Consider the following 56,196-nt stretch of genomic DNA (forward strand, 5'->3'; position numbering starts at 1 on the left):
GCCGAGGACCCGGCCGTCCCGGTCACCCACCTGCTCGCGGAGATCCGCGAGCAGGGCTACACCGGCAGCGCCAACCTCCTGGTCCGCTACATCAACCAGGGCCGCGTCGAAGCCGACCACGCGGCCCTGTCCCCCCGCAAGGTCACCGGCCTGCTCACCCGCCACCCCGACCGCCTCAACGACAAGCACAGCGCGCTGCGTGACCAGCTCGCCGGCGCCTGCCCCGAGATGACAGTGCTGGCCGATCAGATCCATGCCTTCGCCGCGCTCCTCGTACCCTCCGCGAGCAACGCCGAGCGACTGACCGCCTGGATCGCTACCACCCGCGCTGCCGACCTGCCCTTCCTGCACTCCTTCGCCACCGGCCTGGAACGCGACCACGCCGCCATCGACGCCGCCGTCACCCTGCCCCACCACAACGGCCGCACCGAGGACACCAACTGCAAGATCAAACTGCTCAAGCGCCAACGGTACGGCCGGGCCGGCCACCTGCTCCTGCGTCAGCTCATCCTGCTCAACTGACCGCCAGCAGCACCGATCAACGCCTACGAAAATCTTGGAAGACCCCAGGCATGTGTGGGCATGTGCGGGCCCAGACTTCAGGACGACTGCTCCTGCCGCCAGTGCCTGGGCCGCCAAGGATCGTGGGCCATCCTCGATGCCGGGCCGTGCCCGTTGCTACCCGGCGGCGGGCTGCGGAGAGCGGAGCACGAGCAGGGTGATCTCGCTGGGGGCGAAGACGCGGAAGGGCGGGCCCCAGAAGCCGGTGCCGCGGCTGGTGTAGAGGAGGGTGCGGGGGCCGTGGTGGGTGAGACCGGCGAGGGCGGGCTGGTCGAGGCGGACCAGGTGGTGGAAGGGCCAGATCTGGCCGCCGTGGGTGTGGCCGGAGAGCTGGAGGTCGACGCCCGCGGCGGCCGCCCGGTCGATGAACTTGGGCTGGTGGGCCAGGAGCAGCACCGGGAGATCGGGGTCGGCGCCGTCCAGGGCTCCGGCGAGGTGGGCGCGATGGCCGGTCAGACCGGAGGATTCGGCGGTGACGTCGTCCACGCCGGCGACCACGAGGGTGTCGCCGCCGCGTTCGAGCAGCAGATGCCGGTTGCGCAGCGGTTCCCAGCCCAGCTCGTCCATCAGATCGACCCAGCCCTGGGCCTCGCTGTAGTACTCGTGGTTACCGGTGACGTAGACCCGGGCCCGGGTGGCCTTGACGGTGCCGAGCGGGGCGGCCTGGGCGCGGCGGCGTTCGGCCGTGCCGTCCGCGATGTCGCCGGTGTGGCAGACGAGATCGGCCTCGAGGGTGTTCACCACCTCGCAGACCCGTGCCGACCAGCGGGCGCGGTCGAGGGGCCCGTAGTGCGTGTCGGTGATGAGGGCGACCCGGGTACCGTCCAGCCCGGCTCCCAACCGGGGGAGCAGCACATCGAGTTGGCGCACGCGCGGTACGCGACGAGCCTCCGCGTACCCCCAGGCGAGCAGTACGGCGGTCACACCGAGGACGGCCCAGCTCACGATGCGGGCCCGCTCCTGCCCGTCCCCGACACCGGCCATGACCAGCGCCACGCGCAGCAGGACGCCGAGCAGAACGGAACAGGTGAACAACACCCAGCTGCTGCCCAGCAAGGTGTCACCCACGATCGCCGCCCAGTCCTGTTGGCGCCGGCCGTGGCCGCGCACCATCGCGAGCGGCATACCGACCAGCCCGAGGACGAACAGGACCGTACCGGCCAGCGTGACGGGCGGCGGCCATTGCTGCCCGGAGTACAGCAGCACCCCACAGGGCACGGCCCACAGCAGGACGGGCGCGACCAGGGGGAGGTAGCGCATCAGTCGGAGCAGTGGACTCGGCCGAGGCGATCGCGCTGCGTCGTCCGCGGGGCGGGTGTCGCTGGTATTGGTCACGCTGCTCCTCCTGCTGTCCTGTCGGACACATGATGCCCGTCGCAGTGGCGGGGAGGGACGGCGGAGTCGTCGGACCGACGATCCACGATCCGGTTGTGGTGGCCTGACTGTCGGCCACCATGCTCGACCCGCCCTGTTTCAGGCGGCGTTCAGGTCGGTCACGAGTTGGCGGGTGGCGAGGGTCTCCGGATGCTCATGCCCCAGCCGGCGCTGTTGGAGCCGGAGAACCTGTGCGTAGAGCCGCGTGGCCTCGGCGGTGCGTCCCTGGGCGGCCACGGTTTCGGCGAGGTAGCGGCGAGCCGTGATCGCTCGGTAGTGGTGGTCGCCGAGCACGCGCTCCATGTCCGCCAGTCCTTCGCGCAGCAGGTGTTCGGCCTCGTCGAGTCGTCCCTGGTCGGCGATGGCTCGGGCCAGGTTGGCGCGAGTGGTCAGCGTCAGCTGGTGCTCTGCTCCCATGACCCGAGGTTCGATGTCCAGGAGTTCACGGCACATCCGCTCGGCTGCGGCGTGATTGCCCTGTTCGTTGGTCCATCGGGCCAGGTCGTCCCAGGCGTCCAGGGTTATTGGGTCCTCGTGGCCAACTGTTCGGCGATCGCGTTCGAGTGCCCGTCGGCAGATCTCAGCTGCCTCGACTGGGCGTCCCTGCATGCCGATGGACCATGCGAGGTCCACGTGGGTCGTGAGGGCTTCCCGGTGGTCGGCGCCCAGGGCACGGGTCATGTCGGCGATCAGCTCGCGGTACATCGGCTCGGTCTCAGCGAAGCGGCCCTGCTCCATGATCGCGCCGATCAACTGGTCCCGGGTGAGGAGAGTGTCGAGGTGGTCCTCACCCAGTACCCGGCGCCGGCCGGCCAGCACAGTGCGGAAGATCTCCTCAGCTTCGCGGGCCGCGCCTGCGGCGCCGAGGTGGATCCCCAGATTGTGGTGGGCCGCGAGGGTGACAGGGTGGTCGTCCCCGAGCCGTTCGGCTGCCGCCAGGTTGGCACGGGCCAGGATCTCGCCGTCGCGGGATGCCAGCCTCCCGGCCAGCCACAGCGACCTGAATCCCTCCAGGCTGACCTTCAGCAGTGTGATCAGGTTCTCGGTTTCGAGGTACGGGGCCATCCATGACACCGCGGCGGCCACGTGCGGGAGCAGCCGCTCCCAAGCGGACCGGTCACCTGGGCGTTCACTGTCGAGTTCCCCGCCGGCTGCCGACAGCAGCCGCACGGCGGCTGCCATGACCGAATCTCCGCCCTCCGTCTGGGGCGTGAGGACTTGGGTTCGGCAGATGTCGGCGACGACGGGATGTACGACGACGTCGCCGGGCCTCACTGCCAGCGTGTCCGCGACATCGATCAGCCCAACCTCGGCCAGGCCACGCAGAGTTGAGGAGAACCCGTGGCCGTCGCCGGCGCCCCCCGGCCGCAGGAGGTCCTGCGGAATCGGAGTGGCGGGGGCGAGACAGGACAGCAGGTACAGCACCCGCCGTGCCTGCCCGAGCCCCTGAGCCGTGAGCGCGTCGAGCGAGAGCTCCCACGTCTGGGACACGGCTGCCCGTGAGTTCGTACGAAGGGAGTCGAGGTCGGCGATCACCTCCGACACGGCGGTGCTGTTCAGTGCCCGCTGATAGGCGCCGAAGCTGCGCCATCGTGCGAAGGGGGACGCCAGATAGGTCCCGGCCAGGTGCAACGCGAGCGGAAGCGCCCCGAGCCGCTTGGCCAGCGCCGCGGCCTCCGCGCCGGTGGGATCGTCCACCCGGGGCGCCAGGCGGCGCAGGACGTCCGCCGCGGAGAGATCGTCGAGAGCCGTCAGTATGCGTATCCGGGCCCAGGAGCCCCACGTGCGGGGGTCGTTGGTGCGCGTGGTGACCACGATGTGCACGCTCCGGCTGGGCCGGATCCACCCAGTGCCCTCGCCGGGCGGTGAGACACCGTCGGCCGCCAGGGCGGGCGGATCGTCGGCGTTGTCGAAGATCAGCACAGCCCGCCCGACCGCTCCGTCGAGGAACGTCCAGAACCGGTCGGCCGCGGTCGGTGACCCGTCCCGCACCGCCCGCGCGACGGCGTCGGGCGCACCGACCAGTCGCAGGATCTCCAGGACTCCACCGCGCAGGGACAGCGGATCCGCCGCGTTCACCCACCACACCGGCCAGCCCCGGCCACCGGCCTCGGCGGCCAGCCGCAGCGCGACCGTCGACTTGCCCATGCCGCCCAGCCCGGCCAGCACCCAGACTCCCGGACGCCGCCTTCTCCAGGCGCCGCCCAACGAGCTGTTCAACTCGGCCAGCAGGGCATCCCGGCCCAGGACATCCACGGGGAGACGGCCGAACGGCACGGAGACAGGCAGCGCCCCGTCGCCTCCCGCCACCGTCTGACGGCCATCACCGGCCCGGCCGTCGCCGGCGTCGCGCCGGTCCAGGATCGCGACACGCAGCTGCCACCCGGCCAGGCCGAGCGCCGCAACCCCGACTACGGCACCCACCACGTCAAGCAGAGCCATAGCCACGACCTTAGGGCCAGGACACGGCGCGGGGGAGAGACACAGATCCCGTCGTGCCCCGCCGCCCCGCCACCAGCCCGGCGCCCCTGACATCCGCTCAGTCGTCGTCTCCGGTGTCGTGGTCGGAGTGGTTGGCGGTGTTCAACTTCCAGTACGCGCGCGTGTGCAGCAGGACCGCGCCCGGAGAAGGCGAATCCGACCTCGCCGTGCGCGCCCCCTGGGCCAGCAGGTGCCGGCGGATCTCCCGCATCACGCCCGCCTCGCACCCGACCCAGACCTCGGTCGGCTCCTGCGGGTACGGCATGCTCGCGACGGCCGTCATCAACTGCCCGCCGGGCCTGCCCGATTCGGTGACCCAGGTGACCGTCGGCTGAGCGGGGCCGGAGACCTCGATCCTGTCGTCGGGGTCGGTGACCTCGACGACGGCCTCCGCCCGTATGCCCGCCGGAAGGGATTCGAGGATCGAGGCCATCGCGGGCAGGGCGCAGTGATCGCCGATGAGCAGGACCCTGGACGTGCCGCTCCGGGGGACGAAGCCGCCCCTGGCCTGACCGGAGATCTCCAGCGTGTCACCGGGGGCGGCGGCGGAGGCCCAGCGGGTGGCCGATCCGTCGGCGTGGATACCGAATTCGAGGGTGAGCTCGCCCCGGTCCGGGTCGAATCGGCGCACGGTGTAAGTGCGCATGGCGGTGCCGGTGTCGGTGGAGGGGACGAAGACCTTGAGATGCGAGCCGGGACCGTCCGCGGTCCAGCCCGCCAGGTCGCCCTCGGCGCGCACCCGGAGGAGGTGCGGGGTGACCCGGGTGACGTCGGCGACCGTCAGCCGGCGCCGGGGCAGTCGCCCTCCTCTGCCGCCGCGCCCGTCCCCGGTCCTGCCGGTTGTCTGAGGGGTCGTCATGTGCCGCTCCTGGTGGTGGCTTCGAGGCGCCGTACGAGGTACTCCCACGTGCGCAGGAGATAGCCGTCGGACTCGGCGTGGACATAGCGCTTGCCGGGGTGGTGGAGCTCGGGGGAGACGCCGCCGGCGGAGGCGGCCAGGATCTGCAGGCGGCAGGCCCGCTCCAGCAGGATCGCGGTGGTGACGGCGGTGGCCACGCTGGAGCCGACGGCGATGATGCCGTGGCCGACGAGGAAGAGGCCGCGTGCGTCACCGAGACGGTCGGCCACCGCGGCGCCGAGTTCCGCGGTCTGGACGAGTCCGACGGGCTCCTCGAAGCGGGGCACACCACCGGCGAAGGGCCCCGCGCCGTTGGAGAACGCGTGCAGCGGTTGGCCGGTCGCGGCCAGCGCGATGGAGTACGGCGGGTGGCAGTGCACCACGCTGTTGACGTCGGGCCGGGCGCGCAGCACCTCGGTGTGCAGCGGGTACTCGCGCGGTGGCGGTCCCGTGCCCTCCCGAAGGGCGCCGTCGAAGTCGATGAGCGCGACGTCGTCGTACGACACCTCGTCGAAGCCACGGCCCCCGGACTTGAGCCACACGCCGCGTCCCCCGGGGTCGCGTGCGGAGACATGACCCCAGACGGGGTCGCCGTGGTCGTCCGTGCCGAGCACGTGGCAGCCGGTGACGATGTCGGCCGACGGCGTGCCGTGCGGCGGATTCGCGGTGGGCACTGCCCTCACCTCGGGCTTTCTGTCGTTCGGTGGCTGGAGGAATGGGTGGATGGGCGGCGGCCGGGGGCGGGTGCTCCCAGCCGCCGGTCGAGTCCGCGGGGAGGGGGACTCGGTCAACTCACCTGGTGACTGCGGTCAGTTGGACTGGTACTCGCGGTCGAGGATCTCGTCGACCACGGAGTTGAACCGCTGCGCGTTCTCCCAGTAGTCCGAGTGCGGTGCGCCCTCGACGAGTTGGACGTTCGCCTCGGGAAGCAGCTCGCGCAGTCGGGCGTAGGCCGGCTTGTAGACCATGACGTCCGCGCCGCCCTCCAGGACCGAGATGTGGACCCCGGCCTTGATGGCGTCGCGCATCTGCTGGACGGACACCGAGCCCTGGAGGGAGTTGGCGAGCCGGTTGGGCCGGCCGGGGCCGGTCTGGTTGAAGCTGCCGACCTGGAAGAACAGGTGGACACGCTCCGGCTCCTTCTCCTGGAACTCCTTGGTGAGCAGGAAGTCGGCCACGGAGAGGTGACGGACCTGCTCGCGGCCCTTGCGGTTGAGTTCGGAGATCTCGTCGCCGACCGGGCCGAGGGTGCTGGTCATGATGAGGCCCGCGATGCGGTCGGTGTGGTGCACCGTGAACGACAGACCGCTGTAGCCGCCGAGCGACTGCGTGACCACGAAGGCACGGTCGACCTCGGCGTGGTCGAGCACCGCCTCGATCGCGGTGGGGTGGGTACCGGTGTCGAAGCGGCCCGACTCGATCCGGGAGAGTCCGAAGCCCGGCAGGTCGATGGTGATGACCCGGTAGCGCTGCTGGAAGTGCGGGACCTGCTGGTACCAGGCGGCGTGGTTGCCGCCGCCGCCGTGCAGCAGGACCAGGACCGGGCCCTCGCCCTTGGACTCGTAGTAGACGTCGCCGTCATCGGTACTGGCGTAGGGCATGCGGTCACCAGTCCCGGCCGGCGTGGTGGGTGATCTCGACGTGGTGGCCGTCGGGGTCGTGGATCGTGGTGGTGCTGGAGTTGTTCTGCGGCCGGGTGTACGGCTCGTCGTAGGGGACGCCGAGCTTGTCCAGGTGGCCCAGGAAGGCCTGGAAGTCCTCCACCTCTATCGCGAAGTGGTAGTGGATCTTGGGGTCCAGGTCGCTGATCGGCGAGAAGTGCAGGTCGAAGTTGCCGTGTGTGAGCAACAGGGCCTGGATCTGCGGCGCGTTCGCCGAGCCGGAACGCCCGCGCGGGATGATCCGCTTCATCCCGAAGACCTTCCCGTACCACTCCTCCGTCCTGGCGGGGTCGGTGATGGGGAAGTTGACGTGGTGGATGCTGTGCGCGTCTGTGCTCTTGTCGAGCTCGGCGGTCTGGTCGAGGTCGGGGCTCATGAGTTCTTCCTTCGCTGCCTGCGGCCGCATGGCCGGCTGTGCGGAGTGGGGACGGAGTCGAGGCGGAGTCGAGGCGGAGTCGCAGAGGGCGCGGGGAGGTTCACTTCAGATGCGCACGCGGCGTCTCGCCTCGTCAGCGCGCCATCTTGATCGGGCCGGTACCGCCGAAGCCGATGACGGAGTCGACGTCCACGATCACGGCGACGCCGCGACGCTCGGCGTCCCGTTCTCGCTCCACCTGGGGGATTCCGGCGTAGACGGCGTCGTCGAGGGACGGCTCCACGTGGGCCCGCCCCTTGATCACGATGCGGCGGGCGCCGGTTTCGGGGTCCGGCCCCTGCTCGGGGTCGTAGTAGAGGATCGAGACCGCGGGGTTCTCGGCCACGTCGACGGCCAGTCCCTCGTGCCGTTTGCGCACCCAGATGGCGACCTGGTCGCGCGAGTACACGTGGATGCTGCCGCGGAACGAGACGGACGGAGTGCCGTCCACGGCGACCACGGCCACGGCCGCGGGCCGCCCGCGCTCCATGGCGCTGTTGAGCGAGGTGGCGATGTGTCCGGTGAGGTCGATCTTCTCCGCGGGTTTGTCGGAGGCGCCCGGAGGCCTGCCTGGCATGTCGTCTCCCATGGGACGGTGTCGGGTGTGTCTGCTGTGCGGTGTCTGGTGCGCGGCGGCCCAGTCACGGGAGTGGCGGGCCCGGCCTCGCCGATGTGCTCAGCGGGCGCCGTCCGCCAGTAGCCGGTAGAGCCGCTTGCGGGTCTCGTCGAGCAGGCGCACCGCCTCCGCCGCGGCTTCGTCGCCCCCGTCGAGGGCCACCTGCCGGGCGGCGGCCGAGGTCGCGAGGATCGCCTGCTGGAGCGCGAGAGCGCCTGCGGAGGGGAGCCCCCACGGGCCCGCGGGGGCAGTGCGGCGGTTCACGTACGCGGTGCCGGCGTCGGTCAGTTCGTACATCCGGCCCGACTCGCCATCACCGTCCGTGCCGCGGACCAGCCCTTCGTCCTCCAGCTGCCGCAGCAGGCTGTCGACGGAGGCGGGGCCGGGAAGCCGCAGGCCGTAGCCGCGGGATTCCAGCGCCTGGAACAACTGGCTGCCGCTGCGCGGGCCGTCGGTCTTGAGCAGGGTCAGGAGGATCCACCGGCCGCCGCCGCGGCGCCGTCCGAAACCCGGCCACCCGTCCTGAGGCGGGCCGTAGCGGCCGTACGAGAAGAGACTGCCGCGCCGGCCGCGACGGCCGCCGCCGTATCCCCGGGGGAAGGTTCCGTACGGGAACGAGAAGTCTTCGTTGTACACGTCGTCTCCCTTCGGTGCATCGATGATATATCGCTAACAGTCGCTGTCAAGGATTCCGATAATGACTGCAAGGCTTGCAGAACGCGTTTCGTACGGGGTGTTGACGCCTGCGCTCGCACGTCGAGGCCCTGCTGATACCATGTCGATATATCTGCGGGCCGATGAGCGGAGAGCTCCCCGAGACAGCGATGAGGCGGAATGCGCAGGGGAAGTCACGACCGCGGCGAAGGTCGACGTATGCGCCGGGGCAAGGTTCCCAGCCTGCTCCTCGCCGCGCTGCTCGACGGGCCGGCGCACGGCTACGAACTGATGGACCGCCTCGAAGCCTCCAGCGGCGGCACCTGGCGGCCGAGCCCCGGCTCCGTCTACCCGCTCCTGCAGTCCTTCGAGGACAGCGGACTGGTCGAGGCCAGGGAAGTGCAGGGCCGCCGGGCCTTCGCGCTGACGGAAGCGGGCCGTGAGCGGGCTCTTCAGCGCGAGGACGGCGAAGCCGCCGGGGACACGGCGTCGTCCCAGGGCGACTTGCACCACTCCTCGCCGCTGCGCATGGAGATGGAACGCCTCAAGAGCGCCGCCCGCCAGGTGACGTCCGCAGGGGTCGCGCCCGAGCAGATGGACGAGGCGATCGCGGCCGTTCGCCAGGCACGGCAGACCCTGTACCGCATCCTGATGGACCAGTGAGTCCGGTCAATGGACCGGTGAGTCCGAGCACTCGCTATCGATAATGATAGATAGCGATAGTCGCGCTCGGCCTCGCACGCCCGCAGCCTATGGGCCACCGCCGCTCCCGCGGGCCCTGCCGAAGAGCAGCACCCCGCACAGGGCACAGGCGAGTGCCCCGACGCCCACCGCCCAGCGCGGCGAGAAGTGTTCGCCGACGGCGCCGACGACGGGGCCGCCGATGGGTGTCGTCCCGGCGAAACCGACGGACCACAGGGCCATGACCCGGCCCCGGTAGCGGTTCTCGCTCCTCCGCTGGAGTGTCGCGTTGCTGATCGCCATGAAGGCCGAGCTGCCCAGCCCTACGAAGAACAGCGCGACCACGGCGACGGGGAGGGACGGGCTCACCGCGAGCACGGCGATCGCGCCACCGTACAGCACGGACGCCCAGGCGATCGGCGTCGTACCCGTGTGGTTCCGCCCGGCGACGAGGAATCCGCTGACGACCGCGCCCACACCCATCGCGGACGTCAGCCAGCCGAGTGTGCCGGCGTCCCCGTCGAACGTGTTCCTGGCCAGCAGCGGCAGCGTGACCGGGAACTCCGCGGCGAACGTGCCGACCAGGAACACCATGAGGAGCGGCCACAGGAGTTCCGGGCGGGCGCGGACGTAGCCGAACCCCTCGCGCAGTTCGTTCAGCGGAGGCTTCTTGTCCGCGCGGACCGTCCCCGGCGGCAGGGTCCGCAGGGCGATGAGGATGCCGGTGAAGGACGCGGCGTTGAGCAGGAAGCACCACCCGGTGCCCACGGCCACGATCAGCACGCCCGCCACCGCCGGGCCCACCGCGCGGGACGCGTTGATGAGGACGCCGTTCAACGGGACGGCGTTGCCGATCAGTTCGGGCCCGGTCAGTTCGATCAGATACGACTGCCGTACGGGGTTGTCGACGGCCTGCGCGATGCCCAGGGCCAGCGCGCAAGCGACGATCGCGGGGACCCCGACATGCCCGGACACCGTCAGGGCGCCCAGGACCAGTGCGGCCGTCGCCATCACCGACTGGGTGAGCAGCATCAGGTCCCGTTTCGGGAACCGGTCGGCCAGCAGCCCGGCCCAGGGGGCGAGCAGCAGGCCGGGCAGGAACTGGAGGGCGGTGAGCCAGCCGAGCGCGGTGCCCGAGTGGGTCAGGTCGACGATCAGCCAGCTCTGGGCCGTGGACTGCATCCAGGAGCCCGGCAGACTGATCGCCTGTCCGACGAAGAACCTCCGGAAGGGGCGGGCGCGCAGGGCCGCGAAGGTCGGGGTCCGGCCGCGGGGAGACGCCGCCACCGGCTTGCCCCCGCTCACGCTGGTGTCTCTCGGCTCAGCTGTCACGAGGGATCCCGTCCGGTTCCGCGTCCGCCGTCAACGGGAAGTGGCAGGCCGCGAACCTCCCGGGCCGCACCTCCCGGATCTCCGGCTCCTCCCGCGCGCACACGTCCTGGGCCAGTGGACACCTGCCCCGGAACCTGCAACCGCTGGGCGGCGACAGCGGGGAGGGCGTGTCCCCTTCCAACGGGGCACCGGCGAACGGCTCGTCGGGATCCGGCTGTGGCACCGACTCCAACAGCGCCCGCGTATAGGGGTGGGCCGGATCGTCATAGAGCTCGATCGAGTCGCCGAACTCGCAGACCTTGCCGAGGTACATGACGAGCACGCGGTCGCTCACCGACCGTACGACGGCGAGGTCGTGGGCGATGAAGACGATCGTGAGGTCGAACTCGGGTTTGAGCTTCTCCATCAGATTGAGGATCTGCGCCTGCACCGACACGTCCAGCGCGGACACCGGTTCGTCGCAGATCAGCAGTCTCGGCCGGAGGGCCAGGGCGCGGGCGATGGAGACGCGCTGGGCCTGGCCGCCGGAGAGCTGGCGGGGGAGCAGGTCGGAGAAGCGCTCGGGATCCAGGCCCACCTCGGTGAGCATCTCGGCGACGAGCCGGTCGCGTTCGGCGGCCGGGGTCCCGGCGATGGCCAGGCCCTCGGCGACGATGTCCTTGACGTGGCGGCGGGGGTTGAGGGAGCCGACCGAGTTCTGGAAGATCATCTGCGTGTCGCGGCGCAGTGCCCGCAGTGTCTTCGTGTCGGCCCGGTCGATGCGTTCGCCGGCGCAGGTGACCTCCCCAGAGGTCAGCGCGCCCAGCCTCAGTACGGCCCGGCCCATGCTCGACTTGCCGCACCCGGACTCGCCGACCACGCCCAGGGTCTCGCCCGGCAGGACGTCGAAGCTCACATCGGAGACGGCCCGTACGGTGCCGCCGCGGACGTGGTGCTCGACCACCAGGTTGCGCACGCTCAACAGGGCTTTCTCGCCCCGGAGATGGGCGGTTCCGCTACCGGCCATCGTGGTCCCCCTTCGCTTTCGTCGAAGAAGGGACCGTCACCGGGTTGGCGCACGCCACCAGTTGGCCGTCGGCGACCGCCACCATTTCCGGGCTCAGTTCGTGGCAGGCGCCGGACGCGTGCGCGCAGCGGGCCGCGAAGCGGCAGCCCGGCGGTGGCTGCAAGGCGCTCGGCAGGGAGCCGGGGATGAGCTGGAAGAGGCTGTGCCGTTCGTGGGCGATGGTCGGGGTGGCGGCCAGCAGCGCCTGGGTGTAGCGGTGGCGCGGGGTCTCGAAGACCTGCCGGGTGGTGCCGGTCTCGGCCAGGCGTCCGGCGTACATGACCGCGATGCGGTCGGTGCGGCCGGCCACCAGGGGGAGGTTGTGGCTGATGAGGATCATGGACATGTTCCGGTCCCGCTGGACCCGGCGGAGCAGGTCCAGGATCTGCCGCTGGACGGTGACGTCGAGCGCGGTGGTGGGTTCGTCGGCGATCAGCAACTCCGGTTCGCAGGCGAGCGCTACGGCGATCATCACCCGTTGGCACATCCCGCCCGACATCTCGTGCGGGTAGGAGCGCAGCCGGCGTTCCGGGTCGGGGATGCCGACCTCGCCGAGGAGTTCCAGGGCCCGGGTGCGGGCCGCGGACCTGCCGAGGCCGAGGTGTTTGCGCATGCCCTCGGTGAGCTGGCGTTCCACGGTGACGACGGGGTTGAGCGAGCGGCTCGGGTCCTGGAAGACCATGGAGATCTGCGGGCCCCAGATCTCGCTTATTGCCTTCCGGGGCAGCCCGATCAGCTCGCGGCCCTTGAAGCGGACGGATCCGGTGCGGTCGCCGCGGCGGGGGAGCAGGCCCATGATCGCGCGGGACATGATGGACTTGCCCGAGCCGGACTCGCCGACCAGGCCCATGGCCTCGCCGTGGTCCAGTGCGAACGAGACGTCGTCGACCGCCTTGACCACGCCGCGCCTGGAGCTCAAGTAGGCGCGCAGGCTGGTCACTTCGAGCAGCGGTGGGGTGTGCATGGTTCCCGGTCCTTCGTTCAGGGTCCGGCTCATGGCCCGACCGTCCTGTCGAAGCGGTGCCTGAGCGTGTCGCCGATCTGGTTGAGGGCGAAGACGGTGAAGAAGATGGCGATCGCCGGGACGAACACCAGGAAGGGCTGGTTGGCGAGGGAGTCCTTCGCCGCGTTGATCATTCCGCCCCAGGAGGGGCGCGGGGCCGGGATGCCCAGGCCGAGGAAGCTGAGCGAGCCTTCCGCGACGACAACGTGCGAGAGCACGACCGGCAGGTAAGAGGCCAGCGGGGGAAGGACGTTGGGCAGGATCTCGCGCAGCAGGATCCGTGAGTCGCTCGCCCCGAGCCCCTTCGCGGCCCGCACGAACTCCCGTGAGGACCAGGCCAGCGTGTGCGCGCGGGCCAGACGCAGGAACTGCGGGACGCCCATGACGCCCATGCCGACGACGAGCGTCTTGACGCTCGGGCCGTAGATCGAGGCGAGGGCGAGCAGCAGCACCAGGCCGGGGAAGGCGAGCATGACGTCGGAGGACAGCACGACCGCGCTGTCGAACCACTTGCCGAAGTAGCCGGCCAGCATGCCGAGCACCGTGCCGACCGCGAAGGCGATCAGGGACGCGGCGGTGCCGACGACGAGGGAGACGCGGGCGCCGTAGACGATCCGCGAGAGCATCGACCGGCCGAGGCCGTCCGTGCCCAGCACCGTCGACAGGGAGCCGAAGTCCGGTCCCGTGTGCGGGGATCCGATCGGGACCGCGTACGACGCCAGCGGGAGCAGCGGGGCCAGGACGGCGAGGGCGATGATCAGGACGATCCAGATCTCGCTGAGCCAGGCCAGGACCGACTTGCGGGTGGTGAGCGGGGTGACGTTCGGCAGACGCGGGTCGTCGGCGGGCGCGGCCGGTGCGGTCGCGGCCCCTTTGCGGGTCTCGGTGGTCGTCATGCCGCCGCCACCCGCCTGACCCGGGGGTCCACCACGCCGTAGCCGATGTCGGCGAGGGTGTTGACCGCGACGCAGACGACGCCGGTGAAGGCGACCATGCCCTGCACCATGATCACGTCGCGGGTGCCGATGGAGGTGATCAGGAGCTGGCCCAGGCCCGGCAGCGAGAACAGCGACTCCGCCACCGCCGTGGCCCCGACCAGCCGGCCGAGGCTCAGGCCGACCATGGTGACCAGGGACAGCGACGAGGGCCGGAAGGCGTGCCGGAACATCACGTACGTGCCGCTCATGCCGCGGGCGCGGGCCGCGTCGACGAAGTCCTCGCCGAGGGTGGTGATCAGGTCGGTGCGCAGCAGCCGGTGGAAGGCCGCGACCTCCACCATGGCGATGGAGAGCGCGGGCAGGAGCGCCGAGCGGAGGTTGGCGCCGAGGCCCTCCTCGACCGGGGTCCAGCCCATCACCGGGAACCAGCCCAGCCGCACCGACAGGAAGTAGATCAGCACCGGTCCTGCGATGAAGGCCGGAACGGAGAGGAACACCGAGGACACGGCCGTCAGGGCCCGGTCGAGCAGGCTGCCGGGCCGGGCGGCGCACAGGACGGCGAACAGCACGGCAAGGACGAGGGAGATCAGGACCGCCAGCACGGTCAGTTCGAGCGTCACCGGGATGCGGTCCGCGATCGCGCCGCCCACCGGCTGCCCGGTGAGCGGTGAGGTGCCGAGGTCGCCGCGGACCGCGTGCGCGAGCCAGTCGGCGTACTGCTCCACAACCGGCTTGTCCAGGCCGAGTTGACTGTCGAGCGCGGCTACATTCTTGGGGGTGGCGTTCTCGCCGAGGATCACCTCGGCGACCGAACCCGGGGCGCTGGCCATCAACACGACCAGGGCGAAGGTGACCAGGAGCATCACCAGGACGCCCCGGCCGGCCTTCCGGGCGATGGACATCAGTGTGTTCAACGGACTTCACTCACTTCGTCAGCCACAGTTCCGCGGGGAGCGGGGAACCGGACCCGTCGAGCACGACGCCGCCGACCTTCTTGGTCACCGCGGCCTGGGCGGTCCGGGCGATGGGGATCGCGGGGTCGAGGGCGGCGAGCCGCTCGGAGACCGTCCGGTACGCGGCGGCCCGCTCCTCGTCCGTCGTCGCCGAACTGCCCTTCTGGAGCGCGGCGTCGAGCTGAGCGTCCGCGATGAAGGAGGCGTTGCGGCGGGACTGGCTGGAGAACGCGGCGGACAGGGCCGGCTCGGGGTCCAGGAAGAACGCGGTGGACGTCAGCATGTCGTACTGCTTCTGGCCGTAGACCTTGCCGGACTCCGACCAGTCCACCGTGTTGATCTTCACGGTGACGTTCTTGTACGCGCTCAACTGCGCCTGTACGGCTTCGGCGAGGGCCTTGTCGGTCGGGAACGTGGTGAAGGTGAAGGTCACCGGCTTGCCGTCGGCGGCGAGTTCGTCGAACAGCTGCTGGGCGTCCTGCTTGTCGTAGGTGTGCAGGGCCACGTCGTTGTAGTACGGGCTGGTCTTCGGGAAGAGGACGTCCGCGGTCTCGGCCTTCCCTTCGTAGACGGCCGAGTTGAGCGCGGCGACGTCGATCGCCTCGCTGACGGCCTGCCGGGCCCGGATGTCGTTGAAGGGCGCCCGCTTGGTGTTCAGCGTGAGGAAGCGCCCGCCGCCGGACGGCACGGTGGTGACGGCGAGGCCCGCCGCCTTCTCCTTGGCGACCGACTCCCAGTCGGTCTCGACCCCGAGGTCGGCGCCGCCGCTGCTCAGCGTGTTCACCCGCTGCTGAGCGTCGGTGGCGGTGGTCAGGGTGATGCCGTCGAGATACGGCTTCGGAGCGTCGTAGTACGAGGTGTTCTTGACGAGGGACAGGGCGCCGCCGCGTATCCAGGACTTGAGGGTGAAGGGGCCGGCGCCGACCGGCTCGGCGTCGAAGGAGTTCTTGCCCTTCTTCAACGCGGTGGGCGAGGCGATCCAGTTCATGGCGGTCGTGACGACCTGCTCGCCGTAGAGCGGCGTCGGCCGGGTGAGCGCGACCTCCAGGGTCGTCGCGTCGACCACCTTCGTGGACTGCACGACGGAGGCGTACGGCTGCGAGTCCGAACCGAGGTTGGGGTCCTTGAGGCGGTCCCAGTGGTACTTGACCGCGGCCGCGTCGAGCGCGGTGCCGTCCGAGAACTTCAGGCCCTCGCGCAGCGTGAGCGTGAAGGTCTTCCCACCGTCCTTGCTGGAGAAGTCGGTTGCCATGCGGTACTCGATGGCCCCGGTCTTCTGGTTCGTGACCATGAGGTTGCCGTAGAGCGCGTTGCCCAGGAACGCCGTGCCCTGGAGGGTGTTCTGCAGCAGGGCGGGGTCGAGGTTGCGCGGCTCGGTCATCTCCACGGCGCGCAGGGTGCCGCCCGTCACCGGCTTTCCGGTCGCCGCCGAACCCCCGCTCCCCACACTGCCGTTGGAGTCGCAGGCTGCCAGCAGGAGTGCGGCGCAGCAGCCGGCGATCGCGGCGAGGGCTCTTGTGTTCCTGATCATGACTACCTCTCGAAGACGGGATGTCCGGAAGCTGAGGGCATGGGGGGAAACGACGTCGTGTGCTGACTGCCTGCGCAGGGCGGCCTGGCCGGCGTCGTGGCACCGGCGGGCGGCGCGCCGACTCCTGACCAGTCGGCGGCGTTACGGGAGAAGCACTGCGACGTGAAGCGGCTGTGACGCCGGAAACAGTGACAACCCCGCCGGACGGATGTCCAGGGTGCTGACACACCTTCACAGGAATGGGCGCCGAAAGCTTAGCTTGCATATCACGATAGGTCTCTAAATGAGTCGCTCACGCGGCGGGGAAGCACTGCGCGCCCTGGGCCGCACCCAGCCGGAATGCCCTCTACGTCGCACCTCTTGACGCGCTACTGCAACCACATAACGATAGTTAGCGATATCTCAAACCGATAACCCGTACCCGATGCCTGGCATGCCCCCTGACCGGACGCCCGGGCACCCCCGAGAGGCAGGACATGCGCAGAACCGCCATCGGCACGCCCCGAACCGGACGAGGGCCGCGAACGCGTCCGGCCGCGTTCACCACGCTCGCACTCGCCGCGGCCTTGATGCTGCCCGGCGTGCAGGCATCCGCCGCGGACGCCCCGCAAGCCACGTACAAGATCCAGTGGTTCAAGGGGACCAAGTCCGGAACGTACCCGGCGAAGGCCGTCACCACTGAGACGCGCACCGACACGGTGGGCTCGAAGGTCCGGCTCGCCGGCGACGACCTCGACGCCCCGCGCGGCTACGAGCTGGACAGGAGGAACACCACCGTCAAGTCGGCGACCGTCGCCGCCGACAACTCGACGACCATCTCGGTCTACTTCAAGGCGGACGAGAAGGCGACCGACCTGTTCCAGCGGGGCAACCTCCTGTGGACGACCACCACTTCCGGCGACCCGAACAAGGACGGGCAGTTCCTGAGTTCCATCACGGCCCAGAACAACCTGAAGGCCATGAAGTACTGGTACCGGTCGGCGAAGCTGGGCGACATCGGCGCCCTGGACGCGATCGTCAACTACACCTACTACGAGCGCGGCGGATTCGTGCGGGACGACGAATCCAACATCTACACCCCGTACTACGGGGCGAACATGGGCAACAACATCGACGGCAAGCCGGGTTGGTCCATCATCCGCCGCTTCGGACTCATGGCGGTCGACAAGGGCCTGGCCGACCTGAACAGCCTCGACAACAGCGGCACCGCGCAGTCCGACATCTACCACGCCCTCGCCGAGTCGTACGCGAACGACGAGATGAAGGCCATCTACCCCGACATGATCGACTACGACGCGTCGCTGCCGTACTACCTGGCCGCCGCGAACTCGGAGGGCGACTTCAAGGGCTGGCGGTATGTGGCCGAGCTCTACTGGTTCGGCCATGTCGCTCCCGACAGCGGGACGACCGCCGGCGAGGAGGCACTCCGGTACATGGAGAAGGCGGCCACCGGCTACGACTCCACGGACTACCTGAAGAACGACGCCACCGCCAACGCCTATCTGGGCTTCTGGTACCTCAACGAGAGCGGCACCGGTCCGGACCTGCCCATCCCCGCGGGTGAGACGAAGGTGTCGATGGCACTGAAGTACTTCACCCGGGCCTCGGACATCGCCGACCACGGCACCATCCGCAAAATGCAGGAAGCGCTGGAGAAGCTCGCCGAGATCTACGAGACCGGCGAGAACGAGGAGTCCGGCGTGCCGACCACGGCGGATCTCGCACAGGCTCTCGCGGTGTACGAGAAGATGCTCGGCGCGGCGTACTACCCCGGCACCCAGAAATACGCGGACGCGGTCGCCAGGGTCGAGGCGAAACTCGCGGCGACGGCCGAAGGCGGGCAGACCGTCGTCCTCCACAACGGCGCGTCCCTCACCCTCGACAGCCCCGCGATCGTGCGGGACGGCGAGGTCCTCGTCCCGTCGACCGCGCTGGACTCGCTGGGCCTGACGACACGGTACGACGAGGCATCGCAGACCCTGACCGCCACGAACTCCGCCCTCACGCTCACACTCACCGCGGGAAGCGACCGCGCGGTCGTCGTGCACACGGACGTCAAGATGGACGCCCCGGCCCAACTGGTCGACGGTGAACTGTTCGTCCCGCTGCTGTTCATCGGCAGGACCATCGGCCTCGACACGAGCTACGACGCCGCGGTCAACACCGCCTCACTGAGCGACCCCGCCGCCCCGGCAGTCAGCTCCGGTTTCGACAACGGCGGCAACGCCGTCGTCTCCTTCGGCGGACGCGAGTGGGTCGTGCTGGCCCAGAAGGACGACCGTCAACTGATCGTCGCCAAGGACGACCTCACCGACGCGGCGTACAACAGCGCCTACAACCCGACCACGGGCCAGGCGCTCTACACCACCTGGGAGAACAGCGAACTCCGCTCCTACCTGAACGGCACGTTCCACGACACCTTCAGCGCCGACGACCAAACGAAGATCATCAGCACCCGGATCGCCAACTCGCCGAACACCGACTACAAGACCCTGGCCGGAAGTGACACCACGGACGACATCTTCGTGCTGTCCCAGCAGGAGTACGAGACCTATATCGGCGACAGCCAGACGCTGGGCAGCACCCTGAACTCCGGCGGCTCGAACTGGTGGTGGCTGCGCACGCCCGGCGTCGACCAGCGCTACGCCGCTTTCGCGAACTCCGCGGGCTTCGTCGCCTCCTACGGCCGCCTCGTGACCAACCCCCTCGGCGGCGTACGCCCCGCCCTGTGGCTCAAGATCCCGGCGACCGACCCCGGCGGCCACCCCACGATGACGGTCACACAGACCGGCGCGCACCAGCTCACCGCGGTGTTCGACCGGCCCCTGGACGCCACAGCCGCGTCGCTGTCGATCGTGAAGGACGGATCGCCGCTGGACATCTCGTACTTCAAGTGGGCGGAGAACTCGAAGTCCGTCGTCCTCACGACGGCGGACGAACTCACCGACGGCAGCTACACGGTCAACATGGCCAATGTCACCAACGGGAGGACCCTGAGCGGAAGCTTGGTCATCGGCAGGGTCAGCGGTTCTACGGAGGCCGGTGGCTGACGGATGCTCAGGCGGAGGGCGACGCCGGAAGGACATGCGACACCCGGCGTCGCACTTCTGGTCAACAGGGCCAGCCCATCGGCACCCGGACCACACCGGTCGAGTTCCCCTACAGGTGACAACCACGGGATTCCGCCCACCGGCACCACGGCGGCGCGTTACCGTACCGGCACACTGAGTTGCCATCGGCCGGTTGTGGAGGATTCCCGTGTCATCACCCTGCGACCCGCAGTACGCTCCCGCCGGCGACGTGGGCGCGGCCCTCATGTTGATCGACTCCCGGCTCAAGGCCATGTACGACGGCAAGCCGGTCGCCGATCCCGAACAGCAGCAGCTGACCGACCAGCTCACCGCGTCCCTGGGCCCCGATCAAGCCCGTGACCTGGTGGACGGCACCTGCACCCTCGTCTACATGTTCATGCGCTGGCTGCGACTGGCCCACGAGGACCACGGCAAGGACGTCGTCGAGTACGTGGTGCCCACCCTCGTCGCCTCGCTGCGCCAGATGCCCAAGAGTGTGCAGCCCGAGGCGATCCCCACCATGGCCGGCCTGACCATCGCGGCCGGCACCGGCCTGAGCCCCAGCCTGTGGCGTCAGCAGTACGGCGAGTGGACCGAAGCCGAGATGAACGCCCTGGAAGCCACAGCCCTGTTGCTCGCGGAGCACATCCACCGGCTCACCAACGACCGCGACTTCGCCGTCCGCATGATTTCCGAGGCGCTGACCAGCTCGAACCAGGACTGACAGTTGCTCCCTGTGATCGGAAGGCGTTGAGGGCGATGCCGAACGGCGTCGCCCTCCTTGGTGTGCCTGCGCGTGCAGGCACGGACCCTTCCCTTCACCCCGCGCCAGGAGTGCCTCGTGCCCGGGGTCGAGGGGAGTTCAGGCGTAGGCGTCCTCGACGGCGACTCGGCGCACGGTACGCAGCGTCGATCGGAGACTGTTCAGATCGGTCGAGCCCAGGGCGAGGCGGAGCGCCTGGGGGTGTGCGTGGAGGTGGTGAACGGCTCCGCCGTGGTGACCGAGATGTGCCGGCGCGCGAGGGTGGCGGTCAGGCGGTCGGCGCGGGCGTCGTCGGGCAGCGGCAGCCAAGTGAAGTACGACGAGGGGTGGCCGATGAGCGGGAGGCCCGCCAGCTCCTGTCTGGCGACTGCCTGGCGCGTCTTGGCGTCCTCTCGTTTCTGCGCTTCCAGGTCGTTCACCGTGCCGTCGTCGAGCCAGCGGCAGGCGAGGGCGGTGGTGAGAGCGGGGATGTTCCAGGTGGTTGCCCGGATGGCGCGTTCGAGGGGCGCGACCGTGGACGGCGGGGCGAGGACGAAGCCGACCCGCAGGCCGGTGGCGATGCTCTTCGACAGCCCCGAGACATAGACGGTGATGTCCGGTGCGGTCGCCATCAGCGGCGGGGGAGGGTCCTCGACCAGGTAGGCGTACGAGGCGTCCTCGATGAGGAGCGGACCGTACTGTCGGGCGATCCTGATCAGACGGGTGCGGTCGGATGCCGGCATGACCCAGCCCAGGGGGTTGTGGAGGGTGGGCATGGTGTAGATCGCGCGCACCGGGCGGGTCGCGCACAGTTTCTCCAGGGCCTCGAGATCCGGTCCGCCGGGGGTGGTGGGGATGGGTTCCAGGTCGAGGCGGAAGGCGTGCGCGAGCACCTTGAAGCCCGGGTAGGTGAGCGCGTCGACCGCGACGACGTCGCCGGGTTTCAGCGTGGCCATGACGGTGACAGCCAGGCCGTGCTGCGCCCCGGTGGTGATGAGGATCTGATCCGCGTCGGCGGTGATGCCCCGGCAGCTGAGGTGTCGTGCGATGGAGGCCCTGTCCTGGGGACGTCCTCGGTGTGGCTGGTAGCGCAGCAGCGAGTCGAGATCACCGGAGGTGGCGACCTCGCGCAGGGCCCGCCGCAGGAGGTCGGCCTGGCCGGGCAGCGACGGGTAGTTGAAGCTGAGGTCGACCGCGTCCGTGGCGAGGAGGTGCTGGTCGAATCCGTGACCGGCGGAGACCGCGATGTCCCGCACGAACGTGCCGCGGCCCTGTTCCCGGCTCACCAGGCCCATCGCTTCCAGTTCGGCGTACACCCGGGTCGCGGTCACCACGGCGATGCCCTCCCGGGCGGAGAGAGCGCGGTGGGTCGGCAGCCGGGCGCCCGAGGCGAGCCGTCCCGACCGGATGTCGGCGGCCAGGGCGTCGACCAGTGCCTTGTAGCGCGGGGCAGCCATGGACCGGATTGTATCCATGACAATTCTTTGACTGTCCTGTTCGCGGGTCCCTACCGTCGAGCCCCACACACCACCCCCCGGGATCCGGAAGGACAGCCGCCGTGCACATCGCCATCCTCACCTTCGAGGGCTACAACGAGCTCGACTCCCTGATCGCGCTCGGTGTCCTCAACCGGATCAGGACCGACGACTGGCGTGTCACCATCGCCACCCCCAGCCCCAAGGTGACCTCGATGAACGGGGTGGTCATCGAGCAGATGTCCACGCTGGAGGAGGCGTGCTCCGCCGATGCCGTCATCGTCGGCAGCGGCATCGCCACCCGCGAGGTCACCGAAGACCCGGCGATCATGAACGTCCTGCGCGGCCTTGCCCCCTCCCGCCAGCTCATCGCCGCCCAGTGCTCCGGCGCCCTCGTGCTGGCCAGGCTCGGCCTGCTCCACGACATCCCCGCCTGCACCGACCTCACCACCAGGCCCTGGGTCCTCGCCGCCGGCGTCGAGGTCCTCAACCAGCCCTTCTACGCCAAGGACAACATCGCCACCGCCGGCGGCTGCCTGGCCTCGCACTACCTCGCCGCCTGGATCATCGCCCGCCTCCAGGGTCACGACGCCGCCGAAGGCGCGCTGCACTACGTCGCTCCGGTCGGCGAGAAGGAGCAGTACATCGAGCGGGCCTGGCACAACATCACCCCCTACCTGCCCGCCTCCGCTCCCGCTTCCGCTCCGGCGCTCGCCTGACCCGAGAGATTCGGCCGATCGGTCTGGACCATTGACCCGGACCCGTCATGAAGGCACCCTGTACTCCACCGAAAGGCGCATGACTGAACAGCGGTCACCTACGTGAACATGATCGTGCGTGTTTCCGCCGCGCCTCCCGGCACTTCCACGGCACCTCCACCCCCACTCACGACGAGGTGAAGGCTCATGAGCACCACGCGAAGGAAGCTCCTCGGCTGCACACTCGCCGGCGCGGCCGCCGCGACGGTCGGCCTGCCCGCCACCACCGCACACGCCGCCGGCTGGCAGCTGAAATGGTCCCCCTCGGCGAGCGGCGACGGACTCGGCGCCTTCGAGACCGTCGAGGACGACCGCGCCGGCTCCCACCCCTCCGCCGCCCCGCACATCTACGCCACCGGCGACAACTGGCGCTTCACCATGCACACCGTCGACCGCGACACCTCCACCGACCGCCAGCGCCACGAAGTCACCGGACTGCGCAACGGCAGCGGCGCCAACTACCTCAAGTGGACCGAAGGCCAGACGTGGCGTCTGACCTACTCGATGTACATCCCGAGCTCCCTGAAAGCGACCACGAGCTTCACCCACATCATGCAGATGAAACAGCCCGGCACCGGCTCCTCGCCCATCGTCGTCCAGTCGCTGCGCCGCGTGAACGGCGTCCAGACCATCGAGCTCAAGCAGTTCACCGACGACATCCTGATCGGCCGCACCGATCTGGAACCGCTCCAGGACCGCTGGATCGACGTCGACTTCCAGATCAAGATCGGCAACGGTTCGGCGGGCTCCCTGCGCTGGATCCTCAAGAACGGTTCCACCACCGTCCTCGACAAGTCCCGCACCGGCATCGACACCTTCCTCGCCGACCGGGTGCGCCCCAAGTGGGGCATCTACCGCTCCCTGGGCGACACTTCGGGCTCCCTGCAGAACTGCTACCTGCTGCTCACCAACATGCGCGGCTACCAACTCGTCTGACAGACCGCCCCGCTCGGCTCAGGTGTGCAGCGTGGGCCGGTAGACGAGTTCCTGGGTGTGGCCGTCGAGAGTCCGCCGCTCGATGAGTTCGAGATCGAAGTCGGCCGCGCCCCCGAACACCGGGTCCGCCCCGGTCCGTCCGGAGATCACGGGAAAGATCGTGAGCTGGACGCGGTCGACGAGGCCGGCGGCCATCAGCGCCCGGTTCATCGCCAGGCTGCCGTGCGAGCGCAGCGGCACCTGGGACTCCCTCTTGAGCCGGGCCACGACCTCGACGGCGTCGCCGGCGACCACGGTGACGTCGGGCCAGTCGAAGGGGCCGTGGAGGGTCGTCGACACCACCGTGGTCGGCAGGTTCTTCATCGTGGTGGTCACCGGATCGTCCACACCGCTGCCCGGACATCTGGTTGCGCTTCTCGCGGCTCGCCCAGGTCCTCGTACCGATCGCCGTCGGAGCGCACCTCGCGCGGAGTCTCCGTGACCGCGGCCCGGCCCGATCCTCGCGGCAGACCGACGCACCTCCCAACCGGCCCGGCGGCCGGCATCATTGAGTCCGTCGTTCTCCGGGCCGGTGGCTCAGCAGGCGATGACGTACCAGACCGGGGTCCAGTACACGTCGTTCCTCTCGGGGGCGTCGCTGGAGAACATCCAGGCGCCGTTGGCGTCGTAGAAGTGAGCCCTGGTGCCCGGCGTCTGGTTGTTGTGGAGGGAGCCCCAGCCGACGAGGTTGGGGAGGGTGTACGTCGTGTTGCACGTGGTGTAGTCGAACCTGTTGCCGTTGGCGCCCTTGCCGCACACGTAGTAGTAGGCGCAGTTCAGCGAGTCGGCGGCCGAACTGGGCCCGGCGGCTTGGAGGGTGACGGCGTTCTTCATCTGGGCCGCCGTCAGTGACGGTTGCCGGGCTGCCTCGGAGGTGAGGATGCCGGTGCTGTCGGTGTGGGCGGCGGCGGTGCCGTTGAGCCCCACTGTCGAGGTCGCGATGGCCGCCGCTGCGAACAGTGCCGCGGTCAATGTGCGTGGTTGCATGAGGAATCCCCCTCGATCGAGGTTGCCGTCAACTCGCGTTCTGCGTATCGGGTTTGGGCCGGTCCAGTAGTCGGCGGTCATCACCGGGAGTTCAGCGTCCTCGCGTGCGAGGGCCTCAACGTAGGACTCGGGCGACGTGCTGCGCCAACTTTTCGAAGATCTTCGAAACGCCTTGCCTTCCGGGGGCGCGGGGCCCATCACCGTGGCGGGGGATTCAGCGATGTGACGTCGGGCAGGCGATGCGGGTGGTACGTCGCCAGGGCCGCACCCGTGAGCCACCAACCGCGGTACACCAGGGCACGGCACAGGGGTTCCGGGAGTCGGTCGAAGACCGTCGGTACGAGGGACAGGTCGCGGCCGTCGTAGGTGCGGTGTTCCGGGAAGGAGTCCCGCCACTTGTCCAGTTGTCCGGAGCCGTGGTCGGGGAAGTCGGTGGCCAGGGCCATCAGGACGCCTCTGCGTGCGCCGGGCGGCAGGGGTTCGTCGGGGCCCACGGTGTGACCGCGCTGGAAGCGCTCGACGGTCAAGCGTGTGCGCAGCGCGGTGCTTTGGCGGTAGAGGAGGGAGTTGGCGCGGGCCAGATCGCGGACGATCGGCAGGCCCCCGTACGCGCCGGGGCGCAGCAGACCGCCGGAGTTGAGGATGACCAGGAAGACGTCGCGGTAGTGCTCGCTGTCGATGGCCTCCGAGCCGGTGTTGTCGTAGGTGCCGCCGTCGAGGAGGGCGGGTGTGCCGGTTCCGCAGGGAAAGGCCTCGTGGTCGAGGAGCAGGGGAGGGAAGGCTCCCGGTACCGCGGCCGAGGCGGCGACCGCGACGCTCAGCTTCAGGTTGGTGCCGGCCGTCGGCGCCAGGCCGATCGTGTAGTCGCCGAACACGTCGCGTTCGAAGGTGAATCGGGTGCCGGTCGTGAGGTTGGCTGCGTTGAGGATCCAGCGGACCTGGGGGTCCAGGTCGGAGAGTTGGGTGCCGTCGAAGAACCACTCGTCGAGACGGCGGGCCAGGAGGTCGGTGCGGGTCGAGGGGCCCGCGGTGCGCCAAAGGCCCCGTAGGAGTGCCTTCTTGAGGGAGTGGGAGCTGATCTTCCCGATCGTCGGGTCGATGACGAGGTCGTCGACGGCGGTGGTGGTGAAGCCCCGCTGTTTCAGGGCGGGCCAGTGGGTGGCGAGCAGGCCGTTGGCTATCGAACCTCCGGACACCGACGATGCGTATCTCAGCTCCGGCATCATCCTCGCGTCGGAGAGGAAGCGCAGGACGCCCAGGGCGGCGAGCGTCGCGCGGAAGCCGCCTCCGGAGAGCGTGACGGCGACCGGGGCGGCGGCGGGGGCAGGTTGTGCGGGGCGCAGAGTGTCACCGCAGGGCCGGGCGCGCAGGCCGGTGCCCACGTCGGGTGAGTCCACCGCCCAGGTGCGGGTGTCGGGGTGGGACGGGGTCATGGCTGCTCACCGATCTCTATGACCTGGGCCAGGTCCGCGGGCGGCCGGACGCTGACGGTGAAGCTCCGCTTGTCCTGGAGGTCGCCGAGGGTGTCGTTCGCGAAGTCGATCCGGTTCGTCAGATGGATGGTGTACTCGTCGTCGGGGGCCCGTGAGGCGACCAGCATCTGGAGGGTTTCCTCGCTGGGGTGGTGGTGTTTCACGCCGTCGGCCGAGATCACGTAGTGATCGGCGTGGATGTGGTCGAAGAAGTCGCTCTCCACGTTGCGATTGCTGCCGTGGTGGGGGAGTTTGAGCAGGTCGACGTGGAGCGGGTCGGTGCCGTCGAGCAGTCCGGTGTCGCGCAGCCCGGCGAGGATGCGATCGCCCCTGGCATCGCCGGTGAGCAGTGCGGTCCGCCCGTGATGTTCGAGCAGCAGGACGATGCTGGAGAGATTGGGTACGGAGCCGTCCGTGTAGGAGGAGGTGATGACGCCCGGGTCCTGGAGTTGCCGGGCCTCGCGCCAGCGATCCGCCAGCTCTTCCAGCGCTGCCTCGTCCGGGGCCACCACTGTGACGTGCAGGTGGTCGAGTGTCGCCTCCCCGCCGGTGATGAGCGGGCCGTCGAAGAGCGGATTGCCGCCGAGGCCCAGTTTGGCCGCCGCGTCACGCAGGGCTCGTCCCTGGTTGTAACTGGCCCTGACGGCACCGCTTTCCGCACTCGCGCGGTCGACGAGCTCCTGGGCCGAGGCGCTCAGCCCCTGTTCCTCGCGGTCCACCAGGTCGTCCACGGAGTTGAACCAGACCTTCCGCACGGCGAAGGGGTCGGGTTCCTGGTCGTCCCTGGCGTGCTCGATCTGTCTGAGCAGCTTGAGCAGTCCGACGGTGTGGTCGTCGTCGACGTGGGAGAGGCAGACGACGTCGATCCGCGGGATGCCCCGGCCGTCCGGAGGGAGCTGCGAGAGGCGGTCGCGCAGGGACGTCTCGTAGACCTGGCTCGGGCCGCCGTCGACGAGCATGACCCTCTCGTCCGTCCCCCAGCGGACCAGGAAGGAATCGCCGTGCCGGGCGTTGAGGAAGTCGAAGGTGAACATGGCGCGCTCCTTGTCCGGGCTCGGGTGTCACACCGACTGCATCGCGCGCAGGACGTCGACCAGGCCGGATCCCTGGTAGTGGCGTTCGCGGCCCAGATCCGTCGCCGTGGCGCACAGGATCTGCTTGACGCGCTCCGGGCGGCCGATCAGTTCCCGGTTGCGTGCCAGCAGCATTGCGGCGGCTCCGCTCACATGGGCCGCTGCCTGACTGGTGCCGTGGAGGGCGGCGATGCCCTGATCGGGGATGGGCCCGTCGATGTCCTCGCCCGGTGCCAGGAGATCGGGCTTGGGCCTGCCGTCGCCGGTGGGACCCCGGCTGGAGAAGTAACTGACGCCATGGCGGTGCGGATTGCTGCGATGGGTGGAGCCGACCGTGATGACGGAATCGGCGTTGCCGGGATCGGAGATGCTCGCACCGCGGTAGTCGCGGCCCAAGGTGTGGACGGCTCCCGCGTATCCGGAGTTCCCGGCCGCGGCGACGACCACGACACCCGAGCGGGACAGGCGGTCGCACTCGATGCACACCGGGGTCCAGCCGGTGGAGTGGCTCGCCACGTCATGCGGCACCGAGAGGCTGATGTTGACCCCGGCGATCACGAACCGGCCCGCCTGTTCATTGATGTACCGGATGGCCTGAAGGGCTGTCACGATGGAGAACTCGTCTCCCGTCCCCTCGTCGCCGAGGACCCGGAAGTCGTACAGCTGGATCCTTGGACAGATACCGCGGAACTCCTCCTCGGGACGCGGCCACCAGCCACCGATGATCCCGGCGATATGGGTGCCGTGCGGGTCGAGAGGGGTGGTGTACGACTGGTAGCGCGGGACTTCGGAGGGCTGTGCCGTGGCGGGGACCGTGGTGAGGTCGATCTCGGCGAACGGGAGGGCCTTGGGCCAGTCGATGCGTCCGTCGTTCAACGCGTCGAGGGACAGCGTCTTGCGTACGCCGACGAAGTTGAAGGCCCGGGGGATACGGGAATGGCGCGGCACCGGTTCCGGTGTGGCCGTGGTGTCCCAGTCGTAGAAGGCGGGGTGTCGGGCGTCGATGCCGCTGTCGACCACGGCCCAGCCTATGGAACTGCAGTTCACGGAGAAGACCTGCTCGGCGGCGTCGGCCTTGATGGTGGCCCGGGAGCGTACGACCGCGGAGGACGCCTGTCGGTTGGCCGTCACGGAGAGGATGGGATACCGCTGTCTGCGGTCGAGGACGCCATGCCCGGCCGGGTCCGCGGGGGGCTCGGTGTCGGCCGGCTCCAGATGAACACCGGTCAGAATCCGGGCCACTTCCGAGCTGACCACCTTGCCCGACGGCCGTCTGTCGCGCAGCGCCGGATACGACTCCGCGACAATGGCGCTCAGCAGTCTGAGGAACCACCGCTGGTGCCGGGTGCGCTCCTGCCGCCGCGCGGAGTTGTCGTGAACGTCGCTGGCGCGCTCGGGAATCCCGCCGGGCCGCGCTTCCGCCGGGGTGTCGTCGCGCAGCGCGTCCACGATGCCGGCGGGGCCCTGCCGGTTCGCCAGATCGTGCGCGTCACGGATGACACGGTTGAGGTTGGTCTTCGGCAGCACGGTCTGGACGAGCTCGCTCAGGGTCAGCTTGGCCGCGATGAAGCTGCCGGACGCGATCGGCTGGCAGTCGCCCATCATGTTCAGGTTCCTGAAGCGTTGCAGGATCTGCTGGACGCCGTGTTCCTCGTCGATGGCGAGGATCAGGTCCTCCCGTGGCTGCGTGGCGTCCTCGGGCACATGGGCGAGGGCCAGCAGGGCGTCGAACCGTACGGGGCAGTCCGTCGCCCAGGGAACGGGCCGGGGTCCCTTCCCGTAGAAGAGTTCTTCGAGTCTCTGTCGTTCCATCCGGGTCATCGCCGTCGATCAGGTACCGGTGCGGACGCCGGTCTCCCAGCCGCCCGCGTCGGACGGCGAGGGTCTCCGACCTCAGTGTGGAGCGCGAGGGAGGGGGCGCAGCAGGGCAGAAGGACCCACACCGGCCAGGGGCAGCGTTACCCCGTCCACGAGACCGCGGGGATGAGGTCGTGGGTGAGGGCGAAGCGGGTCAGATCCGCCCGGCGCCGGGAGCCGATCTTGTCGCGGAGACGGTCCAGATGCGAGTGCACGGTGTGCTCGCTGATGCCCAGCCGTACGGCGATGGCGTGATCGGTCTCACCGTGCGCGACCAGCTCCAGGATCTGGCGCTCGCGATCCGTGACATGACACGACGGCTCCGTGTCCGGCCGTACGGCGAGCTCCGCGGAGACGTAGGAGCGGCCGTCGGCGACGAGCCGGATCGCGGCCAGCAGCTCGCCCACGTCGGCGTGACGGCTGACGCAACCGCGGGCGCCGGCGCGCAGGGTGGACACGGCGTGGTGGTCCCGCGCGGAGCACAGCACCAGGACCGAACCCCCGTCGGCGGCGAGCCGCCCCACCACTTCCGCCAGGCACACGGGTGACAGCTGAAGGTCCACGAGCACGATGTCACCCCGCCGCAGAACCCCCGCCGCCTCGTCGGCGGACCGGGCGGCGAACGCGAACGCGAGGCCATCGGCGCCGTCGACGAGATGGGCCACACCACTGCTGAGGAGCGGACAGTCACCCACGACGGCGACACGCCTCGCTTGCGCACTCATCGGCGCCTCATTCCGCCCGGGCCGGCGCCCTGGGTGCGGGCATGGCCTCCCAGCTCCAGTGTTGTTCGCGCGGGGCGGTCCGGCATGCCGAGGCACTTCGGCACCCACTCCTTGCGCTTCGGTTCTCGAAGCGTCATAGTGATTCGAAAATCGAAGCAGTGCTGGAGGTTCCATGCCCAAGGGCTACTGGGTCAGCGTCTACCGCACCATTTCGGATCCGGAGAAGCTGGCTGCCTACAACAAGCTGGCCCGCCTGGCCGTCGAGGCCGGGGGCGGTCGGACCGTCGTCCGCGGCGGCCGGGTCGTGGCACATGACGCCGGAATCGCCGAGCGCACCGTCCTGGTCGAGTTCGACAGCTTCGAGCAGGCCGTCGCGGCGCGCGAGAGTCCGGCCTACCAAGAGGCGCTGGCCGTCCTCTCCGACGGCGTCGAGCGCGACTTCCGCATCGTCGAAGGCGTCGACTGACCGAGGTCCGGCCGGAGCGGTCAGGTGACCCGGGCGGCGAGGTACTTCGGGGCCATCTCGCGGTAGCTGTCGGTGAGAAGTTCGGTGAGCTCGGTCCAGTCGGTGTGGTCACCCAGCACGGCGGCGACGACGTTGTGGCCCCAGCCGGCACGGAAGAACGGGAACCCGCCGGCGGTCAGGCCGAGCAGATCGTCGACGGGCACCCGGAACGTCATCACGACCAGTTCCCGATCCGCGGCCGCATACGGGGCGTAGGCCGGGGCGCGCTCCACGTCCGGCGCGTAGACATGGGCGAATGTCCGCGTACGGATCCGCCAGCGCACCCCGATCCAGGCCGGTTCCTCGTACGACTCGGGCAGCTGCCGGCAGATCGGCCGCAGCCGGTTCAGGATCTCCGGCGGCACGTCTCCAGGACTCGACATGGGTCGACACTAGCGACCGCGGGTGACGTGACAAGCCGGACGTGGCGGCCCTCACCGGGCCGCCACGCACGCCGGCCGTCAGACGCGGTCGGCCGCGATCAGCACGTACTGGAAGGACCCGTCGCGGTACGACTCGATGAACGCCTCCTCGATCCCGGTGACCAGCGAGGACGTGGCCCGAAGCTCCCAGTACGGCAGCGTGTCGGGCGTCAGGTCGATCACGGTCTGCGGTACGAGCCGGTTGTCGGCCATGGCCCGCAGATACTCACGGCGGGAGTGGATGTTGCACTCGAAGTGGGCGTTGATCTGGGAGACCCACTTCGACGGCTGGCCGTAGCGGGGATTCCAGCAGCCGGTGATGGTCACGTACCGGCCGCCCACCTTCAGGAAGCGGGAGTGCTCGGCGAACAGGTCGTGGAGGTCGACGTACATGGTCGACTCGTTGTTCCAGGAGGCGGTGACGCTGCCCTTCTCGAAGGGCGTGTCGAGCATGTTGCACACGCGGGAGCGCACCTGGTCCTGGATCCGCAGATCCCGTGCCCGTCCGTTGCCGAAGTCGGCCTGGGTCGCGGACAGGGTGACGCCCTCGACCTTGCAGCCGAAGCGCTGGTGCGCCATGACCATGGAGCCGCCGCGCCCGCAGCCGGCGTCGACGAGGGTGTCGTCGGGCGTGACGGGGCCGAGGTGGTCCAGGAGGAACTCGGCCTGGGCGGACTCGAGCCGGTGCAGCTCCGCGATCAGTTTCTTCTCGTACTCGCTGTGCTCCGGGTCGCCGAGAGCGTCATGGTTGACGTCGCCGATGCCGTAGTGGTGGTGGTAGAGACCGTCCACGTCACCGAGGCGCAGGTTCACCGGCCTCGCCTCGTTGTTCCAGTACCGGGCGATGTCCCCCTGGTAGGGGGTCGCCGGGGCCGGGATCGTCGCGGAGACGGTGGGGGTGATTTCTGTGGTCACAGAGGTGTCCGTTCCTTACCAGAAGGCGGGCAGGCTGTAGCGGTAGGTGTTGGTGCGGTGCCAGTCGTGGTTGCCGTCGACCCACGCGGCCACGCCCTTGAGGAAGCGCACCACGGGGGGCAGCGGACAGGCCGCTGCCAGGTCGGCCGCCGCCGCCTCGAAGGCGTGCATGAGCTCGTTGTGGACCTCGACCGCCTTGAGATAGGCGTCGCGTTCCGAGAGCTCCTCGCGCTCGGCGATCACCACCGGCAGGTTCAGATGCCGGCCGGGACTGGCGAGTTCTTTGGTGTAGGAGTACAGGTCGTTGACGATGGTGGTCGCGTTCCCGGCCAGCGCGATGACCCGTTGCATCTCCGGCCGCGCGTGCAGGTCCGCTGGGAGCTCGTAGCCTCCGATGGTGTCGGTGATGGTGGGGCAAGGGCGGAAGTTGTTGAACTGGCGCATCGCCAGGTACTCCCACACCTCGGGTACGTGGTCGGTCTCGGCCCAGGCGGCCTCGGCCAGGTAGCCCAGATGCAGCCGGGCCATGTCATGGCGGTAGCGGTCGGTCTGCGAGGGGCTCGCCATGCGGACGAAGTAGTCCATCGCACTGCGATAGGCGCGCCGCGGGGGGTCCGCGCCGAGCGACTCCTGCCACGCCGGCGTGTACTCCGGGGTGGTGTGGAGGGGATCGAGCGCGGTGTGGGCGAGGAGGAGGCGACCGCCGAGTCCGACAGGTGAGCCGCCGTGGTCCTCGCAGTAGCAGTCGTCGAGGGCGTTCTCCGCGACCATCAGCCGGGTGGCGATCATCAGATGATCGACCGTGGGGGCGTCGGGGTGGCAGCCGACCATGTACCGCCCGACGGAGAAGCCGTCGAACTCGCCCTCCCACTCCTCGGGGTAGAGCTGGACCTCGTCCTCGGCCCAGCGCTTGATCCGGTGGCTCACCTCCTCCACCCGTAGGGGATCGGGCTCCGGCACGGGGTGGTGGTAGAGGCCGGGTACGGCCTGCCCTTCGGCGGGCGGTGCCGGGGGCGCGGGTTCGGGCGGCAGCCGGTGCGGAGTGTGGGCCAGCGACAGGGAGGCCGTCCCCAGTCCGGTGGGTCCCCCCAGAACCCTGTGAAGGCCGAGGTCGGCCGCGGGCGCGGGAGGCGCGGCCGCTTCCGGGGCGGCGACCGATGCGGGCGCGGCTGTGCTCGTCGGATCCGCACGGCCCGCGAGGGACAGCGAGGCCGTGCCCAGCCCGGTCGGTCCGCCCAGGACCCGGTGCGGGACGGGCTCGTCGGCGGGCACGGGAGGAGGGGGCGGGGGTGGGGGAGCGATCGCCGGATGTGCTGCCGCCGCTAGGCCGAAGGCCGCCACCGCGGTCGGAACATCGGGGACCACCGGTGCGGGGACGTCCGGCACGGCGGTGGCCGGCCGGGACCGCTGCTCAGGGACGGTTGATCCAAGGGACGCCGGATCGGGCATCTGCTACTCCTTGTTGCGGTGGGGTGAGCGCTCGTACGGCGCGGACGGGGACGTCGGCCCGGTCCGCGCGGCGTGCCCTCAGCCGCGTACGCGGGCGATCTGCACGTTCTCCATCACGCCGAGCGCGTCGGGCAGGAGCACTGCCGCGGAGTAGTACGTGCTGACGAGATAGGACATGACCGCCTGCTCGTTGATGCCCATGAAGCGCGCCGAGAGCCCCGGCTCGACCTCGTCCGGCAGTCCTGTCTGCCGCAGGCCGATGACCCCCTGGTTCTTCTCGCCCGTGCGCATGGCGATGATGGAGCTGGTCTGCTCCTTGGTGATCGGGATCTTGTTGCAGGGCAGGATCGGCACCCCGCGCCAGGCCGGGACGGACTGCCCGCCGACATCGACATGATCCGGGTAGAGACCGTAGGCGTTGAAGCCGCGTCCGATCGCGGCGATCGTCCTCGGGTGGGCGAGGAAGAACTTGGTGCCGCGGCGGCGACAGAGCAGGTCGTCCATGTCGTCCGGGGTGGGTGGGCCGGAGTGGGGCTGGATGCGTTGCTTGAAGTCGGCGTTGTGCAGCAGCCCGAACTCACGGTTGTTGACGAGCTCGTACTCCTGGCGCTCGCGCAACGCCTCGATGGTCAGCCGGAGTTGCTCCTCGGTCTGGTTCATCGGCCCGTTGTAGAGGTCGGCGACCCGGGTGTGGATCCTCAAGACGGTTTGCGCGACGGAGAGTTCGTACTCCCGCGGCTTCAACTCGTAGTCGACGAACGCGCTCGGCACATCGACCTCGCCGACATGACCGGCCGACAGGGGGATCGCGGCCTCGCCGTGCTTGTTCTGCGGTCGCCGCGCGGCGGAGCCGAACTCGCCGATGTGGCCCCGAAGACCGGGCACGGAGTCCTGTACGGCGGTGAAGTCGGCCCGGGAGAGGGTGAGAAGAGTGCCGGATGTCTCGGCGGTGGCTGTGTGCTCGTAGCGGGCGTCGGGGTCCAGGAGGGCGTTCTCACCGAAGTGTTCGCCGTCCGCGAGCACCCCGAGGCTGATCTCCCCGCCGTACTTTCCCTCACCGGACTGGCTGACGCGGCCATGGGCGATGAGATGGACCCGGTCCGCCGGGCTGCCGCGTTCGACCAGGACCTCGCCGGCGTCGAAGTCACGCTGTACGCAGCGCTCGGCGAGCGCTGCGAGGGCGTCCAGGTCCTCGAAGCCCCGAAGCAGGGGCAGTCCACCGAGTCCGTGGGGGATCACACGGACCGCGGCACCCTCCTGCACGAACGTGACGCGCCCGTCGCCGACGGTGTGGCGCAGCCGCCGGTTGACCCGGTAGGCGCCGCCCTTGGTCTCGACCCAGGGGAGCATCCGCAGCAGCCAGCGGGAGGTGATCTCCTGCATCTGCGGGGCGGACTTCGTGGTGGTGGTGAGGTTGCGTGCGGCGGAGGTGCTCAGGGACTGCTGTGGTACGGCTGGTGCGGCCTGGGTTTCCGGGCTGCTGTCCACGGTCATCGGGGTGGGCTGCTCCTTGCGTGGCCGGGCGGCCGGCGCACAGATGCGCGTCGGCCGAGGGACAGGGAGGACTCGGCGATGGTGGCGGGAGACTCCGGTGATCCCTCCACGTGCAGGACGGTAATGGCCTGTTGAGCCGTTTCGCCGGGAGAGCCCGGCTGCTTCCTTCGAAGCGGTGACAATCATGCCGATACGGTTTATCGGACCATTCAGCGCTATTGCGCCACCCTGGGCGGGCCCGGCCGGAGCCCACGGGCCGTCCACCACGTGGAACGTTTCCTCGCGTTGATCGCGTCGCGCATGATCAAGCCATCAGTACGCCGCCGCAGTGGCACAGTGGCGTCCGTCAGCGAATCATCACCTCGGCGGCGCACGGTATAACGTCGACGGGGAGCTGCGAGCGCGGAGGCGGCTGTGCTCCGCTCGCGGGAAGGGGAGTAACGGTGAAGCCACGGCTCGATGGCGAGGCGGCCGCCACGGGTCGGCCCCGGGCGACCTCGCGTGCCGAGCTGGAACGGCTGGGTTTCGATCTGTTCGCCCGCCAGGGATTCGACAACACCACGGTGGACGACATCGCCGCGGCGGCTCGCATCGGCCGCCGCACCTTCTTCCGTTACTTCGCGTCGAAGAGCGACCTCGTATGGGGCGATTTCGAGCAGCACCTGCTTCGTTTGAAGGGACTGCTCGAACGCGCGGACCCCGGGGTGCCGATGATGGACGCGTTGTGCGACGCCGTCGTCGAGTTCAACCGCTTCGACCCGGTCGACGTCCCCTGGCACGCGCAGCGCATGGAGCTGATCCTCGGCGTCCCGACGTTGCAGGCCGACGCGACCCTCCGCTACGCCTCATGGCGGGCCATCGTCGCGGACTTCGTGTCCCGCCGCACAGGTCTGCCCCCGACGGCCATGCTGCCGCAGCTCATCGGCCACTCGGTCCTGGCCGCGGCCGTGACCGCCTACGAGCAGTGGCTGTCCGTGGCCGAGGCGGACCTCTCGGATCTGCTGCGCCAGGCGATCACGCAGCTTGATACCGGGTTCGGTTCGGCGGTGGGCAGGAAGAGCACATCTTCGGCGTCATGACGGGCGGGACGCCGGCGCCCGGAGATCGCAAACCGGCTCAGGGCGCGGAGTGGCGCATCGCGTCCGCCACGAACTCGCCGATGAGGACCGCCGTCGCGGCCGGTCCGCGCAGGGGCGCGGTCGGCAGGATCGAGGTGTCCGCGACGCGCAGCCCGGTCAGTCCGTGCAGCCTGCCGTAGGGGTCGACGGCGGACTGGGGATCGCCCGTTGGCCCCATGGGGACGGTGCCGCACGTGTGCTGCGAGGTGCCGAGACGATCGCGGATCCATCCGTCGAGGAGTTGGTCGTCCTCCAACGTCTTCGCGTTCAGGCCCAGAAGGTCTGCGGACACCTCCTGGAAGGCGGCGGTGGAGGTCAGGGATGCCGCCACCCGGATGGCTTCGCGCATACGTCGCCGGTCCTTGCCGGTGCGGAGGAAGCCGTAGTGGGTCTCCCAGACGGGGCCGTGCGTGGAGGCCCTGACGGTGATGCGCCCGCTGCGGACCGGGGTCTGGACGGAGACGAAGAACGCCAGCGGTTCCTCGGACAGACCGGTGTGTCCGGTCACGAGCCGGGACAGGGGCACGAGGGACTGGAGGACTTCGAGATCGCCGGGGTGCGGTCCGCCGGTCGAGGACGCGTGCAGTACGGCGCCGAGCCATGAGTCGACGGGCGCGGGCATGGGCCGCCTGGGGAGCCACTCCAGCACCGTCTGCGGGTGATCGCTGAAGCGCGTGCCGACCGCGGCGTTGTCGACGACCACGGGAATGCCGAATCGGCGCAGGTCCGCGGCGGGGCCGACGCCGGAACGATGCAGGATGCGCGGAGTGGCGAAGGCGCCGGCGCACAGCACGACTTCGCCCGCCTCGATCACGATGCGGCGGCCGGCCCGCTCGACGACCACACCGGTCGCCCGGCCGCGGTCGACGGTGACGGCGTGGACGGCGGAATCCCCCTCCACCCGAAGGTTGGGGCGTTGCAGAGCACCGATGAGATAGCCGATGCCGGTGTTGATGCGGAGTCCGTCGGCACAGTTCACCGGCACCGCGCCGAAGCCGGGAGCGTCCTGGGCGTTCTTGTCGCCCTCTTCGGGACAACCCGCTTCCCGCGCCGCCGAGCAGAACGCGGCAGCCGCCGGATGGCGCAGATCCGTCCGCCGTACGGCCATCGGGCCGTGGTTCCCGTGCACCGCGGTGGCGCCATGGTCGTGGTCGTTCTCCAGGCGACGGAGCAGGGGCAGCATCCGTTCGTACGTCCACGCGTCGCCGCCGGCCGCCGCCCAGCGGGTGAAGTCGCCGTGCCTGGCCCGGATGAAGTAGCCGCCGTTCACCGTGGTCGAGCCACCGAGGATCTTCCCCCGGACCACGGTGTACGGGGTGTCGGGAGTCAGTCGTACCGAGTAGGGCTGCATCCAGGGTCCCTCGGGGCCGGCACCGGGAACGAGCCGGGCGTCCAGCAGCTCCGGAGGGAATTCCGACACCGTGCGCGGGACTTGCCCGGCCTCCAGCAGCAGCACGCGGCGGTCGGATTCCTCGCTCAGTCGCGCGGCCAGTGCCGCTCCGCCGGCTCCCGCGCCGACCACGATGACATCAGGGCGGTTCACGAAGACGAGCCTCGATTCGCGTGTGGGTGCGTCAAGAGGGATGAGCGTATGAGCGACCCCTTCCTTTTTGGCACCGCGTGTCATTAAGGTCGCGCTACCGGATCGGGGAGAGGAGGAGCGGTGACGCTTCCTCAGGGGTTCGTGGTCAGGCTCGACCGTGACACCCGGGTGCTGGACGGAGGCCGCGCCCTGCTCGGCGGGTCTCCGGTGCGGCTGATGCGCCTGACCCGGCGCGCCCAGGACCTGCTGACCGGGCATACCGTCGAGGTCCGCCACCGGGCAGGTGCACTGCTCGCCGAGCGGCTGCTGGACACCGGCATGGCCCATCCGGTCACCGATGTCCTGTCCGCCCCCGAGGACTCCCGCTGCACCTTCGTCGTTCCCGTGCGCGACCGGGCCCGGGCGCTCGACCGGCTCCTCACCAGCCTGGGGGGCGAGCATCCGGTGATCGTCGTCGACGACGCCTCCCGGCGACCGGGGACGGTGCGGGCGGTCGCCGTCCGGCACGGAGCGCGCTTCGTGCCGCTGGACGTCAACGTCGGTCCGGCCGGTGCGCGCAACGCCGGTCTTCGACTCGTCACGACTCCGTTCGTGGTCTTCGTGGACTCGGATGTCGTCCTGCCCGCCGACACCGTTCCGACGCTGCTCAAGCACTTCAGTGACCCCCGGGTCGCCATGGCCGTCCCGCGCATCACGGGCCTTCCCACCGCTGTACGAAGCTGGATCGCGCGGTACGAAGAGGCCCGCTCCTCCCTCGATCTGGGCCCCCGCCCGGCCCAGGTACGCCCCGGCACCTCGGTCTCCTGGGCCTCCACCGCCTGCACGGTGGCTCGCGTGGAGGCGCTGTCCGCAGGGTTCGACGAGCGTATGAGGGTGGGGGAGGACGTCGACCTGGGCTGGCGCATCGTCAAGAACGGCTGGCGGATCCGCTACGAGCCCGCCGTACACGCCGCGCACGAGCACCGGACCCGCTTCGACGACTGGTTCACGCGCAAGGCGGTCTACGGAACGGGCGCCCACCCGCTCGCCGAAAGGCACCCCGAGTTCATCGCTCCCGCCGTACTCGCCCCGTGGAACGCCGCCTTCGCGCTCGCGCTCCTCGCTCAACGCCGATGGTCCGTCCCCGCGGCGGCCGCGGTCTGCGCCATGACTGCCGCGCGGACCGCGAGAAGGCTCCGGGGGACGCAACAGCCCGTGCGGCTGGCCTCCTCCCTGACGGCCATGGGCGCGGTGGGCGCGCTGAGCCAGACCTCGGCGCTGCTGACCCGGCACTGGTGGCCGCTCACGCTCGCGGGGTGCGTGGTGTCGCGCCGCGTACGACGGGCCACGGCGCTGGCGGCCGTCGCCGACATCACGTTGGAGTACCGGAACAACCCCGCCGGCATCGATCCGCTCCGGTACGGCCTGGCGCGCAGGCTGGACGACATCGCCTACGGCGGTGGCGTGTGGTGGTCCGCCGTCAAGGGGCGTTCCACCAGGGCGCTGCGGCCCCGGTTGCGGTGGGGCGGCGAGCGGGGCTGAACCCGCGCGCTCCCGACCGCCGCGGGTCAGGTCCATGCTGTCGGCGTCGGCCACGGCTCTTCGGCTGCTCAACGGCGGTCGGACAGGAAGGCGACCAGGTCCTCGGTCGCGTGGAGCAGCAGGGCGTGGCCCTCTTCCGCGGCGGCGCCGGTGGGGTCGCCGAGCACGCCGTTGGCGGTGACGGGCTTCAGCCCGCCGTCTCTCAGCGCCGGCATGAGCTGGGCGACGGGCGTCGTGTTTCCGGCCTCGGCCCGCTCCAGCCGGACCCGGTCGGGCGACAGGGCCAGCATGACGGAGGTCTCGGTCCGTCCGGCGTGCGCGTCCCCGCCCCAGCGGGGAGACCAGGCGAGGACGTCCCGTTGCTCGTCCCGCAATCTGCGGACGGCCCGGGACACCGGCCCGGCGTTCCCGCCGTGCGCCGAGACCAGCACGATCCGGGGGAAGCTCGCACTGGCGGAACGCACCAGCTCGACGAGGAGCAGCTCCACGGCCTCCTGCCCGATGGACAGGGTGCCGGCGAAGCCCTGGTGCTCACCGCTGGAACCGAAAGCGACCGGTGGGGACACCACGACGCCGGTCCGCCGACGCGCCAGACGCTCGGCCAGGGCCACCGCGATGTCGGTGTCGGTGGACAACGGCAGGTGCGGCCCGTGCTGTTCGGTGGCGCCGACCGGCACGGCCAGCAGCAAGGGCCCGTCGGCGGTGCGGCGCGCGACCTCCGGCCAGGTCAGGGAGGCCAGGTCGGTCATCGTGGTGCCCTCTCAGGAGGAGGCGTCGGCTCCGAGAGTTCGGGTGAAGCCCGGCGGGACCAGGACGTCGTCGGGTGTCAGTTCGCGGACGGAGGAGCGGCGCAGCCCGAGCAGGGCGGAGTCCATCCCGCCGCGCAGGATGTCCAGCACGTTCTCCACCCCGGCCTGGCCGTTCGCCGCCAGGCCCCACAGGTAGGCGCGGCCGATCAGGACCGCTTTTGCTCCGAGGGCCAGCGCCTTGATCACGTCGCTGCCGCGTCGGACGCCTCCGTCGAGGAGGACCTCGATCTGGTCGCCCACGGCCTGGGCGACCGCGGGCAGGGCGCGGATCGGGGCCGGAGTGGTGTCGAGGTTGTTGCCGCCGTGGTTGGACACGGACAGGGCGGTGGCCCCGACGTCCACAGCGCGGCGGGCGTCGTCCACCCGGCAGATGCCCTTGAGGAGGAACGGCCCCTCCCACTGCGCGCGCAGCCACGCGATGTCCTGCCAGGACGGGGGCGGAGTGGTCATCCACTCCCCGTAGGCGCCGAAGAAGGTCGGCGGCCGCTCGTCGCGTCCGACGACGTTGGGGACCGTCAGGTCCGGCAGTCGCCGTGTCCGGGCGAAGTCCATCAGCCAGTGCGGGCGGGCCAGCCCCTCGGGCGCGAACCGGACCATGGCCTTGAGGTCCAGTCGCTCCGGGATGACGGGGCTGCCCCAGTCCCGGCCGTGGGAGAAGGACCAGTCGAGGGTGACGATCAGCCCCTTCGCCCCGGCGGCGCGGGCCCGCTCCAGGTGCCGCAGCATCGAGTCCTTGGTGCCCATCCAGTACATCTGGAAGAACGTCCGCGGATTGGCCGCTACGACGTCCTCGACGGGCTTGCTCGCGAAGGAACTGAGGCCCATGGCGGTGTCGCGCGCGGCCGCCGCACGGGCGACGGCCACCTCGCCGTCGGGGTGCACGGCCTGCACTCCGGTCGGGGAGATGATCACCGGCAGTGAGATCTGCTCGCCCATCACCGTCGTGGACAGCTCCCGCTTGGCGGATTGCCCGGCGACGTGGGGCGCGAAGCCGAGCTGAGCGAACGCCTCGGTGTTGTCCCGGTAGGACACCCCGTGCTCCGAACCGGCGAGCAGCGCGGCGTACACGGATTTCGGCAGCCGCTTCTTCGCCCGCCGCTGCGCCTCCGCCACCGTCTCGAACCAGCCGCCGTCACCCATGGCGGGCCTCCTCGATGTCCAGTCCCGCGAGGGGACTCTCGTCGCACATACGGTCCGGGCGGCGCAGCGCCGGCATGCCGAGGGATACGGGGGCGGCGCGCACCGGGCCGGTGTGCGAGTGGTCGCCGGTGGGACGCGGCACCGCCGCCAGGTCGATCGCGGCCAGGGCACTCTCACCGTGTCCCTTGACGCACTCGGGGTCGGGCCCGTCCAGCGGCAGGCCGGTGAAGAACTTCGCGGCCATGCACCCGCCGCGGCAGGCGTCGTAGGCCGAGCAGCGGGTGCACGCGCCGCCGGTCTGCGGCTGCCGCAGTTCCTGGAACAACGGCGACTGCCGCCACACGTCGGTGAAACCGCCGGCATCGCGCACATTGCCGGCCAGGAACGCGTCGTGGATGGCGAAGGGGCAGGCGTAAACGTCACCGACCGGGTCGATCAGGCACACCACGCGTCCCGCGCCGCAGAGGTTCAGCCCCGGCAGCGCGTCGCCGTAGGCGGACAGATGGAAGAAGGAGTCGCCGGTCAGTACGCGCTCTCCGCGGTCGGTCAGCCAGTGGTAGAGCTCCCGCTGCTGTGCGGGGGTCGGGTGCAGCTCGTGCCAGACATCGGCGCCGCGGCCCGAGGGCCGCAGGCGGGTGAGCCGCAGCTGGGCGTCGTAGCGGTCGGCGAGCGCCTGGAAGGCGTCCAGCTGGGGGATGTTGTGGCGGGTGGCGACCACGGAGATCTTGAAGCCGCGGAAGCCGGCGTCGGCGAGGTGGTCCATCGCGCGCAGCGCGGTGGCGTACGAACCGGCGCCGCGCACCGCGTCGTTGACCTCGGCGGTCGCGCCGTCCAGGGACAGCTGTACGTCGACGTAGTCGGAGGCGGCGAGTCTGCGCGCGACCGCGGGAGTGATCCTCACGCCGTTGGTGGAGAACTTCACGCCGACGCGGTGGGCGGTGGCGTAGTCGACCAGCTCGAAGAAGTCGGAGCGCACCGTCGGCTCCCCGCCGCCGATGTTGACGTAGAAGACCTGCATGCGTTCCAGCTCGTCGATCACCGCCTTGCACTCGGCGGTGCTCAGCTCGCGCGGATCCCGGCGGCCGGAGCTGGACAGACAGTGCACGCAGGCCAGGTTGCAGGCGTAGGTGAGTTCCCACGTCAGGCAGATGGGTGCGTCGAGGCCGTGCTGGAAGTGGTCCACCAGGCGGTTGGCGGGCGTCGTGGCGCGCCCCGGTTCGGGGGGTGCGACCGTCATGGCGTCTCCTTGCCCTGGGTCCCGTCATGGTCGGGCGCCGGTCGAAGGACGATCATCTGCGAGGCCGCCAGCGTGGCCAACGCGGCGCCGAACCGGGGGAGTTCGGCCGATGCGATGCCGGCGGCCCGGCAGGCTTCCGTGGCGCTCGACCGGTCCGCCAGCGTCCGCACCACGTGCAGCAGGCGCCGGTCCTTGAGGAACGACAGCCGCCGGGTGCCGAAGTGATAGAGCAGGGCGCCGAACCGCTCGGGCCGCACGGCCACTTGCGGGTGGATGTCCCAGGCGGCGTCGAGGTCGAAGGGGGCGGCGGGCGTTGCGGCGGGCATCGTCCCGGCCTCAGTAGACGCCGCACATTCCATCGATGGACACCTCCTCGACCAGCAGGTCCTCCTCGATCAGGTCCTGTTCGGTCGGCTGCTCGTCGGTGGGGGAGGGGAGGGGGACGGGGGTGGGGGTCTGGGCGGTGTCGGGCACGAGAGGTCTCCTTCGACGGGAGAGGGAGGAGGGCGCTGGCCAGAGAGCCGGACGATATTGGCACCAAGTGTCGAAACCTGACTGCGGCTCACCGTAATGGCACCTGGTGCCGAAAGGAAGGTGTCGTGCGGGCGTTGCTCAGATGGACAGAGCCCCGGCGTCGATGTCGCCGGGGCGTCGATTGTCCTGGGTGTCGGTGAGCGTCAGGGCCGGCGCGGGCTGATGCCGAGGCGCTCGGCGAGTTCGGCGGCGCCGATGCCGTACGTCTCCCGGATCCGAACGCCCTCCGCGCCGACGTCGAAGACGCCGTGGTCGGTGTAGACGCGGCTGACGCAGCCGACGCCGGTGAGCGGGTAGGTGCAGCGCGGCACGAGCTTGGGCTCGCCGGTGCGGGTGAAGAGGGTCATCATCACGTAGACGTCCTTGGCGCCGATGGCGAGGTCCATGGCGCCGCCGACGGCGGGGATGTCGTCGGGTTTGCCGGTGTGCCAGTTGGCGAGGTCGCCGTCGAAGGCGACCTGGTAGGCGCCGAGGACGCAGACGTCGAGGTGCCCGCCGCGCATCATGGCGAAGGAGTCGGCGTGGTGGAAGTAGGCCGCTCCCGGGAGTTCGGTGACCGGGACCTTGCCGGCGTTGGTGAGGTCGGGGTCGATGGCGTCGCCTTCGGCCTTGGGGCCCATGTTGAGCATGCCGTTCTCGGTGTGCAGCACCACCCCGGAGTCGGCCGGCAGATGGTCGGCGATCTTGGTGGGCTGTCCGATGCCGAGGTTGACGAAGGAGCCGGCCGGGATGTCGCGGGCGATGACGGCGGCCAACTCGTCCATCGAGAGACGGTGTTCGGTGTACGCGGTGGTCATCGTGCCCCCTGCACGGTGTAGTGGCGGGCCGTCACCTGGACGATCCGGTCGACGTAGATGGACGGGGTGACGACCGCCTCGGGGTCGAGCTTGCCGGCCTCGACGACCTGCTCGACCTGGACGATGGTCGTCGTCGCGGCCGTGGCCATGACGGGGCCGAAGTTGCGGGCGGTCTTGCGGTAGACGAGGTTGCCCAGGGTGTCCGCGACGTGGGCGCCGATCAGCGCGTAGTCACCCTTGATGGGGTACTCCAGCACGTACCTGCGGCCGTCGATCTCGCGTACCTCCTTGCCCTCGGCCAGCGGTGTGCCGACCGCGGTCGGGCAATAGAAGGCGCCGATGCCGGCCCCCGCCGCGCGCATCCGCTCGGCGAGGTTGCCCTGCGGCACCACCTCCAGCTCGATCTTCCCCGCGCGGTAGAGGCCGTCGAAGACCCAGGAGTCGGCCTGGCGGGGAAAGGAGCAGAGCACCTTGCGCACCCGGCCCGCGGCCAGCAGCGCGGCCAGTCCCACGTCGCCGTTGCCGGCGTTGTTGGACACGATCGTGAGGTCCTTCGCGCCCTGCCGGATGAGCGCGTCGATCAGGTCGAACGGCATCCCGGCCAGCCCGAATCCGCCGACCAGGACGGTGGATCCGTCCTCGATCCCGGCGACGGCGGCATCCGCGCTCTCCGTCACCTCCGCCCGGCTCATCGGCCCGCCTCCGTGGCGTCGCAGTTCTCCAGTACGACGGCCAGGCCCTGGCCGACGCCGATGCAGATCGCGGCGACGCCGTAGCGCTGCCGTGTCTCGCGCAGCACCTTGGCCAGCGTGCCGAGGACGCGGCCGCCCGAGGCGCCGAGCGGGTGGCCGATCGCGATGGCGCCGCCCTTCTGGTTGACGAGCGCGGGGTCGATCTTCCAGGCGTCGACGCAGGCGAGCGACTGCACGGCGAAGGCCTCGTTGAGCTCGACCGCGCCCACCTGGTCCCAGCCGATCCCGGCCCGGGCCAGCGCCCGGTTCGCGGCCTCGACGGGGGCGTAGCCGAAGGCCTGCGGCTCAAGTGCCATCACACCCCGGCCGGCGATACGGGCGATCGGGTCGGCCCCGATCGTGGCCGCCGCCCGCTCGCTGCCCAACAGCACCGCGGAGGCACCGTCGTTGAGCGGGCTGGCGTTGCCCGCGGTGATGGTGCCGCCCTGTTCCGGGGTACGGAAGACGGGCTTGAGCCCGGCCAGCGTCTGCGGTGTCGATCCGGGCCGGATGCCCTCGTCGCGGGTCAGGTCGACGCCGTCGACCGGCGCCACCAGATCGTCGTAGAAGCCCGACTCCCAGGCGGCGTGGGCGAGTTGGTGGGAGCGGGCGGCGAACTCGTCCTGCCGCTCGCGGGAGATGCCGAAGCGCTCCTGGAGCTGCTCGTTGGCCTCGCCGAGGCTGACCGTCCACTCCTTCGGCATGCGCGGGTTGACCAGCCGCCAGCCGAGCGTGGTGGAGACCGCGGTGACATCGCCGACGGGGAACGGCTTCGGCGACTTGGGCAGCACCCAGGGCGCCCGCGTCATCGACTCCACGCCACCGGTCAGCACCACCTCCGCGTCGCCGGACTCGATGGTCCGACTCGCCGTCATCGCCGCGTCCAGGCTGGAGCCGCACAGGCGGTTGACCGTGGTGCCGGGCACGCTCACCGGGAGGCCGGCGAGCAGCGCCGCCATGCGGCCGACGTTGCGGTTCTCCTCTCCGGCGCCGTTGGCGTTGCCCCACACCACGTCGTCGATGGCGCTGGGGTCGAGGTCCGGGACCGTCGCGAGTGTCGAGGTGATCGCGGCGGCGGCGAGGTCGTCGGGGCGGACGCCGGCCAGCGCGCCGTTGAAGCGGCCGAACGGTGTCCGGGTCGCGGCATAGAGGAAAGCGCTCATGGCAACGACGCTAAAGCTGCGCCGCGATATTCTGAAGTACGCATATGAGGGCCGATTGATATGGACGAGATATGGATCTGCGGCACCTGCGGTACTTCGTGGCGGTGGCCGAGGAGCGCCACTTCGGCCGCGCCGCCGAGCGGCTGCACATGGCACAGCCGCCGCTGTCCCAGCAGATCCGCCAGCTGGAGACGGAACTCGGCGTCGAACTGCTGCACCGCACCACCCGCCGGGTCGACCTGACCGAGGCGGGCCGGGCCTACCTGGAGCGGGCGCGCGCGATCCTCGCCGACGTCGACGAGGCCGCCCACCACGCGCGGCTCGTCGCGGCCGGCTCGGTGGGCCGGCTCGCCATCGGGTGCGTCGGCTCGGTGACCTACAGCCTCCTGCCCGCGCTCTCGCGCCGGCTCACGGAGGAACTCCCGGGCGTCGACTTCTCCTTCCGCGGCGAGATGCTCGCACCCGACCAGGTCGAGGCGCTGCGCACCGGCGCCATCGACGTCGCCCTGCTGCGCCCGCCGGCGGCCGATCTCTCCCTCACCGTGCACACCTTGCGCCGCGACCGTCTCGTCGTCGCCGTACCGGTCGACCATCCCCTCTCGCGCCGGAAACGGCTGCGGGTCACGGACCTCGCCGGTACCGACCTGATCGTGCACTCCGCCGACCGCCGCTCGGTGATGTACGACGTGGTGCTGGGCCTGCTGCGCGAGGCCGGCATCGAGCCGCGCATCCGCCACGAGGTCGGCGAGACCTCGACCCTCGTCACGCTCGTGGCGGGCGGTCTCGGCCTCGCCGTCGTACCGGAGCCGGTCACCGCACTGGCGCTCGACGGCGTGTCCTACCTGCCACTGGCCGGGGCCGACGCACGGGTGGAGCTGGCGGTCGCCCACCGCGCCGACCGCGCCGAGCCGCATCTGGCACGCACGGTGGGGATCATCCGGACGACGATGAGAGAGGCCCGCTCGTCCGGGGCCGGGGGCGTCGTGTCGCCTACGCGACGGTCTTCGTGACGGCGTCCCGGGCCTGCCGCGCGATGCGGTCGTCGGTCACGTCGTCCGCCCCGCCCACGCCGATGGCGCCGATGACCTCCCCGTCGGCCGTGACGATCGGCACTCCGCCCGCGACCGGGAGCAGGTTCGAGTCGACCAGGTGCGGGGGAGCGACCTGCATCTGCGGGGAGGCGGCGAAGGCCGCGAACTTGGCGGTGGGGACCCCGCTCACGGCGGAGGTGTAGGCCTTGCGCCGCGCGGTCTCGACGCCGAGGAGGCCGACGCCGTCGTCGCTGAGGAGAACCTTGGTGACGCCGCTTCGGTTGACCACGACCGCGCACACCTGGTGGCCCTCGGCTCTTCCTGCTTCCAGGGCGGCGAGTGCGGCGCCGTGCGCGATCTCGTAGCTGAGGGGTTCTCGCATGGGGCGGTTCCTTCCCGTGGCGACGGCAGGGTCAGTCGGCCGTCCGCCGTTGACGTCCGCCCAGTATGTCGCCGCCGGCCCCTGAATGTGAAGAGACGCTCGCATTCGCATCCTGGAACCAGACTTACGTCCCTGGAGTGCCGAGCAGGTAGACGCGGGCGACGCTCACCAGCTCGTCGGTGAGCTGACGCCATGTCATCGGCCGGTCGGACTCGAAGAGATCGCCGTACAGCACGCGGTTCTGGCAGGTGCCGTAGATCAGGCGGTAGACGACGTCCAGCCGCACCTCCGGGTCCGGGGTGTCGATCAGCGGCAGGACCGGCTCCAGGAATCGCCGGAACTCGCGGCCCGCGTCGACGGCGGCCTCCGACCCGACCCGGGCCACCGCCGGGTCGGTCGCGCCCGCGGCCAGGAAGACGCGCATCAGCCGCTCGTGCGCCTGGTAGGTGTCGGTGAGTCCGGTGACCGCCGAGGCGATCAGCTCGGCCGGCTCCGTGCTCAGCGGGGCGAAGCGGCGGACGATGTCGGCGTTGAACTGCTCGATCATGTCGTGTTGCAGGGCCGCGAGCAGGCGGTCCTTGTCGCCGAACCGCCGGTAGACGCTGCCGACCGAGACGCCCGCCCGGGAGGCGACGGCCGCGACAGTGAGCGCCTCGGTGCCGCCCTCTTCGAGGAGGGCCGTGCCCGCCTCCAGGATCCGCATCTGGGTCAGTCGGCTGCGGGCCTGCTGTGCCGGCGGCAGGTCGAGTGACGGTTCGGTACTCACCGTCCCAGCCTATACACCGTCGGCATCCGGCCCGGTGGCGTTGCCGCCCGGCGACCGGTGAACAGGTCCCTTGACGCGGCCTGAACGTAATGCGAATGTGAATGCGCAATCCTATTCGAGGACCGTGCATGCCGGTGCCCTCGCAGGTGATCCCCCACCACCCCTGCCCGAGCCACCGGCTGTACGCCCGAGCCGCACGGGAGACAGCACGATGACCACCATTTCCGAAGCCGACACAGGTACGGCCTACGGTCGCCCCAAGCCCACGTACAACACCCGCCTGCGCCAGGTCGGCCCCGGTACGCCCATGGGCGAGGCACTGCGCCGTTACTGGCACCCGATCGCCAGCTCGGAGACGCTCCTGGCCGGCGCCCTGCCGCAGAAGACCCGCGTCCTGGGCGAGGACCTGGTCGTCTTCAGGGACGGACAGGGCAGGCCCGGTGTCGTGATCGAGCGCTGCGCCCACCGCGGCGCCAGCCTCTACTACGGCCGCGTCGAGGACGACGGCATCCGCTGCTGCTACCACGGCTGGAAGTTCGACGTCGAGGGCCGCTGCGTCGAGCAGGCCTGCGAACCGGGCCTCGGACGCCGACGCGACGCCGCCCGGCAGCCCTGGTACCCCGTCCAGGAACGCTACGGCCTGGTCTTCGTCTACATGGGCCCGCCCGAGCTGAAACCCGAACTCCCGCGCTACGACGCCCTGGAGAACCCCGCCGAGGACGAGAAGTACTTCGCCAGCTGGCCCGTCCCGCACGCCGCCGTCCTCGGCATGCCGGCGGACTTCAACTGGCTCAACATGTACGAGAACGGCGCCGACCCGGTACACGTCACCTGGCTGCACTCCACCCACAGCGGCTACCAGATGCTCGGCACCGGCACCTTCGGCTACCCCGAGAGCTTCTTCGATCCGAACACCATCGCCGACCGCGTGACGTACGAACGCACCGACCACGGCGTGAAGTACATCCAGCGGTTCGAGGTCGAGGGCGAGGACGGCGAGGTCACCGAGTACGGCTTCGCGGTCGAGCAGCACCTGCCCAACATCTTCGGCCTGCCGGACTACGTGAAGATGACCCCCGACAACCCGGACCAGTTGCTCTGGCTCGTTCCCTCCGACGACACCACCAACCGGCTCTTCTTCTCCATCCGCACCAACGACCCCGAACGCATGGTCCGCTTCGTCATCGGCATCACGCAGAACGGCAAGCAGAACCACGAACTGACCGACGAGGAACGCCATCAATTCCCCGGCGACGCGGAGGCCCAGGGCTCGCAGGGAGCGATCACCCTGGACTCGGAGGAGACCCTGGCCACCTCGGACCGCGGTGTCGTCATGCTGCGCCGCATGCTGCTGGCGATGGTCGACGACGTCGAGGCCGGACGCGACCCCATCAACATCGTCCGCGACGCCTCGCACATCCACCGCACCGAGTCCGGCCTCTTCACCCTCGGCAAGCGCCCGGCGGGCGACAGCGCCTCGGCCGCCGCCGGCATCTGAGCCCCGACCATGAGCAACGAGTGGCTCGACACCATCGTGGTCGCCCGGCGCGAGGCCACCGCCCGGATCGTGGTGCTCGACCTGGTCGGCCCCGACGGCACCGACCTTCCCGAGTTCGCCCCCGGCGCCCACGTCGACGTCCTGGTGGACGGTTCGGACGGGCTGGTCCGCCAGTACTCCCTGTGCGGGCCGCCGCACGAGCGCACCCGTTACCGGCTGGCGGTGCTGGCCGAGACCGCCTCACGCGGCGGATCGCTGGGCATGCACCGGCTGCGCGAGGGCGACCGGCTGCGGATCTCCGCTCCGCGCAACAGATTCGGCGTCTCCGACGCGGCACGCCGCCATCTGCTGCTGGCCGGCGGCATCGGCGTCACCCCACTGCTGGCCATGGCCCACGCGCTGGAGGCCGCCGACGCGGAGTACGAGTTGCACTACTGCGCCCGAAGCCGGGCGGAGGCGGCGTTCCTCGACGAGCTGGAGCACCACCCGCGCGTCCGGCTGCACTTCGACGACGGACCGCAGGAGCAGCGGTTCGCCGTCGCCACCGCCATCGGGCGGCCCGACCCCGACACGGCGCTCTACGTCTGCGGGCCCGGCGGCTTCATGGACTTCGTCATCTCCGCGGCCCTCGCCGGGGGCTGGCCCGCCGACGCGATCCACAAGGAACGCTTCGCGCCGACGGAGAGCGCCGAGGCGCACAAGGCCGGCGGGACCTTCACGGTCCGGCTCGCCAAGAGCGGCGGCGCGTACGAGGTCAAGGAGGGCGACAGCGTCCTCGACGTCCTGCTCGCCCACGGCGTCGACGCCCCCTACTCCTGCCAACAGGGCATCTGCGGCGAGTGCATCGTGCGCGTGCTCGCCGGAGAGCCCGACCACCGCGACGACATCCTGACCGACCGGGAACGCGCCGACGGCATGTTCACCACGTGCTCGTCGCGCGCCCTCTCACCGACTCTGGAGCTGGACCTGTGACCACCGCATCCCCCACACCCACCACCGTCCGGGCGATCGAGCAGGCGGAGGCCGCCTGGCTCGCGGCGCTCACCGAGGGCGAGGAGGCCATGACCGCCCTCATGTCGAAGGACGGCCGGGCGATCCACGGTCCGGTCGGGAAGATCGACGACCCCGAGACCTTCGCCCACTTCACCTGGACCCGCCGCCGGCACGTCTTCGCGAAGGCCGAGGAGCTCAGCATCACGGTGCGCGGCAACACCGCCATCACCACCTGCCTCCAGGAGATGCACATCGTCTTCGACGAGAACCTGCCGGCCTTCCCCGTTCAGGAAACGGTGACTCGGGTGTGGGAGGAGACCCCGGAGGGCTGGCGCCTGGCACATCTGCACCAGGCCAAGCGCATGCCGCCGGTCTGACGTGACGGAGAGCCGACCGCCCCGCCCGACCCCGCTGTTCGATGAACGGACAACGGGCTTCAGGGCGGACGGTCGGCCGCAGAGAGTTCGACATGAAGGTTCGCGCGGCGTCCGCCGCTGTTGTGGAGGTGAGGCAACACCATGTCAGCCACTGAGATAGAGGCACCCCCGTCCGGAGCGGTCCGGACCAGCGACCTCCTCATCGCGGGCGAGCAGGTCGCGGCCAAGGACGGCCGCTACTTCGAGACCGTCGAGGCCCTGACCGGCGAACCCGTCGCCCGGGTCGCGGCGGCCGGCGTCGACGACGTGAACCTCGCGGTGGACGCGGCGGCCGCCGCTCTGCCGGAGTGGTCGGGCCTGCCACCGGCCGCACGACGGGCGGTGCTGGAGCGGGCGGCCGCGCTGCTCGGCGAGCGCGCCGACGACATCGTCGCCACGATGAGCCGTGAGATGGGCGCCACCCTCCCGTGGTGCGGCTTCAACGTGCACGTCGCCAAGGGCATGCTCGTCGAGGCCGCAGCCCAGGCCTACGCTGCCGTCGGCGAGGTCATCCCGTCCGACGTGCCCGGCCTCACCGCCCTCGCCGTGCGCCAGCCGGTCGGCGTGGTCGTCGGCATCGCGCCCTGGAACGCGCCGCTGATCCTCGGCGTGCGCGCCGTCGTGTGGCCGCTGGTGTGGGGCAACACCGTGGTCCTGAAGTCCTCCGAGCAGACGCCGCTCACCCAGGCCGCCATCGTCCAGGTGCTGCACGACGCCGGTGTACCCGCCGGAGCGGTCAACCTCATCAGCAACGCGCCCGAGGACGGCCCGGCCGTCGTCGAGGCCCTCATCGCCCACCCCGCCGTGACCCGCGTCAACTTCACCGGCTCCAGCCGGGTCGGCCGCATCATCGGCGAACTCGGCGGCCGCCACCTGACCCGGGTCGTCCTCGAACTGGGCGGCAAGGCACCCTTCCTGGTGCTTCCCGACGCGGACCTGGAGGAGGCCGCCGCGGCGGCGAGCTTCGGTGCCTTCATGAATCAGGGCGAGATCTGTATGTCCACCGAGCGCGTCATCGTGAACAGGGCTGTCGCCGACGAGCTCTCCTCCCGCCTCGCCGAGCGGGCCGCCAAGCTGGTCGTCGGACCCCCGAGCGACCCCGCCTCACAGATCGGCCCGCTGGTCCACGCCGCCGCCCGCGACCACGTGGTCGAGCTGATCGAGGACGCCCGCGCCAAGGGCGCCCAGGTCCTCACCGGCGGCACGGCCGACGGCCTGTTCGTGAAGCCCACCGTGCTGCGCGGGGTCACGCCGGACATGCGCGTCTACCAGGAGGAGACCTTCGGACCTGTGGTCTCGATCATCGAGGTCGACTCGACAGACGAGGCCGTCGCCGTCGCCAATGACACCGAGTACGGGCTCTCGGCGGCGGTCTTCGGCAAGGATGCGGCAGCCGCACTGGACGTGGCCCGCCGGATCAAGTCGGGCATCTGCCACGTCAACGGCGCCACCGTCCACGACGAACCCCAGATGCCCTTCGGCGGCGTCGGCGCCAGTGGCTGGGGCCGCTTCGGCTCCCGCGCGGCGCTGGAGGAGTTCACCGAACTGCGCTGGATCACCCTCCAGTCCGGATCCCGTCACTACCCCATCTGATGAAGCCACGAGGCCAAAGGGCGCACGCTCCACGGCGTGCGCCGCGCTCCGGGGCCTCGCTCCCCTGGGTGTGGTCTCTCGCCGCGGCGTTCTGCCCGGGGACGGCAGCGGCATGGCTCGTGGATACCCGCGAGACGGAAGCCGCACAGCAACTCACCCGAGAGCTGGAGGAGTTCCTCCGGTCCGTCTGACGAGACCCCTCCACCAGGGGTCTCCCCTCCAAGGAGTCACCTATGCCGCAGGCGGACACCGACCGCCACGAGATCCGGCAGCTCGTCGAGAACTGGGCACTGTGGCGCGACGCCGGGGACTGGACCCGCTTCGCCACGGTGTGGCACCCGCGGGACGGCTGGATGAACGCCACCTGGTTCCAGGGCAGCGCACCCGACTTCATCAAGGCCAGCCGCGAGGGCTTCGAGAACGGCGTCAGCATCCTCCACTTCCTGGGCGGCCACACCGCGGACATCTCCGGTGACCGGGCCGTCGCCCAGACGAAGATGACCATCAGTCAGCGCGCCGACGTCGACGGCGTCGAGGTCGACGTCGTCTGCACCGGCCGCTTCTACGACTTCCTCGCCCGCCACGAGGGGCGCTGGACCCTCGTCCGCAGACAGCCGATCTACGAGAAGGACCGGCTCGACACCGTCGACCCGGCCGCCCGGCTGACGCTGGATCCCGGCCTCCTGAACCGCTTCCCGGCCGGCTACCGGCACCTGGCCTACGTACAGACCAAGGCCGGTTTCACCGTGAAGGACGGCCTGCCCGGTCTCACCGGCGCGGCGGTCGAACTGCTCTACTCGGAAGGCGAGCGATGGCTGACGGAAGCCTGATGAGCTTCACCCACCAGACCCTTCCCCAGCGGGTGGTGTTCGCGGCCGGCGAGTCACCCGCCGCGGTGGCGGCGGAGGTCGAGGCACTCGGCGGGTCCAAGGCCATGCTGATCGCCTCGGACCGCGAGAAGGAACTGGCCGACCCGATCGCCAAGGAGATCCCGGTCGTACTGCGTCACGAAGAGGTCGTGATGCACGTACCGGTCGAAGTCGCCGGGCGAGCCCTTCGCGCGGCCTCCGACGCGGGCGCGGACATTCTGGTCAGCGTCGGCGGCGGCTCGACCACGGGCCTGGCCAAGGCGGTGGCGCTGACCACCGGACTGCCGATCGTCGCGGTACCCACCACCTACGCCGGCTCCGAGGCGACCAACGTCTGGGGCCTGACCGAGGGGGAGACCAAGACCACCGGCGTGGACGACCGGGTGCTGCCCGCGTCGGTCGTGTACGACGCCGCCCTCCTGACCACCCTGCCCGGCGAGTTGACCGTCGCCAGCGGTCTGAACGCGCTGGCGCACTGCGTGGACTCGATGTGGGGCCCGCGCGCCGACCCGATCGACCGGGCACTGGCACAGGAAGGCATCCGCGCGCTGGCGACCGGTCTGCCGGCGGTGGCCGGAGACCCGTCCGGGCTCACCGGTATCGAGCAGACGCTGTACGGCGCCTACCTCGCCGCGGTCGCCTTCGCCTCGGCCGGATCCGGGATGCACCACAAGATCTGCCATGTCCTCGGCGGCATGTTCAACCTCCCGCACGCCCAGACCCACGCGGTGGTCCTGCCCTACGTGCTGGCCTTCAACGCCCCGCACGCGCCCGAGGCCGAGGCCCGCGTCGCCCGGGCCTTCGGGACCGACACGGCGAACGCCGGTCTGGCCGCCCTGCGCCGGACGCTGGACGCGCCGCGCGCGCTGCGCGACCTCGGCATGCCCGAGGCCGGCATCGCCAAGGCACTGGAGCCGATCACCAAGGCGATCCCCGCCGACAACCCCACCCCCGTCACCGACGAGAACCTGACCGCGCTGCTGAAGGCGGCGTGGGCCGGTACCCCGATCGACTGAAAGAGGCCGTCATGGCTACCTACGTCAACCCCGGCTCGGTCGAGGCCGGTGCCGACGTCGTCGTCCACCGAGAGGTGTCAGCGGAGCAACGGGCGGTCGAGCAGCGGCTCGTGGACGACGTCGTGGCCTCCTTCGGCGCGTGCGGCGACCCGCGGCTGAAGGAGCTCATGGTCTCGCTGGTCAGGCACCTGCACTCCTTCGTCCGCGAGGTCCGGCTCACCGAGGAGGAGTGGGGCGCGGCCATCGAATTCCTCACCAGGGCCGGCCACATCACCGACGACGTCCGGCAGGAGTTCATCCTGCTGTCCGACACTCTCGGCGCGAGCATGCAGACGATCAACGTCAACAACCAGGCCTACCAGGGCGCCACCGAGGCCACCGTCTTCGGGCCCTTCTTCGTCGAGGACGCCCCCCGCATCGAACTCGGCGAGGACCTGGCCTTCGGCGCCCCCGGCGAACCCTGCTGGGTCGAGGGCACCGTCACCGCGACCGACGGCACCCCGCTCGCCGGCGCGCGGATCGAGGTCTGGGAGGCCGACGAGGACGGGCTCTACGACGTGCAGTACGACGCCGGCAAACGCGCCGGGCGGGCCCACCTGTTCACCGACGCCGACGGCGGCTACCGCTTCTGGGGGCTCACCCCGACGCCGTACCCCATCCCGAACGACGGGCCCGTCGGCCAGATGCTCGACGCGGTCGGCCGCTCGCCGCTGCGCGCCGCCCACCTGCACTTCATGGTGTCCCACGAAGGGGCGCGCACGCTGGTGACGCACATCTTCCCCGAGGGCGATCCCATCGGCCGCAAGGACACCGTCTTCGGGGTGAAGGACTCGCTGATCAAGCGATTCGAGAGGCAGCCCGCGGGTACGCCCACACCCGACGGCCGTGTCGTGGACGGCACGTGGAGCCGGGTGCGCTTCGACATCGTCCTGGCTCCTGCGGGGGTTTGACCTCGACACACGACTGAGGGGCGGTCCCACGGGACCGCCCCTCAGTCACGCCCGCCGCCTGGTCAGTTCGGCAGCAGCTCCGCGAAGTCACGCACCGGTCGCGAACCGTCCCAGCCGACCGAGGCCCGCCAGGCAGCCGTGAAGATCTCGCGTGTGATCGGGCTGTCCTGGACCAGCTCGATCATTCCCGGGGCGTCCGCGCCGCCGTCCAGGAAGTAGACGTCACCGCCCGGAGGCAGGTCATGGAAGAGGACCGTCGCTCCCAGCGCCGTACGACGCGCGACCTCCACTTTGACGTCCGGGACGATCCTGGCGACGTGGTGGAAGCCGTGGCCGTGGTGTTCGCGGGCCTCCTTGTAGATGGAGGGTTCGTCGTCGAGGGTCTGGACGAGCTCGACCATGAAGTGGCCGGAGAAGGCGAGGGCGAGGGTGAACTCGGCCTTCCCCGGCGCACCGCGGTAGGTGGAGCCCTCCCCGCCGATCCTGGCGTTCACGAACCAGGGTCCGACGCCGAGTTCGTCCGTCCACCAGCGCATCCCGGCGGTGAGGTCGGGGACCGTGTAGGCGACCTGGACGACGGCGTGGGTCGGCTGACCGAAGGGGAACTCCACAGTGACCTGCCTCTCGCTATGCCTAGGGACGGAGGAAGCCGGTGAGGCCGCCGTCCACGAGGAGTGCCGTACCGGTGATGTAGCTGGCCTCGGACGAGGCCAGGAAGAGGACGGCCTCGGCGAGTTCCTCCGGTTCGCCCTCACGCAGTAACGGGGTGCTGAGCCTGAGCCGCTCGCGGAAGGCGTCCGCTCCGCCGGGCGGCAGGCCCGTCGTACGGGCGGCGATGTCGGTGTTCATACCGGCCGGAATGACGATGTTGACCCGGATGCCCTCCTCGACGACCTCAGCGGCGAGGACGCGGGTCAGGTGCTCCAGCGCGGCCTTGCTGGTCCCGTACGCGGCGGTTCCCGCGCTGGCCCGGCGGCCGGCCGCCGAGCCGCAGAAGACGACCGCGCCGCCGGGGATGAGCAGAGGCTTGAGGCCCTGCATGAAGAAGAACGGGCCTTTGACGTTGGTGTTGAACACCGTGTCCCAGGTGGCCTCGTCCAGATCGTCGAGGCGCTTGATGCCCGCCTGTCCGGCGTTGATGTAGGCGGCGTCGACCCGGTCGACGTGCGCGGCGACCTCGGTGAGCGCGGCCTTGATGCCGGCCACGGAGGAGAGGTCCGCGGAGACGGCGACCGTGCCGTCGCCGATCAGCTCGCTCGCGGTCTTCAACTGGTCGGGGTCGCGCGCGATGATGACCACGCGCGCGCCTTCGCGCGCGAACGCCCGTGCGGCAGCCAGGCCCAGTCCCCGACTGCCGCCGGTGACGAGGCAGGTCTTGCCGAGGAAGCGCTGCCGCCGGTCCTCGACGGGCGGCAGGTCGCGGCTCACGCGTCCACCTCGATGCCCCCGAACGGAGCCCCGCCGTTGAGGACGCGCTCCTCCGGAGGGATGGGGGCGAGGCTCACGCGTACGTCGATGCAGGTCGGCCGGCGGGCCGCGAGGGCGGCCTCGATCGCCGGGCGCAGCTGGTCCAGTTCCGTCACGTCGACGCCGTCCGCGCCGAGCGCGCGGGCCACCGCGCTGTAGGAGCCGTTCTCCAGGCGGTTGTTGGTGACGCGGTCCTCGCCGAAGATGAACTGCTGGGTGTGCAAAGTGGCGCCCCAGGCCCGGTTGTTGAGGACGATCACGACGACCGGGAGCCCGGCCCGGACCAGGGTGTCGAACTCGGCGAGGCTGTAGCCGACCGCGCCGTCGCCGGTGACGAGGATCGTCGCCTTGTCGGCGGCCGCGTACTGCGCGCCCAGCGCCACACCGAAGTTGCTGCCCATCGCACTGAGATAGCCGTGCCCGAGGTAGTGGGCCAGCGGCGCGAGCGCGATCGTCTCGGAGAGCCACAGCTCGGTCAGGGCGCCGTCGACCACGACGGTCGCCTCGTCGGGGACGCTCTCGGCGATCGTGCGGACCGCGAGGTAGGGGTGGATCGCGC

At 70.4% G+C, this 56,196-nt stretch carries 55 protein-coding genes and 1 pseudogene (1 of these 56 only partly in view); 17 read left to right on the forward strand and 39 right to left on the reverse strand.

From position 1 onward, the window contains the following. On the forward strand, positions 1–522 hold a 522-nt coding region (locus tag ABZ928_RS38220), incomplete at its 5' end, for a transposase (protein WP_361529132.1). 156 nt (positions 523–678) lie between these two features. Here the strand turns inward: ABZ928_RS38220 and ABZ928_RS38225 are convergent. From ABZ928_RS38225 to ABZ928_RS38260, 8 genes are all read right to left on the reverse strand, one after another. Continuing rightward, the gene (locus tag ABZ928_RS38225; protein WP_361529135.1) at positions 679–1,896 is read right to left on the reverse strand and encodes a metallophosphoesterase; all 1,218 of its coding nucleotides are present in this window, start codon (positions 1,894–1,896) and stop codon (positions 679–681) included. A gap of 138 nt (positions 1,897–2,034) precedes the next feature. After that, entirely contained in the window at positions 2,035–4,377 is a 2,343-nt protein-coding gene (locus tag ABZ928_RS38230; RefSeq protein ID WP_361529138.1) for a tetratricopeptide repeat protein, read from the reverse strand. Positions 4,378–4,474: 97 nt separating this feature from the next. Beyond that, on the reverse strand, positions 4,475–5,275 hold the full coding sequence (locus ABZ928_RS38235) for a siderophore-interacting protein (RefSeq protein WP_361529141.1): 801 nt from the start codon (positions 5,273–5,275) through the stop codon (positions 4,475–4,477). After that, positions 5,272–5,988 (reverse strand): class II aldolase/adducin family protein, encoded by a 717-nt coding sequence (locus ABZ928_RS38240; protein WP_361529144.1) that lies wholly within the window; start codon positions 5,986–5,988, stop codon positions 5,272–5,274. Before ABZ928_RS38240 ends, ABZ928_RS38235 begins: the two co-directional genes overlap by 4 nt. A gap of 135 nt (positions 5,989–6,123) precedes the next feature. Continuing rightward, positions 6,124–6,915 (reverse strand): alpha/beta hydrolase, encoded by a 792-nt coding sequence (locus ABZ928_RS38245; protein ID WP_361529147.1) that lies wholly within the window; start codon positions 6,913–6,915, stop codon positions 6,124–6,126. A 4-nt stretch (positions 6,916–6,919) separates the two neighbouring features. Further along, complete coding sequence (locus ABZ928_RS38250; protein ID WP_361529150.1) at positions 6,920–7,351, reverse strand: VOC family protein; 432 nt, start codon at positions 7,349–7,351, stop codon at positions 6,920–6,922. A 133-nt stretch (positions 7,352–7,484) separates the two neighbouring features. Further along, positions 7,485–7,967 (reverse strand): pyridoxamine 5'-phosphate oxidase family protein, encoded by a 483-nt coding sequence (locus ABZ928_RS38255; RefSeq protein ID WP_361529153.1) that lies wholly within the window; start codon positions 7,965–7,967, stop codon positions 7,485–7,487. A gap of 99 nt (positions 7,968–8,066) precedes the next feature. Beyond that, positions 8,067–8,642, reverse strand: coding sequence for a PadR family transcriptional regulator (locus tag ABZ928_RS38260; protein ID WP_361529156.1), 576 nt, complete (start codon positions 8,640–8,642; stop codon positions 8,067–8,069). A 237-nt stretch (positions 8,643–8,879) separates the two neighbouring features. Between ABZ928_RS38260 and ABZ928_RS38265 the strand changes: the two genes are divergently transcribed. Beyond that, complete coding sequence (locus ABZ928_RS38265) at positions 8,880–9,323, forward strand: PadR family transcriptional regulator (RefSeq protein WP_361529159.1); 444 nt, start codon at positions 8,880–8,882, stop codon at positions 9,321–9,323. Positions 9,324–9,410: 87 nt separating this feature from the next. Here ABZ928_RS38265 and ABZ928_RS38270 read toward each other — a convergent pair whose 3' ends face one another. Genes ABZ928_RS38270 through ABZ928_RS38295 form a run of 6 tightly spaced genes read right to left on the reverse strand, consistent with a single transcriptional unit; the run spans position 9,411 to position 16,143 of the window. Then, entirely contained in the window at positions 9,411–10,646 is a 1,236-nt protein-coding gene (locus ABZ928_RS38270; protein WP_361529162.1) for an MFS transporter, read from the reverse strand. A gap of 16 nt (positions 10,647–10,662) precedes the next feature. Next, a complete protein-coding gene (locus ABZ928_RS38275; protein ID WP_361529165.1) occupies positions 10,663–11,679 on the reverse strand; it encodes an ABC transporter ATP-binding protein in 1,017 nt (338 codons plus the stop codon). Next, positions 11,669–12,715, reverse strand: a complete 1,047-nt coding sequence (locus ABZ928_RS38280; protein WP_361529168.1) for an ABC transporter ATP-binding protein — start codon at positions 12,713–12,715, stop codon at positions 11,669–11,671. The genes ABZ928_RS38275 and ABZ928_RS38280 overlap by 11 nt, the downstream gene beginning before the upstream one ends. Beyond that, positions 12,712–13,617 carry an ABC transporter permease gene (locus tag ABZ928_RS38285; RefSeq protein ID WP_361529171.1) on the reverse strand — a complete coding sequence of 302 codons (906 nt, stop codon included), beginning with the start codon at positions 13,615–13,617 and terminating at the stop codon, positions 12,712–12,714. Before ABZ928_RS38285 ends, ABZ928_RS38280 begins: the two co-directional genes overlap by 4 nt. Then, positions 13,614–14,561, reverse strand: coding sequence for an ABC transporter permease (locus ABZ928_RS38290; RefSeq protein ID WP_361529174.1), 948 nt, complete (start codon positions 14,559–14,561; stop codon positions 13,614–13,616). Before ABZ928_RS38290 ends, ABZ928_RS38285 begins: the two co-directional genes overlap by 4 nt. A gap of 22 nt (positions 14,562–14,583) precedes the next feature. Continuing rightward, entirely contained in the window at positions 14,584–16,143 is a 1,560-nt protein-coding gene (locus tag ABZ928_RS38295) for an ABC transporter substrate-binding protein (RefSeq protein WP_361529177.1), read from the reverse strand. Positions 16,144–16,724: 581 nt separating this feature from the next. Here ABZ928_RS38295 and ABZ928_RS38300 point away from each other — a divergent pair. Next, positions 16,725–19,193, forward strand: coding sequence for a DUF6273 domain-containing protein (locus tag ABZ928_RS38300; RefSeq protein ID WP_361529180.1), 2,469 nt, complete (start codon positions 16,725–16,727; stop codon positions 19,191–19,193). Positions 19,194–19,401: 208 nt separating this feature from the next. Beyond that, the gene (locus ABZ928_RS38305) at positions 19,402–19,938 is read left to right on the forward strand and encodes a hypothetical protein (protein WP_361529183.1); all 537 of its coding nucleotides are present in this window, start codon (positions 19,402–19,404) and stop codon (positions 19,936–19,938) included. Positions 19,939–20,138: 200 nt separating this feature from the next. Here ABZ928_RS38305 and ABZ928_RS38310 read toward each other — a convergent pair whose 3' ends face one another. Beyond that, complete coding sequence (locus ABZ928_RS38310; protein ID WP_361529186.1) at positions 20,139–21,413, reverse strand: PLP-dependent aminotransferase family protein; 1,275 nt, start codon at positions 21,411–21,413, stop codon at positions 20,139–20,141. A gap of 101 nt (positions 21,414–21,514) precedes the next feature. Between ABZ928_RS38310 and ABZ928_RS38315 the strand changes: the two genes are divergently transcribed. Together ABZ928_RS38315 and ABZ928_RS38320 are read left to right on the forward strand one after the other, a co-directional pair. Continuing rightward, on the forward strand, positions 21,515–22,150 hold the full coding sequence (locus ABZ928_RS38315; RefSeq protein WP_361529189.1) for a DJ-1/PfpI family protein: 636 nt from the start codon (positions 21,515–21,517) through the stop codon (positions 22,148–22,150). Positions 22,151–22,336: 186 nt separating this feature from the next. After that, a complete protein-coding gene (locus ABZ928_RS38320; RefSeq protein WP_361529192.1) occupies positions 22,337–23,125 on the forward strand; it encodes a heparin lyase I family protein in 789 nt (262 codons plus the stop codon). A gap of 18 nt (positions 23,126–23,143) precedes the next feature. Here the strand turns inward: ABZ928_RS38320 and ABZ928_RS38325 are convergent. The 6 genes and pseudogenes from ABZ928_RS38325 to ABZ928_RS38350 all read right to left on the reverse strand — a co-directional run. Then, positions 23,144–23,518: pseudogene (locus ABZ928_RS38325) on the reverse strand (dihydrofolate reductase family protein); the annotation flags it as partial. A gap of 183 nt (positions 23,519–23,701) precedes the next feature. Continuing rightward, positions 23,702–24,151, reverse strand: coding sequence for a hypothetical protein (locus ABZ928_RS38330; RefSeq protein WP_361529195.1), 450 nt, complete (start codon positions 24,149–24,151; stop codon positions 23,702–23,704). A 197-nt stretch (positions 24,152–24,348) separates the two neighbouring features. Continuing rightward, positions 24,349–25,584, reverse strand: a complete 1,236-nt coding sequence (locus tag ABZ928_RS38335) for a patatin-like phospholipase family protein (RefSeq protein ID WP_361529198.1) — start codon at positions 25,582–25,584, stop codon at positions 24,349–24,351. After that, positions 25,581–26,657: an MBL fold metallo-hydrolase gene (locus tag ABZ928_RS38340; protein WP_361529200.1), complete on the reverse strand. Its 1,077-nt coding sequence runs from the start codon at positions 26,655–26,657 to the stop codon at positions 25,581–25,583. The genes ABZ928_RS38335 and ABZ928_RS38340 overlap by 4 nt, the downstream gene beginning before the upstream one ends. Positions 26,658–26,684: 27 nt before the next feature. After that, positions 26,685–28,508 carry a S8 family serine peptidase gene (locus ABZ928_RS38345; protein ID WP_361529203.1) on the reverse strand — a complete coding sequence of 608 codons (1,824 nt, stop codon included), beginning with the start codon at positions 28,506–28,508 and terminating at the stop codon, positions 26,685–26,687. Between the two features lie 146 nt (positions 28,509–28,654). Continuing rightward, positions 28,655–29,278, reverse strand: a complete 624-nt coding sequence (locus tag ABZ928_RS38350; protein WP_361529206.1) for a response regulator transcription factor — start codon at positions 29,276–29,278, stop codon at positions 28,655–28,657. Positions 29,279–29,450: 172 nt separating this feature from the next. On the opposite strand from ABZ928_RS38350, the gene ABZ928_RS38355 reads away from it, so the two are divergent. Beyond that, complete coding sequence (locus ABZ928_RS38355; RefSeq protein ID WP_361529209.1) at positions 29,451–29,744, forward strand: DUF1330 domain-containing protein; 294 nt, start codon at positions 29,451–29,453, stop codon at positions 29,742–29,744. A gap of 20 nt (positions 29,745–29,764) precedes the next feature. Here ABZ928_RS38355 and ABZ928_RS38360 read toward each other — a convergent pair whose 3' ends face one another. The 4 genes from ABZ928_RS38360 to ABZ928_RS38375 form a co-directional block, all read right to left on the reverse strand. Beyond that, positions 29,765–30,166 (reverse strand): MmcQ/YjbR family DNA-binding protein, encoded by a 402-nt coding sequence (locus tag ABZ928_RS38360; RefSeq protein WP_361529212.1) that lies wholly within the window; start codon positions 30,164–30,166, stop codon positions 29,765–29,767. A gap of 78 nt (positions 30,167–30,244) precedes the next feature. Beyond that, positions 30,245–31,120, reverse strand: a complete 876-nt coding sequence (locus ABZ928_RS38365) for a geranyl diphosphate 2-C-methyltransferase (RefSeq protein ID WP_361529215.1) — start codon at positions 31,118–31,120, stop codon at positions 30,245–30,247. Between the two features lie 15 nt (positions 31,121–31,135). Next, positions 31,136–32,569: a family 2 encapsulin nanocompartment cargo protein terpene cyclase gene (locus ABZ928_RS38370; protein ID WP_361529218.1), complete on the reverse strand. Its 1,434-nt coding sequence runs from the start codon at positions 32,567–32,569 to the stop codon at positions 31,136–31,138. A 78-nt stretch (positions 32,570–32,647) separates the two neighbouring features. Further along, positions 32,648–34,063 (reverse strand): family 2B encapsulin nanocompartment shell protein, encoded by a 1,416-nt coding sequence (locus ABZ928_RS38375; RefSeq protein WP_361529221.1) that lies wholly within the window; start codon positions 34,061–34,063, stop codon positions 32,648–32,650. Between the two features lie 443 nt (positions 34,064–34,506). On the opposite strand from ABZ928_RS38375, the gene mftR reads away from it, so the two are divergent. Next, positions 34,507–35,142, forward strand: coding sequence for a mycofactocin system transcriptional regulator (gene mftR, locus ABZ928_RS38380; RefSeq protein ID WP_361529224.1), 636 nt, complete (start codon positions 34,507–34,509; stop codon positions 35,140–35,142). A gap of 37 nt (positions 35,143–35,179) precedes the next feature. On the opposite strand, the gene mftG is transcribed toward mftR, so the two are convergent. Next, positions 35,180–36,724 carry a mycofactocin system GMC family oxidoreductase MftG gene (gene mftG / locus ABZ928_RS38385; protein ID WP_361529227.1) on the reverse strand — a complete coding sequence of 515 codons (1,545 nt, stop codon included), beginning with the start codon at positions 36,722–36,724 and terminating at the stop codon, positions 35,180–35,182. Between the two features lie 120 nt (positions 36,725–36,844). Between mftG and mftF the strand changes: the two genes are divergently transcribed. Continuing rightward, a complete protein-coding gene (gene mftF / locus ABZ928_RS38390) occupies positions 36,845–38,245 on the forward strand; it encodes a mycofactocin biosynthesis glycosyltransferase MftF (RefSeq protein ID WP_361529230.1) in 1,401 nt (466 codons plus the stop codon). Positions 38,246–38,313: 68 nt separating this feature from the next. On the opposite strand, the gene mftE is transcribed toward mftF, so the two are convergent. The 8 genes from mftE to ABZ928_RS38430 form a co-directional block, all read right to left on the reverse strand. Then, on the reverse strand, positions 38,314–38,994 hold the full coding sequence (mftE, locus tag ABZ928_RS38395) for a mycofactocin biosynthesis peptidyl-dipeptidase MftE (protein WP_361529233.1): 681 nt from the start codon (positions 38,992–38,994) through the stop codon (positions 38,314–38,316). Positions 38,995–39,006: 12 nt separating this feature from the next. Further along, the gene (mftD, locus tag ABZ928_RS38400; RefSeq protein ID WP_361529236.1) at positions 39,007–40,194 is read right to left on the reverse strand and encodes a pre-mycofactocin synthase MftD; all 1,188 of its coding nucleotides are present in this window, start codon (positions 40,192–40,194) and stop codon (positions 39,007–39,009) included. After that, the gene (gene mftC, locus ABZ928_RS38405) at positions 40,187–41,431 is read right to left on the reverse strand and encodes a mycofactocin radical SAM maturase (protein WP_361529239.1); all 1,245 of its coding nucleotides are present in this window, start codon (positions 41,429–41,431) and stop codon (positions 40,187–40,189) included. The genes mftD and mftC overlap by 8 nt, the downstream gene beginning before the upstream one ends. Further along, on the reverse strand, positions 41,428–41,757 hold the full coding sequence (gene mftB / locus ABZ928_RS38410) for a mycofactocin biosynthesis chaperone MftB (protein ID WP_361529242.1): 330 nt from the start codon (positions 41,755–41,757) through the stop codon (positions 41,428–41,430). Before mftB ends, mftC begins: the two co-directional genes overlap by 4 nt. Positions 41,758–41,767: 10 nt before the next feature. After that, the gene (gene mftA / locus ABZ928_RS38415) at positions 41,768–41,905 is read right to left on the reverse strand and encodes a mycofactocin precursor MftA (protein WP_361529245.1); all 138 of its coding nucleotides are present in this window, start codon (positions 41,903–41,905) and stop codon (positions 41,768–41,770) included. 203 nt (positions 41,906–42,108) lie between these two features. Further along, positions 42,109–42,762 (reverse strand): 3-oxoacid CoA-transferase subunit B, encoded by a 654-nt coding sequence (locus tag ABZ928_RS38420; protein WP_361529248.1) that lies wholly within the window; start codon positions 42,760–42,762, stop codon positions 42,109–42,111. Further along, the gene (locus tag ABZ928_RS38425; protein WP_361529251.1) at positions 42,759–43,454 is read right to left on the reverse strand and encodes a 3-oxoacid CoA-transferase subunit A; all 696 of its coding nucleotides are present in this window, start codon (positions 43,452–43,454) and stop codon (positions 42,759–42,761) included. The genes ABZ928_RS38420 and ABZ928_RS38425 overlap by 4 nt, the downstream gene beginning before the upstream one ends. Then, entirely contained in the window at positions 43,451–44,656 is a 1,206-nt protein-coding gene (locus ABZ928_RS38430; protein WP_361529254.1) for a thiolase family protein, read from the reverse strand. The genes ABZ928_RS38425 and ABZ928_RS38430 overlap by 4 nt, the downstream gene beginning before the upstream one ends. Positions 44,657–44,727: 71 nt before the next feature. Between ABZ928_RS38430 and ABZ928_RS38435 the strand changes: the two genes are divergently transcribed. Beyond that, complete coding sequence (locus ABZ928_RS38435; RefSeq protein WP_361529257.1) at positions 44,728–45,666, forward strand: LysR substrate-binding domain-containing protein; 939 nt, start codon at positions 44,728–44,730, stop codon at positions 45,664–45,666. Here the strand turns inward: ABZ928_RS38435 and ABZ928_RS38440 are convergent. Then, the gene (locus ABZ928_RS38440) at positions 45,647–46,069 is read right to left on the reverse strand and encodes a heme-binding protein (RefSeq protein ID WP_361529260.1); all 423 of its coding nucleotides are present in this window, start codon (positions 46,067–46,069) and stop codon (positions 45,647–45,649) included. The two genes, ABZ928_RS38435 and ABZ928_RS38440, sit on opposite strands and share 20 nt — an antisense overlap. Before the next feature lie 124 nt (positions 46,070–46,193). Beyond that, positions 46,194–46,835, reverse strand: a complete 642-nt coding sequence (locus tag ABZ928_RS38445; RefSeq protein WP_361529263.1) for a TetR/AcrR family transcriptional regulator — start codon at positions 46,833–46,835, stop codon at positions 46,194–46,196. 211 nt (positions 46,836–47,046) lie between these two features. On the opposite strand from ABZ928_RS38445, the gene ABZ928_RS38450 reads away from it, so the two are divergent. The 7 genes from ABZ928_RS38450 to ABZ928_RS38480 all read left to right on the forward strand — a co-directional run bounded on the left by ABZ928_RS38450 (position 47,047) and on the right by ABZ928_RS38480 (position 54,170). Beyond that, positions 47,047–48,333 carry a Rieske 2Fe-2S domain-containing protein gene (locus ABZ928_RS38450; protein WP_361529266.1) on the forward strand — a complete coding sequence of 429 codons (1,287 nt, stop codon included), beginning with the start codon at positions 47,047–47,049 and terminating at the stop codon, positions 48,331–48,333. A 9-nt stretch (positions 48,334–48,342) separates the two neighbouring features. Then, positions 48,343–49,305: a PDR/VanB family oxidoreductase gene (locus ABZ928_RS38455; RefSeq protein ID WP_361529269.1), complete on the forward strand. Its 963-nt coding sequence runs from the start codon at positions 48,343–48,345 to the stop codon at positions 49,303–49,305. Next, positions 49,302–49,703 (forward strand): nuclear transport factor 2 family protein, encoded by a 402-nt coding sequence (locus ABZ928_RS38460; RefSeq protein ID WP_361529272.1) that lies wholly within the window; start codon positions 49,302–49,304, stop codon positions 49,701–49,703. The genes ABZ928_RS38455 and ABZ928_RS38460 overlap by 4 nt, the downstream gene beginning before the upstream one ends. A 141-nt stretch (positions 49,704–49,844) precedes the next feature. Beyond that, positions 49,845–51,335 (forward strand): aldehyde dehydrogenase, encoded by a 1,491-nt coding sequence (locus tag ABZ928_RS38465; protein ID WP_361529275.1) that lies wholly within the window; start codon positions 49,845–49,847, stop codon positions 51,333–51,335. A gap of 233 nt (positions 51,336–51,568) precedes the next feature. Next, positions 51,569–52,165 carry a nuclear transport factor 2 family protein gene (locus tag ABZ928_RS38470; protein WP_361529278.1) on the forward strand — a complete coding sequence of 199 codons (597 nt, stop codon included), beginning with the start codon at positions 51,569–51,571 and terminating at the stop codon, positions 52,163–52,165. Continuing rightward, positions 52,165–53,220: a maleylacetate reductase gene (locus ABZ928_RS38475; protein WP_361529867.1), complete on the forward strand. Its 1,056-nt coding sequence runs from the start codon at positions 52,165–52,167 to the stop codon at positions 53,218–53,220. Before ABZ928_RS38470 ends, ABZ928_RS38475 begins: the two co-directional genes overlap by 1 nt. Before the next feature lie 11 nt (positions 53,221–53,231). Continuing rightward, a complete protein-coding gene (locus ABZ928_RS38480; protein ID WP_361529281.1) occupies positions 53,232–54,170 on the forward strand; it encodes an intradiol ring-cleavage dioxygenase in 939 nt (312 codons plus the stop codon). Positions 54,171–54,232: 62 nt separating this feature from the next. Here ABZ928_RS38480 and ABZ928_RS38485 read toward each other — a convergent pair whose 3' ends face one another. The 3 genes in view from ABZ928_RS38485 to ABZ928_RS38495 are tightly spaced (at most 22 nt apart) and all read right to left on the reverse strand, a layout consistent with a single transcriptional unit that may run on beyond the window. After that, entirely contained in the window at positions 54,233–54,781 is a 549-nt protein-coding gene (locus ABZ928_RS38485) for a VOC family protein (protein ID WP_361529284.1), read from the reverse strand. Positions 54,782–54,803: 22 nt separating this feature from the next. Further along, positions 54,804–55,598 carry an SDR family oxidoreductase gene (locus ABZ928_RS38490; RefSeq protein ID WP_361529287.1) on the reverse strand — a complete coding sequence of 265 codons (795 nt, stop codon included), beginning with the start codon at positions 55,596–55,598 and terminating at the stop codon, positions 54,804–54,806. Next, positions 55,595–56,196 carry the final stretch of a thiamine pyrophosphate-binding protein gene (locus ABZ928_RS38495; protein ID WP_361529290.1) on the reverse strand. 1,093 nt of this gene lie beyond the right edge of the window, so 602 of the gene's 1,695 nt are visible here — the last part of the coding sequence; its start codon lies beyond the right edge, outside the window; it ends in the stop codon at positions 55,595–55,597. Before ABZ928_RS38495 ends, ABZ928_RS38490 begins: the two co-directional genes overlap by 4 nt.

This window comes from Streptomyces sp. NPDC046909 (assembly GCF_040644695.1).
GTDB lineage: Bacteria > Actinomycetota > Actinomycetes > Streptomycetales > Streptomycetaceae > Streptomyces.

Bases quoted from the DNA above. Each gene is read 5' to 3' on its own strand.
- ABZ928_RS38230 (WP_361529138.1), bottom strand. From the start codon at position 4,377: ATGGCTCTGCTTGACGTGGTGGGTGCCGTAGTCGGGGTTGCGGCGCTC.
- ABZ928_RS38235 (WP_361529141.1), bottom strand. From the start codon at position 5,275: ATGACGACCCCTCAGACAACCGGCAGGACCGGGGACGGGCGCGGCGGC.
- ABZ928_RS38245 (WP_361529147.1), bottom strand. From the start codon at position 6,915: ATGCCCTACGCCAGTACCGATGACGGCGACGTCTACTACGAGTCCAAG.
- ABZ928_RS38250 (WP_361529150.1), bottom strand. From the start codon at position 7,351: ATGAGCCCCGACCTCGACCAGACCGCCGAGCTCGACAAGAGCACAGAC.
- ABZ928_RS38255 (WP_361529153.1), bottom strand. From the start codon at position 7,967: ATGCCAGGCAGGCCTCCGGGCGCCTCCGACAAACCCGCGGAGAAGATC.
- ABZ928_RS38265 (WP_361529159.1), top strand. From the start codon at position 8,880: ATGCGCCGGGGCAAGGTTCCCAGCCTGCTCCTCGCCGCGCTGCTCGAC.
- ABZ928_RS38275 (WP_361529165.1), bottom strand. From the start codon at position 11,679: ATGGCCGGTAGCGGAACCGCCCATCTCCGGGGCGAGAAAGCCCTGTTG.
- ABZ928_RS38280 (WP_361529168.1), bottom strand. From the start codon at position 12,715: ATGAGCCGGACCCTGAACGAAGGACCGGGAACCATGCACACCCCACCG.
- ABZ928_RS38285 (WP_361529171.1), bottom strand. From the start codon at position 13,617: ATGACGACCACCGAGACCCGCAAAGGGGCCGCGACCGCACCGGCCGCG.
- ABZ928_RS38290 (WP_361529174.1), bottom strand. From the start codon at position 14,561: ATGTCCATCGCCCGGAAGGCCGGCCGGGGCGTCCTGGTGATGCTCCTG.
- ABZ928_RS38295 (WP_361529177.1), bottom strand. From the start codon at position 16,143: ATGATCAGGAACACAAGAGCCCTCGCCGCGATCGCCGGCTGCTGCGCC.
- ABZ928_RS38310 (WP_361529186.1), bottom strand. From the start codon at position 21,413: ATGGCTGCCCCGCGCTACAAGGCACTGGTCGACGCCCTGGCCGCCGAC.
- ABZ928_RS38320 (WP_361529192.1), top strand. From the start codon at position 22,337: ATGAGCACCACGCGAAGGAAGCTCCTCGGCTGCACACTCGCCGGCGCG.
- ABZ928_RS38330 (WP_361529195.1), bottom strand. From the start codon at position 24,151: ATGCAACCACGCACATTGACCGCGGCACTGTTCGCAGCGGCGGCCATC.
- ABZ928_RS38335 (WP_361529198.1), bottom strand. From the start codon at position 25,584: ATGACCCCGTCCCACCCCGACACCCGCACCTGGGCGGTGGACTCACCC.
- ABZ928_RS38340 (WP_361529200.1), bottom strand. From the start codon at position 26,657: ATGTTCACCTTCGACTTCCTCAACGCCCGGCACGGCGATTCCTTCCTG.
- ABZ928_RS38345 (WP_361529203.1), bottom strand. From the start codon at position 28,508: ATGGAACGACAGAGACTCGAAGAACTCTTCTACGGGAAGGGACCCCGG.
- ABZ928_RS38350 (WP_361529206.1), bottom strand. From the start codon at position 29,278: ATGAGTGCGCAAGCGAGGCGTGTCGCCGTCGTGGGTGACTGTCCGCTC.
- ABZ928_RS38355 (WP_361529209.1), top strand. From the start codon at position 29,451: ATGCCCAAGGGCTACTGGGTCAGCGTCTACCGCACCATTTCGGATCCG.
- ABZ928_RS38360 (WP_361529212.1), bottom strand. From the start codon at position 30,166: ATGTCGAGTCCTGGAGACGTGCCGCCGGAGATCCTGAACCGGCTGCGG.
- ABZ928_RS38370 (WP_361529218.1), bottom strand. From the start codon at position 32,569: ATGCCCGATCCGGCGTCCCTTGGATCAACCGTCCCTGAGCAGCGGTCC.
- ABZ928_RS38375 (WP_361529221.1), bottom strand. From the start codon at position 34,063: ATGACCGTGGACAGCAGCCCGGAAACCCAGGCCGCACCAGCCGTACCA.
- mftE (WP_361529233.1), bottom strand. From the start codon at position 38,994: ATGACCGACCTGGCCTCCCTGACCTGGCCGGAGGTCGCGCGCCGCACC.
- mftD (WP_361529236.1), bottom strand. From the start codon at position 40,194: ATGGGTGACGGCGGCTGGTTCGAGACGGTGGCGGAGGCGCAGCGGCGG.
- mftC (WP_361529239.1), bottom strand. From the start codon at position 41,431: ATGACGGTCGCACCCCCCGAACCGGGGCGCGCCACGACGCCCGCCAAC.
- mftB (WP_361529242.1), bottom strand. From the start codon at position 41,757: ATGCCCGCCGCAACGCCCGCCGCCCCCTTCGACCTCGACGCCGCCTGG.
- ABZ928_RS38420 (WP_361529248.1), bottom strand. From the start codon at position 42,762: ATGACCACCGCGTACACCGAACACCGTCTCTCGATGGACGAGTTGGCC.
- ABZ928_RS38425 (WP_361529251.1), bottom strand. From the start codon at position 43,454: ATGAGCCGGGCGGAGGTGACGGAGAGCGCGGATGCCGCCGTCGCCGGG.
- ABZ928_RS38430 (WP_361529254.1), bottom strand. From the start codon at position 44,656: ATGAGCGCTTTCCTCTATGCCGCGACCCGGACACCGTTCGGCCGCTTC.
- ABZ928_RS38435 (WP_361529257.1), top strand. From the start codon at position 44,728: ATGGATCTGCGGCACCTGCGGTACTTCGTGGCGGTGGCCGAGGAGCGC.
- ABZ928_RS38440 (WP_361529260.1), bottom strand. From the start codon at position 46,069: ATGCGAGAACCCCTCAGCTACGAGATCGCGCACGGCGCCGCACTCGCC.
- ABZ928_RS38450 (WP_361529266.1), top strand. From the start codon at position 47,047: ATGACCACCATTTCCGAAGCCGACACAGGTACGGCCTACGGTCGCCCC.
- ABZ928_RS38455 (WP_361529269.1), top strand. From the start codon at position 48,343: ATGAGCAACGAGTGGCTCGACACCATCGTGGTCGCCCGGCGCGAGGCC.
- ABZ928_RS38465 (WP_361529275.1), top strand. From the start codon at position 49,845: ATGTCAGCCACTGAGATAGAGGCACCCCCGTCCGGAGCGGTCCGGACC.
- ABZ928_RS38470 (WP_361529278.1), top strand. From the start codon at position 51,569: ATGCCGCAGGCGGACACCGACCGCCACGAGATCCGGCAGCTCGTCGAG.
- ABZ928_RS38475 (WP_361529867.1), top strand. From the start codon at position 52,165: ATGAGCTTCACCCACCAGACCCTTCCCCAGCGGGTGGTGTTCGCGGCC.
- ABZ928_RS38480 (WP_361529281.1), top strand. From the start codon at position 53,232: ATGGCTACCTACGTCAACCCCGGCTCGGTCGAGGCCGGTGCCGACGTC.